Raw genomic sequence first — 57,671 nt, forward strand, 5'->3', positions numbered from 1 at the left:
TAAGTCGACGAGTGTCAAATCGGCAACGGCTCCTACGCGCACGTGCCCCCCTGGGAGGCCAAACCGTTCAGCCGGAATCGTACTCATGCGCTGCACGAGTTGTTCTAGCGCCAGTACACCCGTCTTGACGAGGCGGGTATACAGGAGCGGAAACGCCGTTTCCAGCCCGACGATCCCGAACGGCGCCTGCCGGAAGCCACGCGCTTTTTCCGCTGTTTCGTGCGGCGCGTGATCGGTCGCGATCATGTCGATCGTCCCGTCCAACAGTGCAGCGATCAAGGCGGCGCGATCTTCCGCGGCACGCAGTGGCGGATTCATTTTGTAACGCGCGTCGTCGCCAGGAATGTCCGCTTCCGTCAACACGAGATGGTGCGGTGTCACTTCGGCAGTAATGTGCACACCGTACTGCTTGGCGGCGCGAATTGCCGCTACTGAGGCCGCGCTACTGACGTGGCACACGTGATAATGTACCCCCGTCCGCGCAGCGAGGACAGCGTCGCGCGCGACGTGAGCGGCTTCCGCTTCCCCGGGGATAGCCGGCAGATTCAGTCGCTTCGCTACCTCGCCGTCGTGTACGACGCCGTCTCCGGCGAGAGAATTGTCCTCGCAGTGTGCGACGAGCGGCAATCCTGTAGCCCGTGCCTGTTCCATTGCTTGCATCATTTTTTGCGCCGATTGCACCCCGACGCCGTCGTCCGTGAGCGCGAAGGCGCCCGCCCGTTTGAGCCCACCGCAGTCAGTTAGCGCCTCCCCCGCGAGACCGTGCGTAATCGCTGCGTAAAAGAGCACCTTCACGACGGCATCACGATCCGCTTGCTCCACCTGTTCACGAATTTTTTGTGGCGTATCCGTCACTGGCGACGTGTTCGGCATCGCGGCAATCGTCGTAAAACCGCCGCGCGCCGCCGCCCGACTACCGCTGGCGATCGTTTCTTTCGCTGTAAATCCTGGCTCGCGCAAATGGACGTGTACGTCGATCAATCCCGGGAGTAACGTCAGTCCTTCCGCAGCGACGAATTCTGTCCCGCGTACGTCTAATCGGTTGCCGATCGCCGCAATGACGCCGTTTTGTACGTGCACATCGACACGCCGCCACTTGCCCTCTAAATAACAGTTAGCTTGCTTGATGAGAACGTCCACGAACAACTTCCCCTTTCTCCACGCCTGATTTATTCGTCTCACTCATCCCACTCGTCCCGCTCATCCTACTCATATCACTTATCCCACCCATGACACTCATCCCACTCGTGTCACTTATCGATTCACTTGCGCCATTCCTTGTACCGTCATCTACTACAGTCCCATACAGGACGTACTCGAGCACCGCCATCCGTACAAACACCCCATTTTGCACTTGTGACGCAATGCGCGAACGCGGGTGTTCGACTACCGCCCCATCGATCTCAATGCCGCGATTAACTGGACCGGGGTGCATCACGATCGCCTGTGGCTGTAGTAACTCCATGCGCCGCTCCGTCAAACCGTACTGCCACATATAGTCGTCTAACTCCCACTTTAGTTCACTCTCTAGCCGCTCGCGTTGAATGCGCAGCATCATGACGACATCCGCTTCGCGCAGTGCGCGCTCAAACGGCACGTAAGGGGCAAGCCGTTCTAACCGTTTATCGCGAAACACATCCGGCCCGCTGACGACCGGTCGTGCGCCGAGGCGCTTGAGCCCGTACACGTTGGAGCGGGCGACGCGGCTATGGCGAATGTCGCCGACGATGGCCACAGTGAGCCCCTCTAGACTGCCAAACGTTTGCCGCATCGTCAGCCAGTCGAGTAACGCTTGTGTCGGATGGGCACACGTTCCATTCCCCGCATTCACTAACCGCATGTGCAACTTGCCGCGCAACGCGTCAAACACGTCATTGTGTTGGTGGCGGATGACCGCCGTATCGACTCCCATCGCCTCAAGTGTCCGCAAGGTGTCCCACAAACTTTCCCCTTTAGTTACACTGGAAACATCCGCGTCAAAGTAGAGCACATCCATGCCGAGACGCTTCGCCGCCAGTTCGAACGAACAGCGCGTACGCGTACTCGGTTCGTAAAAGAGCTGCACCATCACTTTTCCTTTTAGACGATCACTGTACGCCCCTAGCGGTGCCCGAGCCATTTGGTCGGCCCGCTCTAAAATGGCGTTAATCGCCTCAGTAGACAATTCGTCAACCGTCAGTAAAGATGTCGATTGCACAAGCGTTCCCTCCCGTAAAAAAAACTCCCTGCGCAAGGCCGCAAGGAGCTAGGCGGTCGGACAGACCGCATACAGACACGCCTTGCCGGCCTCACGGAACCAGTTTAAAGACGACTTCATTTCGTTATTATTTGGATTGACCTTTAGCATCGTTAAGTTGACAATTTGTGTCCGTTTAGCCTACGTTTAGCAACGGTAAATGGACGATTAGTTTCAGCTTTGCCCACGTTTAGCAACGGTAACTAGACGATGCGTTTCGGCTTTGCCCACGTCTCCTTCGCTATTGTGAGCGATAAGCTACGGTTACGATGCTTGGCTCGACGCCGAACGCGGTTGTGCGTCCAACCCATCGGCCGCCTCCGCTTCCGTTCTACCAGGCAACAGCAAGTTGAGGGCTACCCCGATAAACGTCGCCAGCGACATGCCTTCGATTTCGAGGTGAATGCCGACAAACTTTAGAGCGGCACCGCCAATGCCGATGACGAGAATAACTGAGGCGATGATCAGGTTGCGCTTCTCCGTAAAATCGACCCCGTTTTCCACTAACATGCGCAAGCCGGACGAAGCGATAATTCCGAACAGCAAGATCGACACCCCGCCCATGACCGCTGTCGGTACCGTCGCGATGAGTGCTTCTAATTTGCCGACGAAGGCAAACGTCATTGCGAACACGGCTGCTCCGCCGATGACGTATACACTAAACACGCGGGAAATCGCCATGACGCCGATGTTTTCCCCGTACGTCGTATTTGGCGGTCCACCGAGGCACGAAGCGATCATCGTTGCGACGCCGTCGCCCATAAGCGAGCGGTGTAACCCAGGGTCTTTGGCCAAGTCGCGTCGCATAATGCCGCTTGTCACCATTAAATGGCCGACGTGTTCGGCGAGCGTAACGAGCGCGACGGGAACGATGACGAGCGCGGCTGTCCATGATACTTGCGGCGTCGTGAGCTGCGGCAGGACAAACCAGTTCGCCTCTTTAACAGGGGTAAAGTCGACAATGCCAGCGAACAGGGCGACGATGTAGCCGCCGACAATCCCGATTAAAATCGGAATAATACCGAGAAACCCGCGGAAAAACATATTAGCGATAATGGCGATCGCTAACGTCGCTAACGCCACGACGAAATGTTTTAACGAGTAGTGTTTGAGCGTCACCGTACCGGCTTTGTCGTCGATACTTTGAACGGTCGCACCGTCTGCCGTCAACGCGTGGAATTGTTCAATCGTCTCTGGCTTATCGACAACTGTTTGTGTCGTGCTTGCCATATCTACGGCTGTGCCGGCGAGGGCCAATCCGATGACAGCGACGATGGAACCGATGACGACTGGCGGGAATATTTTTTGCAGCCAGTTGACGCCGAAGCGGTATACGAATACAGCGACGGTCCCGTAGACGATTCCGGCGAGCAACCCGCCAAACAGCGCCGCCCCCATCCCTTGACTTTGTGAAACGGTAATGAACGGAACGATAAAGGCAAATGACGAGCCGAGGTACGCAGGAATTTTACCGCGCGTAATGACGAGATAAGCGAGCGTTCCGATCCCGCTCGTCAGCAGTGCCACAGAGACACTCATACCGGTAAGTAGCGGCACGAGAATCGTCGCCCCGAACATCGCGAATAAGTGCTGAATACTTAAAGCTGCCCATTTGAACAGGGGCGGACGCTCATGGACGTCTAACACAACGTGTGTTTGTTTCATGTCGTTCTCCTCCTCAAAAATTAAGTGAAAACAGTGTACAAAAAAAACCTCTTCGGCCGAGGCCAAGAGGTTTTTTTGCTTGCTTTGCGCAAAGCGGTGCGTTTTTAGCGTACGCACGGTGTCCGTGCGGTGCGGCACTGCACTTACTAGTTATAAGTACAGCAGGGCGCACAGCCACAGCGCGTAACAGCTCTCGCAGAACCTCTTGCCAGCCTCACGGGACTGAGTTAAAGAGGGATAAAGTTTTTTACATCGCTAAATGTATAATTAACGCTTTTGTTTAATTACCGTTTTTGTTTACTTACCGTTTAATGACGACTTCGTCCGTCCCTTCGATTTCTTGCACGGCAACTTTAATGACCTCCGTCTTCGCTGTCGGGACATTTTTGCCGATGTAATCGGCGCGAATCGGTAGTTCGCGGTGTCCGCGGTCGACGAGGACCGCTAACTGAACCGTGCGCGGCCGCCCGAGGTCGATGAGCGCATCCATCGCCGCGCGCACCGTCCGTCCAGTAAACAACACATCGTCGACGAGTATGACGTGCTTTCCCGTGACGGGAACGGGAATATCATTCCCTTTTACGACCGGGTCTGCCGTTTTTTCACTCAAGTCGTCACGGTACAGCGTAATGTCCAGCTGACCCACTGGAACATCTTGCCCTTCGATGTCGCTAATGCGCGCCGCTAGTCGCTCAGAGAGCGGCACCCCACGCGTCTTAATCCCGACTAACACACAATCGGTGATTCCTTTGTTTTTTTCTACGATTTCGTGGGCAATCCGTGTCAACGCCCGCCGCATCGCCGCTTCATCGAGAATGACATTTTTCTTTTGCAACGTTAGCCCTCCTCGCCTTCCTACGTACAAAAAAAGAGCCCCGCCCACGTGTAGGCAAGGCACTCCCTTCTTGCAGAGCCCTATCCGTCTTACCCTTGCCAGTCTCACGGGACTGTCCTTAAAAGGTCTTATACAGTTGCTTTTCGTATTATGACCGATATGTCGTGCAATGTCAACCCCTTGGGCAAAAAAATGAGACCTGTTTTTTTGCCCCACAAATTTTTCATATCCGAAGCGCACGCTGGCAACCCGTTCACAACGCCTTTTTTTGGGCTTCATTTCATTCCGCGTTCCTTATAAAACCTTTCCGCGCCGGGATGGAGCGGGATCGGCAAAAAGTCCTTCGCCCCGGTCATTGTAAGGTTGCGCGTGACGACGTGCGCATTTTGGATGACGGCCATTTTACTAAAAAATGTCTTCGTCAACTGATAAACCGTCTCTTCGTCTAGCTCGCGACTAGCGACGAGCACGTTCATAATCGCCACGGTCGGAACGTCACTTTCATTTCTATACGTATGCGCCGGAATAAAACCTTGGATATAGTAAGGATGCTCTTTTTGCAACTCGATCATTGCCGAACCAGTCAGTGGCACGACATAAATATCTTCCGTAAGTAACGAATCAACTATTTCCGAATTCGGGAGCCCAGAAATGACGAATGCCGCATCGACCGTGCCGTTTTTTAAGCCGTCTACTGCTTCCGCGTAAGGAAGGAACTCCGCCTCAAAATCGTCGTACGCAAGCCCGAAGGCCGCCAACACTTCGCGCGCATTTTGTTCGACGACACTGTTTAGCGCCCCAACGGCCACTTTTTTTCCGGCGAGGTCGGAAACTTGCCCGATTCCCGTATCACTCGTCGTCACGAGCTGCACGTAATTTGGATAGAGCGCGGCAATCGCTTGAAAGCGATCCATTTTTTTAGTAAAAGGCGCGGCGCCCTCGTAGGCGCGCACCGCTGCGTCGCTGCCAATGAGCGCCAATTGCGCGTGGCCTTGTGCGAGTAGATGAATATTTTCCACCGACGACGCCGTCGCTTGAACCGACGCTGTCACGCCTAACGCTTGTTCATACAACTTCCCTAACGCATCGCCGACTGCATAGTAGACGCCCGATTGACCGCCTGATGCAATCGTAATCGACAGCGCGTCTTTTGCTTGCTTTTCAAGGATTGAGACGACACCTGTCCCCCTATTATTAAAAATCGGTTTAGAACTTGCATCCTGTTTCTCGCGTTTTTTTTCGCCGTCGCCGCCTATACCCGTTCCCGTCCCCATCGTACACGCCGACACGAGTAGCAAACTAAGAAGACCACAAAGCAGAGCCGCCCCGTACCTTCGCACCCCTCTTCCCCCTCAACCGTCCAGTTTCTGTTTACTATCGTATGCATACGGCCTAAGGGATAGAAGCAAGCAACCGTTACCTCAACCGCGCGACGCTGCGCGAAGTTTAGCCAAAGTATCTTCCATATCTTGCGGCACCGGAGCGTGAAACTGTAGCTGTTCGCCGCTCCGGGGGTGAACGAAACCTAACGTCGCCGCGTGCAGTGCTTGTCCACTTATACGGTCGCCTACAATCGTGCGCTTGCGCGACCCGTATTTCGGATCGCCGAGGAGCGGGTGACCGATGTACGCCATATGAACGCGAATTTGGTGCGTCCGCCCTGTCTCTAAGCGGCAAACGACAAATGTAAAGTCAGGAAAGTATTCGATAACGTTAAAATGGGTCACCGCCCTTTTACCATTATTATGCACAACAGCCATTTCTTTCCTATTCTTCGGATGGCGTCCGATCGGCGCATCAATCGTCCCTTTCGCGTGACCGATTTTGCCGTGTACGATCGCCATATATTCGCGTTTCACCGTATGCGCCGCTAACTGCTGCGCCAGCGATTCGTGAGCCGCGTCCGTCTTTGCGACCATTAGTAATCCGGACGTATCTTTATCGATGCGGTGGACGATCCCCGGGCGCAGGTCGCCGTTTATCCCCGATAAGTGGTCACAGTGTGCGAGTAACGCGTTCACTAACGTACCGGCGACATTCCCGGGTGCCGGGTGCACGACCATCCCGCGCGGCTTGTTCACGATGAGCACATCGTCGTCTTCGTACACAATGTCGAGCGGAACCGCCTCCGGCTCAATCGTGTGTGTCACAGGTGCAGGCACGTGCAAACAGATCTTTTCCCCCGCTTGCAACCGATAGTTTGCTTTAACCGCGCGCCCACCGCTCGTCACCCGCTCCTCTTCGATCCACCTTTGCACGACGGCACGCGACCACTCCCCTTGCCGCGCCACATATTTATCGACTCGTTCGCCAGCGGCAGCCTCATCGACGCACCAGCAAACCGTTCCTTCTTCGTTCACGATTAGTTACTCATCCTCAAAACGGTATTTTTCCGTAACTTGCGTTTGCCTCGAAAAAAGCGTAAACCACAATAAAATTATTACCCCGACCACGATTGCAGAATCAGCAACGTTAAAAATCGGGAAATTAATCATGCGAAAATCTAAAAAGTCGACGACTTCCCCCTGCAAGAGACGGTCGATGAAGTTTCCAATCGCCCCGCCCAACACGAGCGCTAAGGAAACAAGCATCCCTTTTTGTTCTCTTATTTGCGTCATATACCACAAAATCCCGATGATGACGACGACCGTTACGACGATAAAAAACCAACGGGCATCTTGGAGAATGCCGAACGCTGCCCCCGCGTTACGGTGCGACGTAATGTGGAATACTCCGTCGATCACCGGAATCGTGTCGTACAAATTCATCGCTTTCACAATAACGAGCTTCGTCAACTGGTCACACCCGACAACAATGAGTGCCAACAATAAATAAACAAACAAACCCGTCCCTCCCAGAATGCACCAACCTTAAATATTTTTTTTCCGTTAAGCTGTTTAAAATTGTAGCACAGCACCGTAGCGGGAACAACTTCCCATCTTCATCTTCACGTCTTTACCTTCCAAAGCACTCTTTTCTACATCTTCGCTCGTCAGTAACGACATAGAGCAGCGCTAGGTGAGTAGCGCTGGTAAGTAGCGCGAGGTGAGTAGCGCGAAGCGCTAATAGGACGTGACACCTCACGCTTTTATGCCTTAATAACGTTCGCCTTCACCCTCGTCCCGCTCCGCCTCCTCCTCTGCCTGTAACCTTCTATACGCGTCGTTGCGCGTCAATTCAATCGAGCCGTCCTCGTTGTGTTCACCGATAAAATCGGCTACAGCAATGTTTTCAATATCTTCGACTGCGCCGCGCCGCTCGTCTGGCTCGTTCCCTAACTCGTTGTAACTCCTGCCTTCGCGGTAAAAGTCAGGCGGGTTCGACGTCCCGTACTGCTCGACCGCTTGCCACGCATCTTCTGCGTCAAACTCGGTTTCACGGTCATCGCCGTCATAATTGTACTTGCCAAAGGTTGGTGTTAACACTTCTTCCTCGATCGGCCGCCGGAACGACTGTTCATCGTCGAGTTGATGATCCACGCAAAATTTGGCCGTCGGGTTGGCCTGTAGCCGCGCAGGCGAAATCTCCCGCCCACACGTTACACAGACGCCGTACGTTCCGTCCTCCATGCGCTTAAGCGCCGCCGTTACATCTTCGAGGCGGTGTTCGTCTAATTCGTTCAAGGCGATGTCTTTACCTCGTTCAAACATTTCCGAACCTAAGTCTGCGGGGTGGTTGTCGTATCCAGCTAATTCCCCGACCGAATCGTTCATCCCCGTCTTTAACCCGTAATGGACGGTCTGGTCGAGTCGCGTTTCAATGGCCGCACGCTCTTCCGTTAATTGTTGTCGCAACTGGGCAAGTTGTTCGCTATTCACACGCTAACGTCCTTTCACAAGTAGTTGCACAATGTCTTCTCGTACAGTTGAACAATGTGCTTAGCTGTTCGTAACTTGCCCTTTTCTACGCCCTTTCACTCAAAAAAATATCGCCTCTTCCCTCATGCACGAGCGGGAGGGAGGAGGCGACAGTATACTGCTATGCGAACAACTATACGAATAGCTATGCGTCTTCTCCGGCAACGACGTCGGCATAATGGTTGCGCACTGTCGTCGCACAGCGGTGGCACAAGTCGAGGTACGCGTCGTCTTTGCCTACCTCAGGTGAGATGACCCAGCAACGTTCACACTTCTCGCCTTCAGCTTGCGCCACTTTGACGTGCAAACCGTCGTAAGCGAGTGCTTCTGCGGAAGGATTGGCGCCCGGTTCGTGCAGTGTCACTGCGGAAACGATCAGAAATTGGTCGAGGCGGTCGACCCCTTTAAGCAGTTCGTACGTCTCTACCTCGGGGAACAGCTCCACCGCAGCGCCGAGGGAGTTGCCGATCAGCTTTGCCTTGCGCGCTTCTTCTAACGCTTTTAACACGTCGTCGCGCACGGCTGTCAACCGATCCCACTTTTGTTCCAGTGCGGCATCGGTCAGTTGCTCGTCCGGCTGCGGCATGTCTGTTAACTGTACGCTTACGACGTCTGCACCCGGGACGTAGCGCCACACTTCGTCAGCCGTATGCGCGAGGATTGGCGCAATGAGGCGCACGAGGGCATTTAGCAGCTCGTACAACACCGTCTGCGTCGCGCGACGACTTTTCGCCTCGCTGTACTCCGTATACAGGCGGTCCTTGCGAATGTCGAAGTAAAACTGAGACAAGAACACGGCACAAAAGTTGTGCACGTGATGGTAAACGGCGTGAAACTCGTAACCGTCGTACGCTGCGTTCACTCGTTTCACGAGCTGCTGCAACTTGGAGAGGACGTATCGTTCCAACTCTTCCATCTCACCGTGCGCCACGCCATCCCGTTTCGGATCAAAGTCGGCCAAGTTACCGAGCAAGAAACGCATTGTATTGCGGATTTTGCGGTACACTTCGGCAATTTGTTTCAAGATGCTGTCAGAAATGCGCACGTCGGCCGTATAGTCGACGGACGACACCCACAGGCGCAAAATGTCGGCGCCGAGCTGCTTCGTAATGTCTTGTGGTGCAACCGTATTGCCGAGCGACTTCGACATCTTGCGTCCTTCCCCGTCGAGCGTAAACCCATGACTGAGCACTTGTTCATACGGCGCTTGCCCGAACGCAGCGACCGCCGTCGACAGCGACGAATTAAACCAGCCCCGATACTGGTCCGAACCTTCCAAGTACATGTCTGCCGGCCACTTCAGCTCCTCGCGCTGCCGCAGCACAGCCACGTGACTCGATCCCGAATCGAACCAGACGTCCATCGTATCCGTCTCTTTGCGGAATTCATCGTGCCCGCAGGCGGTACACGTCGCCCCGTGTGGCAACAGTTCAGCTTCCGTTTTGTCATACCACGCGTCAGATCCTTCTGCCGCAAACAGGTTCGCAATTTGATCGATCGTCTCATCTGTAATTAACTCGTGCCCACACTTTTTACAGTAAAAAATTGGTAGCGGCACACCCCACACCCGTTGCCGCGAAATACACCAGTCGCCGCGGTCGGCAACCATGTTGTGCAGGCGCACTTCTCCCCATTTTGGGTGCCACTTGACCGCCTTAATTTGTTCCAACATCTCCTCGCGAAAACCGTCGATCGACGCAAACCACTGTTCCGTCGCCCGGTAAATGACGGGCTGCTTACTCCGCCAGTCATGCGGATATTGATGTGTAATGAATGACAGTTTGAATAGGTGACCGCCTTCGTCCAGCTTTTCCGTCACGACTTTGTTCGCTTTATCGTAAAACAAGCCTGTAAACCCGGGGGCTTCCTCTGTAAAGACGCCGCGTTCATCCACTGGGCACAACACGCCGAGGTCGTATTTAATGCCAAGTTCAAAGTCTTCTTCCCCGTGGCCTGGCGCTGTGTGCACGCAGCCAGTACCGGCATCTAACGTCACGTGGTCACCGAAGACGAGCGGGCTCATCCGGTCGTAAAACGGGTGGCGGCAGACGACTCCGTCGAGCTCGCTCCCTTTCCACGTCTTCACGATGTCATACGAAGCGATGTCCGCTTCCTTCATCACGTCGTCGACGAGCGCTTCCGCGAGTAGGAGATACTCCTCCCCGACCTTCACGAGGGCGTAAGTGAAGTCTTCTTTGAGCGCAACCGCTAAGTTAGCCGGAATCGTCCAGGGCGTCGTCGTCCAAATGAGGACGAACGCATTCGCTTCCGGAACAACCCCGTTGCCGTCCGCGACGGGAAACTTGACGTAAAGCGACGGCGACCGTTTATCGTAATATTCAATCTCCGCCTCTGCTAACGCCGTTTCCGACGACGGCGACCAGTAGACCGATTTTTTGCCGCGGTAAATGAATCCTTTTTTGGCCATATCGCCAAAAACGCGAATTTGCGCCGCCTCAAACGCTGGCTTTAGCGTAATGTACGGATTTTTCCAGTCGCCGCGGACGCCGAGCCGTTTAAACTGTTCCCGCTGTTTATCGATATACTTTTGAGCATACTCGGCACACTTGGCACGAAACTCATTGACCGGTACGCGCTTGCGGTCGATCTTTCCTTTTTTGACGACGGCGTGTTCAATCGGTAACCCGTGCGTGTCCCAGCCTGGCACGTACGGTGCGTCATACCCTTGCATCGTCTTAAAGCGGACGATCATATCTTTTATAATTTTGTTGAGCGCGTGCCCGATGTGAATGTCGCCGTTAGCATAAGGCGGGCCGTCGTGCAACACGAATTTCGGCTTCCCTTGTTGCCTCGCTTGCACTTGGGCATAAATGTCGATGTCGTCCCACCATTTTTGCATCTCCGGTTCTTTGTTCGGCAAATTGCCGCGCATCGGAAATTTTGTCTTCGGTAAGTTGACCGTCTTTCCGTAATCCATGAAACGTACCACTCCTGTCTTCACTGTCTTTTTAACGCAAATAACCCCTTCTGCCCTAGGGGCGAGAAGGGGTCCCGCGGTACCACCCTAATTGTTCGTCACCTGTCGCGATCCATTACACACGTTGCATACGTTGTACGTCGGAGCCGCTCTGTGTGCATTATCCGCAGCGCAACTCGTACGTACACTGTGCGTCGTGCGTCCAATCCGCCGTGCAGCAGGCGAACGAACACTCAAACCTTTGTTAACGCGAAGTCGATCGCGGTTTACCCTACTAATGACAACGTCCGTTCAGGCAACAACTTGCAGGTGATGTTCACACAGCCGTTAACCGCCGGGCTCCCACCGTCCCCGACTCGCTTTAAGTTAACCTCTCTGGTTACTGTCCCGCGCATCGTTTTTTTCATATGAACACGTATGATTATCTCTTAACTATACTGAAAACGCGTTTCCGCGTCAACAGTTTATACGCCTAGGCACAGTTTTTCCTCTACACATGCATCGTAAACTTCCGCTAATAAACTTCTTCTTTTACCTGTTCGATTTCTTCTTCGATTTCCTTTAAGGCGTCCCAATCGCTTTTTTCCAACATATCCAACTGTGCCTCGACTAAACTTCTCAATCGAGAACGATAAATTGCAGCACGGCGCTTTAAGTCGTCCATCTCCATATACACTTTACGCACTTTTGTCAGCGCTTCGTTAATGATGCGATCCGCATTTTTTTCCGCTTCCTTGACGAGGAGCTGCGATTCTTTCCGCGCGTTACTTTTTACTTCTTCCGCCGTTTCTTGCGCAACCAAAATCGACTTACTCAAGCTCTCTTCGATATTCGAGAAACGGCTCAACTTTTCCTTTGCATCTTTATTTTCCCGCTCAAGTTTCTTATTTTCCTTGAGCAGAAGCTCGTATTCTTTTGAAATCTGACCTAAAAACTCGTTAACCTCTTCTTCGCTGTACCCGCGGAGCTTGCGGTTAAATTCCTTATTATTTATATCCATCGGTGTAAGTGACACGGGATGACACCTCCATTAATATGGCAAATGCTGTTAATAACTCTGCGATAGTCAAACATTCGACAGTAGAAAGCGGAAATCCTGCTCCAAAAGAAAAATAATGTCGAACGAACAGGAAAAGTTTTTTTGCCTACACATTTTTCACGTCGTAAAAGGATTTAATGCGGCTTGTGCAACGTTAAACGCAAGCGACCCCGTTTCGTCGTCCCATCTACGCTCGCGACGAGCACGCGACCGTAGCCGCGCAGCGAAAGCATGTCCCCCGGCTCTACAGGTGCCGCTGCGTTTTCTTCGACTTTCCAATTGAGCTTACACTTACCCGTACGGATCAGCGACACCGTTTTGCTGCGGGAAAGTGGAAATGCGGCACTGAGCACGCTGTCCAACCGCGCCGACGCCACGGTTACCGACTGCTCCAGCCACTTGTGTTCGGGCACTCGGAGGGCCGAACGTCCGATAGCGGTAACGGCGACGTGCACGCGGTGCACGTGCTTTAAGTGGAGCTCGATAAATGACCCCATCTCGCGCGTCGTCACGAGATCACATCCGCCTTCCGTCACGAGCAAGTCGCCGATTGTGTCCCGCTTAATCCCCAAGTGGAGCAGTGCCCCTAGGTAATCTTTATGCGCAAGGCGCTGAAACTTCGACGCCCCCGTAACGCGCAAAAAACTGAGCGCCATCTCACTCTCATCCGGTTGCCAGTAGCTCGGCACTAAGAGGCATCGCGTGTATTCGGCCCCGTCGTACCCGCCGTCGAAGCCTAGCACGACCTCGCTCCCGGCTGGTACGAACGCCTGTAAAATGTAGCGTTCGCGCGGGTTTAAAAACTGTGTCAACACGGGTTGATGGTAGGTTGTCGCGCGTTCAATCCAGTCGAGTGCCCGTTCAATGAACGGCTGCTCATCGGCTCTAAAATGCTGCATGGCATTGTCTGTATGTGTGTGCGTCATTAGAAAGCGCCCACGATCCAACCTAGAACAGTGAAAAAGCCACTCTCTACAAATCGAAGGGCAAACAGGGCGACGATCGGCGAAATGTCGATCATGCCTCCGATCGGGGGTATGAAGCGAAAGAGCGCGAGATACGGTTCGACGAGTCGCCCAATCGCCAAGCCGACCGGTGTTTCGCGCACATTACCGAGCCACGACATGAGCACCCACGCGATTATTAAAAAGTAATAGACGCGAAACGCCATCGCGAAAAAACTAAACAGCCAAGTTAATTCCACTCCATCACCTCAAGTTTTTGTCTGCATCGTCTTGCACTTCCGAAATGGAGCCTTGTACTTCCACATTATCTGGCGTACACAAAAAGATATGCGAGCCTATCTTTTGAATGTTACCGTTGACTGCGTAAATCGTGCCGCTCAAAAAGTCAAGCACCCGCGTCGCTTGCTCGGTGGGCATACGCTGCAAGTTAACGACAATCGCCCGACGATTGCGCAAGTGATCGGCAAACTCTTGTACTTCGTCGTATGAACGCGGTTCGACGAGCACGAGGCGGACGTTTTTTTTCGTGTGTAACGAAACGACGTTACTTCCGGATTGTCGCCCTTTTTCCGGCGTTTTTTCTTCCCCGTCCTGCTCGCGCACCTCGTACACTTCCTCCTCTTCTTGCAAACCAAATATACCCATCAGACGATTAAAAACTCCCATCGCAGCCCCACCTCACACAAATGTTATCGTTCCCGGCCGACTAACGAAGAACCTACGCGCACCATCGTCGCGCCTTCTTCGACCGCGACCTCGTAATCGTTAGACATGCCCATCGACAACTCCAACTGTTTTTCCGATGCACCTCTATATGTGTCCAATTTATCGCGCAACGCGCGTAACTCGCGAAAAATCGGGCGAACCTCCTCACTATTGGGTACATGTGGCGCCATCGTCATTAACCCAGCGACGGTAAGGTGCGGCAACGCCGCCACTTCACGGGAAAATTCGACCACTTCATCCGGCGACAGACCGAATTTGCTCTCTTCGCCCGCGACATTAACTTGAAGGAGTGCGCGCACAGTCACTTCCTTTTGCGCGGCTCGCTTACTTATTTCCTGCGCCAACGAAAAGCGATCCAACGAATGGATATATGTAAAGCGTCCGACGACGTCTTTTACTTTATTGCGCTGTAAGTGCCCGATAAAATGCCACGTGCCCCTATTCCCGAGCGCTTCCCACTTCGGAACTGCTTCTTGTGCGCGACTTTCGCCGATGTGGCCCACCCCGAGGTCGAGAACAGCTTCTGTCGTTTCGATGCCGACATATTTGGTGACGGCGATCACGCCTACTTCATCGGGACTCCGCCCGCTCCGCTTACACGCCTGCTGAATGTTAGCTGTCACGGCGCGGTAGTTTTGTTCCAGTGTTTCTTTGTTCACGTCTTAATGCTCATCCTTTCGTCTCCCGATCCAAGCGGCCATGCGGCCAGCCCGTTCACCGTCGCGGCGATGGGAAAAAAACAACTGCTCGTCGCAACACGTACAGTAACGCGAGACGTGAATGTGTGCCGCGGCAACCCCGGCCCGTCTTAAAATCGCCGCGTTGGCCTGCTTTAAATCTACCATATAACGTCTTTCATCATGCGCCTCCGCCTGCTGGATCACTGCCTGGCACACATCTGGCTCTGGCACGTTCGCCAACTGTTTGCGAAGCGCTGTGGCGACGCGGTCGTCAACCTCGTAGCAACACGCACCGATCGACGGTCCGATCGCAACGTGTACATTGGCCGGATCCGAGTGAAAGGCGACCTGCATGTGGGCAACCATTTCCCCGGCAATACCGGCGACCGTTCCCCGCCACCCAGCGTGGGCGATGCCGATCGCGCCGCTTGCGGCGTCCCAATAAAACAGGGGCACACAGTCGGCAAAAAAAGCGGTCAGCAACACATCTGTTTCCTCCGTGATGAGCCCGTCTGTTGCGGCAATCGCTGTATCGTGTGCGCGAAATCCCGCGCCGCGTTCCGCAAGACTCACACGCGCGATGCGTTTTCCGTGCACTTGGTCGGCACACGTCCACGCCTCCGGCGTAAACTTAAGGGCGTGCACAAGTTGCTCCCGATTGGGGACGACGTCCTCTGGGTCGTCGGTTTTTAAGTGTAAACTGTAATGATAGCAAGATGCGTCCGCAAGTACCTGCTCACAAGATGTACCCGCTGTCTGTCGCTCGCCGCTACCGCGCACGCTGATCCCAGCAATCGTGCCGGGAGCCTGCCTGTCCAACAAAGGAATCGTCAGCATCGGTACACAAGCGCGTTTTTCATAAACGAACGGTTCCACGCGATTTCCTCCTCCACCTCATATTACCATAAACATCCCCGTGAACAAACGCCTTTTTAGACTTTTAAGAAACACATAAAGCGACCCCTCATTTTTTTTGAGGGGTAAGCGGTGGTCGATAAATGCTTTTCTCCACGTCGCGGTCGTAATAATCGTCGGCTGTCTCGGAGACAGTATCTAAGCGAACGAGGATCACATCGGAACCGATTTTGACGATATTTCGCCACGGGATCACGTATTCCTCGTCGGAGCCAAAAAAGCTGAGCACTTTCGCTGTCACGGGAACGACGATCGCTTCTACGCGCCCGAGGGCAAGATTTAGCTCCAAGTCGTTCACTTGCCCCAACCGTTTACCGTCCGTAATGTTAACGACGTCCTTCGTCTGTAAATCGGAGATTTTAACCACTTTAATCCCCCATTCCGCCTGTCTCTTACAGTACATTATATGAGACATCCACCCATAATGTGTACGAAAGCGAAAAATGCTCAGGAGCACTTCCACGAACACTTCCAGTAAAAAAACCGCCCTACGGACGGTTTAAACAGTTTAATTGGTATGTATACGTGTTTCCAGCCAAGTCGGGCCGGACTACTAGAGCAACATCGGAGCCACCTACACAATACTAATGTTTTTCTGCATCTGCTGAATGGCTGCCTTTTCTAAGCGAGACACTTGCGCCTGCGAAATGCCGATCTCGTCTGCCACCTCCATTTGCGTTTTGCCATCAAAAAAGCGCATAGATAAGATCAGTTTTTCTCGGTCGTTTAACTTTTGCATCGCCTCCCTGAGGGCAATCTCTTCGACCCACTGAATGTCTTTAATCCGTTCGTCACTAATTTGGTCCATGACGTAGATCGGATCTCCGCCATCGTGGTAAATCGGCTCGAACAAGGACACCGGATCTTGAATCGCATCCAGCGCGAAGACGATATCTTCCTTCGGCACGTTCAATTGTTCGGCGATTTCACTGACAGACGGTTCCCTGGAATTAGCATTCGTTAATGCATCGCGCATTTGTAGCGCCTTGTAGGCAATGTCGCGGAGCGAACGCGAGACGCGGATCGGATTGTTATCTCGCAAGTAACGGCGAATCTCCCCGATGATCATCGGTACCGCATATGTCGAAAACTTGACATTTTGTCCGAGGTCGAAGTTGTCGATTGCCTTCATCAACCCGATACAACCGACTTGAAACAAGTCGTCGACAAACTCGCCGCGGTTGTTAAACCGCTGAATGACACTTAATACGAGGCGTAAGTTGCCGTTGACTAATTTTTCTCGCGCCCACAACTCCCCTGCTTGTAATTTACGGAACAACTCCCTCATCTCTTCGTTTTTTAGCACTGGGAGCTTCGACGTATCGACTCCGCATATTTGAACTTTGTTTCGTGCCACGAATTCTCCCTCCTAAAAGGAGCTTTACTTGCTGTAGTTAAGTATCTCCGAGGGAGAAAAAAATATAAGTCGCATCATTTGCGCGGCAGCTAAATATAAATGTATCAAACCATTTTGTTAAACTCTTTGCGCAACCGCTTTAGGATGCGCTTTTCTAAGCGCGAAATGTACGATTGTGAGATACCTAAGAGGTCGGCGACGTCTTTTTGCGTCATCTCTTCTCCCCCTCCGAGGCCGAATCGCAACTGCATAATCGTCCGTTCGCGCTCATTTAACGTCTCCAGCGCCTGCCGCAACACTTTTTTGTCCACTTCGTCCTCGATATTGCGATAAATCGTATCCCCGTCGGTGCCAAGGACGTCAGATAGCAGCAGTTCATTGCCGTCCCAATCGATGTTTAACGGCTCGTCAAACGACACTTCGGAACGAATTTTGTTATTGCGGCGCAAAAACATGAGGATTTCGTTTTCAATGCAGCGGGACGCGTACGTCGCCAGTTTAATCTTTTTCTCCGGATCGAACGTGTTCACTGCCTTAATGAGGCCAATCGTCCCGATCGACACTAAATCTTCAATATTGATCCCCGTATTTTCAAACTTGCGCGCAATGTAGACGACGAGGCGCAAGTTGCGCTCAATGAGCACCGCGCGCACTGCTCGGTCACCTTGCGGCAACTTTTGCAACAAATGTTCTTCTTCTTGACGCGTCAGCGGCGGCGGCAGTGCCTCACTGCCCCCGATATAATAAATTTCCTCCGCTTTAAGCTTCGTCGCCATTAAAAACCGGTACCACCACAAGTAAAAAAACCATTTCCACTTAACGAACACTTTTTTCCCTCCAAAAAACATGATTGCCGTTCATAAGATTACGCCCACATCACGAGCGGGGATCCTTCTCTGGAACATCTACTGCTAAGCTCGCTACAACTCCATTTCCTCCGCCCGCCGCAAAGCTAACCGACCGCTTCGAGGAACGTCGGATGCAAAATCATCTGGTACGAACCGTCTGACGACAACACACCGTCGTCGATGCCGACCAAAATACGCGTGACAGTCACCGTTCGTTCACCCGCCGCAATCGTGACTTGATCCGGTTTAATCGCCAGCAAAAAGTCGGTGCCGCGCGTCACGCCGCGGTACGGAATGAGCTTCACCCGCGTCAGCCATTCTGGCGGCAAATTCGTCAACCCTGTCATAACATCTTGTTGCTGGACAGCGCGCCTAACGCTATCCGGCAATAGCGGCTGCAGCAGGTTCTGTTCCGCGATGACGACCGGCGCCTTCGTAAGCGGGTCGTACAATTGGTTACCCGTGTCGATCAACCCAGTCGCCTGTACCGATTGATCCCTAATCGACACTTCAACTTGTACCAAATAGTGGTGCATCGTCTGCCTTCTCGCCAGTGAGCGAAACGTCGCCCGCGAATACAACCAGACGAGGGGAAAAGCGATGGCGACGAACAGCCACGAAATCGGCGTCCCCATCCCGGTGCCCTGCGTCACCAAGACTCCGTTCACGACTTCTTGGTGATCGAGCAGGGCGAAGTGCGCTGCAAACATCCCTCCCCCCACGACGAAGGACACGAAATAAAACACCCCCCAATTGCGTAAAAATGCGTGTCGACTGCGAAAGCCGAACGCCGTCAACACCATGAGGGTGGACAGGATGAGCTTTGCCAACCACGTAAACACCCACGACTGCACAGGCGCTAGCATCGCCGCCGCATACAACGCTCCGAGAAGCGCTGCCACCGCGAGTCGCCAACCGGCCACCTGCTGTTTACGGATCGCACCGGTCAGCTTTAACAATAAAAAATCCACGAGAAAATTGAGGAGAAAGACCATGTCCGCATATACCGTCATGTCCCACTCCTCCCCACGCGAAAGTTAGGAATAGTATACATTACATCGTATTCCGAAAGGTGTAGAAACTTGCCACCTTCCTCCCGATATTTTTGTCGAAAAAAGATCGCGTCGCTGTCGCATTTTTGCATCGTTGTTGTAGGAATTTGTCTCTAGTCAGCACTTGCGGTACAGCAGGAAGTATAGCGAGACATATAGTGAGAAGTGCAAAATAATGCTGGAAAACGTACGGAGGGGCTTTTTTGCACCACATCATCTAGTGTATAATGAAGTATTGTTAGTTCATCTTAAGAACGAAGTACCTAAGAACGAAATACCTAGTATTAAAGAAGTACCTAGTATTAAAAGAGATGACCCGACGTTCGTGTTATCTATCATGACGTATGATTTAAATATGGGGAGTTTTTTCAATGTCGAACAAAGATTTTTTACGCAACATCGCCATTATCGCTCACGTCGATCACGGTAAAACGACACTCGTCGATCAACTGCTCATTCAATCGGGTCTGTTTCGCGAAAATGAACACGTCGCCGAACGGGCGATGGACTCGCACGACTTAGAGCGGGAACGCGGCATTACGATCTTAGCCAAAAATACAGCCGTACCGTACAAGAACTATACGATTAACATTTTGGATACACCCGGGCACGCCGACTTCGGTGGCGAAGTCGAACGCATCTTAAAAATGGTCGATGGCGTACTGCTCGTCGTCGACGCGTTCGAAGGCTGTATGCCCCAAACGCGCTTCGTGCTGCGCAAAGCGTTGGAACGGCAATTGACACCTGTCGTCGTCGTGAACAAAATGGATCGTCCGAACGCCCGCCCCGCGGAAGTACTCGATGAAATTTACGACTTGTTCATCGACCTCGAGGCGAGTGAAGAACAACTCGATTTCCCGGTACTGTACGCTTCCGGGGTGAACGGCTGGGCGACGACCGATCCTGAACTACCGGCGAACGACTTGCACGCCTTATTCGAAACGATTTTAACACACATCCCCGCGCCAGACGTCGATCCCGACGGCCCGCTGCAAATGCAGTTGACGATGCTCGATTACAACGATTACCTCGGGCGCATCGGTATCGGCCGCATCGAACGCGGGACACTGCAGCGCAACGACGACGTCGTGCACATCCACCGCGATGGCACGTCGGTGCGCACGCGCATCAGTAAATTATTCGGCTTCGTCGGGTTAAAACGCGTTGACGTCTCGAAAGCTACAGCAGGCGATATCGTCGCCGTCGCCGGTTTAGAAGAGCTAAACGTCGGCGAGACGATCGCCGATCCGGACCAGTCGGACGCACTACCGTTACTCGCGATCGACGAACCGACGTTAAAAATGACGTTCCTCGTCAACAACGGGCCGTTCGCCGGCCGCGAAGGCACACACGTCACGTCGCGCAAACTACGTGAGCGCCTCTTCGCCGAACAACAAAAAGACGTCAGTTTGCGCGTCGAGGAAACAGACAGTTCGGAGGCATTCGTCGTCTCCGGCCGCGGCGAACTGCACTTGTCCATCTTGATCGAAACGATGCGGCGCGAAGGGTATGAATTCCAAGTGTCCAAACCGCAAGTCATTATGCGCGAGATTGACGGTGTGCGTATGGAGCCGTTCGAACACGTGACGATCGACGTCCCCGAAGACTACATGGGGACCGTCATGGAGTCGCTTGGCGCGCGCAAAGCAGAAATGACGCAAATGGAACACTTGTCGAGCGGCAGCGTCCGCCTTGAGTTTACCGTTCCGGCGCGCGGTCTCATCGGGTACCAAGGACAGTTTTTGACGGAAACGCGCGGTTACGGGATGATGAACCACTCCTTCGACAGTTACCGCCCGCAGCTCAAAGGGACGTTCACGACGCGTAAATCGGGCGCACTCATCGCCTACGAAAACGGTAAAGCGACGACGTACGGCCTGATGGCTGCCGAAGAACGCGGCATACTGTTCGTCGACCCCGGCACCGACGTGTACGAAGGGATGATCGTCGGCGAACACGCCCGCGACAACGACTTGGCCGTCAACGTGTGTAAAGAAAAACACGTCACAAACATGCGCTCGGCAACGAAAGACGAGACGGTGAAACTTAAAGGAGTCAAGCATTTGAGCCTCGAGGAAGCGATCCAGTTTTTAGCGGACGACGAGTACTGTGAAGTGACTCCACAGTCGTTTCGCCTGCGCAAAAAGTACTTGACGAAATCGGAACGCACCCGTTACGCGAAGCAGCTGAAATACACGGCTAAAGAAGGATAATTGGAGTAGTGTGTGGCTAAAATATGCGGCTCAAGAAAGAATAATTGGAGTAGTGTGTGCAGGAATTTGTTGATATATTGTGTGTGTGCTAGAGAGGTTAACCGATGGATGGCTTTCAAAATGGCAAACGAGCGGTTGAAAATGTATCAAGCCAATCTTTGTAAAGCGAGGTTAAATAACATGGAAGTTTTTGCGGAATTCTTAGCACGTATTGATCACCCGCAACATCGGACCCGAACGGAAGAAGTTTTGGGTTGGGTATGTAATAAATTCCCAAATCTGATACCAGCAATTAAGTGGAATCAGCCCATGTTTACCGATCACGGCACATTTATAATCGGCTTTAGCACAGCCAAACACCATTTGGCTGTTGCCCCTGAAAGGGCAGGAATTATTCATTTTTCTGATGAAATTGTGCAGGCCGGCTATAGTCATAGCAAAATGCTGTTACGTCTCCCGTGGGATCGCCCGGTTGATTTCTCATTACTCGAGAAAATGATTGAGTTTAATATCTTGGATAAGGCGGACTGCGCAACTTTTTGGCGAAAATAAAACACATGCAAAGTAGAACCATAAAGCGGGACGACCGGGAAATTCGATATTTGTACGAAACGCGAAAAAAGGCACTTTTAGATGAGCGATCAGTGATCGTCGCAGCCGAGCAGCAAGGCATGCAATAAGAAAGAACCTTTAATGAAGATAATGAGACACGCTTAGCGTTGTCCGTTGTATAGAATAAGACAACGTGCGCCGTTCGTAAGAACAACGTGCGCACGTTGTGTTAACAAACTAACTACACGAGCAGCGCTTCCGACGGCCACTTTTCTTTTGTATAGGCCATCTCCCAAAACGCTAACTCCCACTCAGTGGCAATGACAAACTGCTCTTGCATTCGCGCTTTTTCCGCAACGCTGGCCCCTTCTGCCAACCGATCGAACAAGTCGACAAACTCCTGCACCCCCTGTTGAAACCAGTCGCTCGCATATGTACGAATCCAGTTTGCGTACAACGGCTCTTGCGGCTGCGCCTCCTTATTGATCTCGCCAATCTCCCCGTACAACCAATAACACGGGAGCAAGGCCGCAATCGTTTCACTGAGCCTACCCGAAAGTGCCGCCCGGTACATGTGGGACGTGTACGCGTAAGCCGTAGGGGCTGGTTTAAACTGCGCCATTTCTTCATCTGTAATGCCTAACGCTTCCGCATGCTGCTTATGCACCGTCAGTTCTGCTTCGGCCGTCGTTTTTGCCTTCTCGGCTAGAAAAGCAGTGATGCGAAAATCGTCCGCTTGCACCGCTGCCATCGCATGGACTTTTCCGAAATGCTTTAAGTAGTAAATGTCCTGCAAAATGTAAAACTTAAACGTGTCAAGGGGCAAATTCCCATTGACAATCCCCATCACAAACGGATGACGCAAACCTTTCTCCCAACTCGGCTTCGCTGCTTCACGCACAACCTCTGAAAAACGCATAAAAAAATCCTCCTCTTTAATGAATGGGTTTCCCAAGAGAAGGAAAGGGCACGTCCGCTCTTAAAATAAAAACACTTTCTATCAAATAGAAAGTGGGTGTGTTTCGTCGAACCGCATATTTATTCGTCGAAACAGTCGAACGAACGATGGCTCCACTTCCCTCCGCTGGTATTGTCCAGATCAGGTTCCAAGGGTCTTAAAGTCGCACTTTAATCTCAGCCTTTTCAAGGCCCCCCTAGCGGAAAAATATGCAATTGTCGCATACACATCCATATTAACACAACGAAAAATTAATAGCAAATAGTTCTTTATCCATGTATGTGTCAAGCTTTACTCGACGACCTTACAGGATCAAGGATTTAAAGACCTAAATATGTCATTCCCTAACGTTCACTTGTTGTCCGCCCTTGAGGAGTTAACTCTTCAAGGACGGCGATTAACCACCTTATCCAAATACCCAATAGCACTTGAAGCTGATGCGGCACCTACTTGGATCCTGCCAACTTGAACCCCAATGTGATCCGACTTACCTATTCGCCTCGCATGGCGTTTTAGTTTTTGTGTCACTTGGCGGTTGGGCCAGACAGTTAATAATGCCTGTCTCAACGTCCCATTGGTAACGCCTTGTTGTACTTTGGCGATGGCTTGAGCCCCTTCTTCACTCCAGTACATGCCACGACGTTTCATGCGGTATGCCAGACGTCTCTGGTTCGATTCCATGCATCCCATCCTACGAGCATTTTTTGGCACGTCTGGACTAACCTCACGCCAGTCGCAGAGGATCTCCCAGTGCCCTTCAAGATACTTCTGCATGTTCTCGATACGCTTTTCCTCTCGCTCCGTCTCTGCATTTCCCTGTGCCGTATCAATCACCGCTTTAAACCTATCCTTATTTTTTTCGGATATTGCCTTTTCAATTTGAGGAATGAGCCTTGGCTGGCGGCTCAACCCGCGACGAATACTCCTCTTTACGTGAAAAGGATCCAATTGGCGGACAACCGATGTCGCTTCAGAAAAGGTATTTTGAACGCGTTCCTCAGAGATCCATGAAGCCGCATCCGCATTAGTCGCCACATGTGTATGTGAGAGATCCCAACGATGTCGAATCGCTGCATAACCTATTTCCCAAAAGTCATCCACCGATTCAACGGTAGAAAAGACGTGACGATCTGTTAACGAGACACGCTGTCCGTTTTGCTCCCACCCGGTATAGGCAAGCATATTTTTGATCTCTATTCCTTTGCCTCTCCCTTTGACGTATAAGCCATCTGCTTCGCAATATAAGTGCTTAACGGACGGAGAGTTAGGAATTACCGTATCCTCAAAAATTCGATCCCTTTTTTCAGCATCCATGACAGCTTGAGCTTCACCTGCTTCTTTTACTAAGCGCTGAAACGTCGTATGGCTGATCGTTATACCGGCAAGTTTTTGCGTGACCTCTGAGGCGAGGCGGTAGGTCATTCCCGGCGCTGCAGCTAACTCTGCTCCGAGCATCATAAGGTCTGGGCTGTATCTTTTACGGCGTTTTAAACCGATTGCCTCATCGACAGGGTAATGTGCGTTTCCGTTTCGGTCGTACATCAAGTGGCGTTTATAGGACACTGTCCCAAAAAAACTGGTGAACTCCCGGCTGTCCAATCGCTCACTTTTCCAACCGTATTTTTCCTTGTAATGCGTCGTCATCATCTGATCGAGCTGCTCCAAAAATTCTCCGAACAGATCAGCCATCACTTCCATCAGGCGAATACGTAAGCTTTCCCAAAACGACAACATATCTGTAGACTGTTCCAAGATAGTAGCGATTTCTGGTATAATGGTTTTCAAGGAAGACCTCTCCTTTCGTGGTGGTTAGGAGTACTATTTAGGTCTTCCTTTTCTATATTCTCCCTCCAAATTCCTGCTAAAACCCTTCGAGAGAAATGTTACACATACTTTATCCATCCTTCTTGCATCAACCAACGCCGTTCCATTTGCTACGAATCACAAGTAGAAAACGTTCCAACTAATCCTTCCCTTTTGCGTTGTTCGTACTCACTGCGCAAAATACCCATTAAAATCGTATCGCGATAGCGCCCCTTATGGTAATACCGCTGCCGCTTTCTCCCCTCTTCCTTAAAACCGCACTTCACGTAACACTTGTACGCGCTCGTATTATAGTCGTACACGTCGAGCTCGAGTTTATTTAAATTCATCCGTTCAAACACAAACTGTTGCAATAGTAGAATCGCTTCACTCCCGTAGCCCTTGCCGTGCTCTTCAGGATTTCCGATGACGATGCCAAGCATAGCCACGCGGTTTTTCCAATCGATGGAATATAAATCAATTTGCCCGATATACGTGCCGCTTTCTTTGTGTGCAATCACAAAACCTTTTTGTTGCGTCTTCCCTTCCAAGATCGCATTTAAATAAGCTTCGGTATCGTTCACCGTGTGCGGATACAAGAAATTGTCCGACAGGTTGTCTGTAATCACCGGATCGTTTACCCACTTGCGCATCTTGGTGAGGTCTTCTTTCTGGTACTCTCGCAGCATAATTCGTTCGCCGTACACTCTTGGCATTGTCTCTCTCTCCTTCTTCGTCAGATAACATTTTTACTACTATAGCTGCTATCTGTACTTTCTGCAAGAGTTTTCCACCGCAGTCCCTCTAACATGAAGACGACGATTAGGTGGGCGCGCAACGCGCATGTGAACGGATCTATGACTTCAAAGTGCTCATTTTAGCACACAACATGGAGGGACTGATCACTGCGGAACAGCATTTATACGAGCAAGCGATCGACGTGTTTGAAAAGCAATCGGTCTATCGCGTAAGTACTATCCCGATCCTTGGGTCGGAAGTGTGCTTTATCTTAATATAGGAGAGTCGTGTTACCGCGATAAGCAATACGACCGGGCGCTACGTTGTTACAATATAAAGGGTCTGATGAAACGCAGTTGATTTGCAAAAAGGGAAAGAGGTTAGCCGAAAAGAGTAGGTTGTTCGATAAAAAGAAGGACTTCTTGCAAACTATTACGCGCAGATTGGGGATCGCGAGGCATTTCAGCTATGATCCCTACAGTGTTCGTAGGAGGTACAAGCTTCGTCGTAAAGCCCCACTCTTACGAAACGGAGCAAAACCGTTAACCACTTTGCATCTTTCAGGCGCATCCAACGAGTCGCATCATGTCACTGTTCCCACCGTAAGGGGACGGCTCTCTCGCTGTCCCCTTCCTGTTCCATTCGCGTTCCATTGTACCTATTGCGCCGTGTAGCCGCCGTCTACGAGCAAACTCGCACCGACGACGAACGAGGCGTCGTCGCTCGCTAAGAAAACGACCGGCTTCGCAATTTCCTCCTCGCGTCCAAAACGGCCAATCGGATGGAGCGCCACGAGTTGTTGCTTCTTCTCGTCATCGAGAATGTCGAGGAGCGGTGTATCGACATAGCCGGGGCACACCGCGTTGACGCGAATGCCTTGTTTCGCATAAGTAATCCCGAGTGTGCGCGTCAAGTTGACGACACCAGCTTTTGACGCAGAATACGACGTGACACCGTCTTGTCCTACGTGACCGAGAATGGAGGCGCAGTTAATGATCGAACCGCCTTTTCCCGCCGCGAGCATTTGTTCAATCGCATACTTGTCCGTCAAAAAGACACCGGAAAGGTTGACGTCGATCGCACGTTGCCACTGTGAAAGCGTCAGCTCGTGCGCGGGTATGCCGTCGGTAATACCGGCATTGGCAAACACGACATCGACCGGGCCGAACCACTCCTTCGTTCGTGTAAAGAGCGCTTTTATATTCTCTTCTTTAGAAACATCGCAATGGAAAAAGCGCACGCGATCTTCGCCGCCTAACTTGCGCGCTACTTCCTCTCCAGCCTCGCTGTAATCGCCGATCACGACGTTTGCGCCTTCTTCGAGAAACGCCTTCACCGTCGCTAAACCTAAGCCACTTGCCCCACCTGTCACGACCGCAACTTTACCAGAAAGTTTCAACATTGCTCACTCCTGTTGATTTTGTCGTTGTACATGGATGTCTTTACGGGAGAGTGTCCTAATGTTCCATCACCTGATGTCTTAGCCCGCTTTTCAACTATTGGCTCGTTTTCGTCGAACCACACCTTCATTATACTGCACATACAAGCGCACTCACGAGCCAATTGTTACAAGCACCCAACTTTGTCAGACACATCCATAAACTTACGTGCGGCTAAACTTAAGCAACTCCCCTCTGAGTAGGCAAACACTAATGTACGAGTCGGGTGCGTGTCCAACGATACGTACAGCGGACTATGCGTCGAATCGTGCCGCACAACCATCCGGGGAACTAACGTTACCCCTAGTCCCGCAGCAACAAGTGACTGCGCCGTCTGAATATTGCTCGTCACAAAAGCGACATGTGGCTGATAACCGCTTTCCGCACATAAGTCGAGCACCACGCGCCGAAAGCCAAACCCTTGCTTGAGCAAAATGAACGGCGCGCCGGCAACCGACGCCATCGGCAGCACCCGCCCGTGACCTGTTGTTACTGCACTTACCCCAGTACCCACCCGATTCCCGCGGTTGTTGCTCGCATCCTCCACGCCGCTCACGCCAATGTCGTTAATCGCCTGACCGACGTCAGCACCCTTAACGATGCGCCGCACGTCTTCCGACATCCAATGTCTCTCCATCCGCGGAAGCGCCAGTAACAACGGTTCCGTCAACATCGGACGCGTATCTAATCGGCTACTTTCTAGCGGCAAGGGTAAAATAGAAAAATCGACGAGCCCCCTTTCCGTAATTTTTTCTATCGCTGCTGGTGACTCCTCGATAAGCTGCACACTTACTTGCGGGTATTTTTCGGAAAAAGCTTGGATAGTCGGAGGGAGGACGTGGCCACCTGTCACAGGTGGGACACCGATCGCCAATTCCGCGCCCATCTCTTCGCTCCCGTCACGCATTTCGCGTAACAAGTCGTCGTGAGCCTTGACGATCGGCACTGCCTTTTCAATAAACATTTTCCCTTCATGCGTCGATACAACCGGACCACGCCGACGATAAAATAAGCGAACCCCGAGTTGTATGTGTCAAGCTTTACTCGACGACCTTACAGGATCAAGGATTTAAAGACCTAAATATGTCATTCCCTAACGTTCACTTGTTGTCCGCCCTTGAGGAGTTAACTCTTCAAGGACGGCGATTAACCACCTTATCCAAATACCCAATAGCACTTGAAGCTGATGCGGCACCTACTTGGATCCTGCCAACTTGAACCCCAATGTGATCCGACTTACCTATTCGCCTCGCATGGCGTTTTAGTTTTTGTGTCACTTGGCGGTTGGGCCAGACAGTTAATAATGCCTGTCTCAACGTCCCATTGGTAACGCCTTGTTGTACTTTGGCGATGGCTTGAGCCCCTTCTTCACTCCAGTACATGCCACGACGTTTCATGCGGTATGCCAGACGTCTCTGGTTCGATTCCATGCATCCCATCCTACGAGCATTTTTTGGCACGTCTGGACTAACCTCACGCCAGTCGCAGAGGATCTCCCAGTGCCCTTCAAGATACTTCTGCATGTTCTCGATACGCTTTTCCTCTCGCTCCGTCTCTGCATTTCCCTGTGCCGTATCAATCACCGCTTTAAACCTATCCTTATTTTTTTCGGATATTGCCTTTTCAATTTGAGGAATGAGCCTTGGCTGGCGGCTCAACCCGCGACGAATACTCCTCTTTACGTGAAAAGGATCCAATTGGCGGACAACCGATGTCGCTTCAGAAAAGGTATTTTGAACGCGTTCCTCAGAGATCCATGAAGCCGCATCCGCATTAGTCGCCACATGTGTATGTGAGAGATCCCAACGATGTCGAATCGCTGCATAACCTATTTCCCAAAAGTCATCCACCGATTCAACGGTAGAAAAGACGTGACGATCTGTTAACGAGACACGCTGTCCGTTTTGCTCCCACCCGGTATAGGCAAGCATATTTTTGATCTCTATTCCTTTGCCTCTCCCTTTGACGTATAAGCCATCTGCTTCGCAATATAAGTGCTTAACGGACGGAGAGTTAGGAATTACCGTATCCTCAAAAATTCGATCCCTTTTTTCAGCATCCATGACAGCTTGAGCTTCACCTGCTTCTTTTACTAAGCGCTGAAACGTCGTATGGCTGATCGTTATACCGGCAAGTTTTTGCGTGACCTCTGAGGCGAGGCGGTAGGTCATTCCCGGCGCTGCAGCTAACTCTGCTCCGAGCATCATAAGGTCTGGGCTGTATCTTTTACGGCGTTTTAAACCGATTGCCTCATCGACAGGGTAATGTGCGTTTCCGTTTCGGTCGTACATCAAGTGGCGTTTATAGGACACTGTCCCAAAAAAACTGGTGAACTCCCGGCTGTCCAATCGCTCACTTTTCCAACCGTATTTTTCCTTGTAATGCGTCGTCATCATCTGATCGAGCTGCTCCAAAAATTCTCCGAACAGATCAGCCATCACTTCCATCAGGCGAATACGTAAGCTTTCCCAAAACGACAACATATCTGTAGACTGTTCCAAGATAGTAGCGATTTCTGGTATAATGGTTTTCAAGGAAGACCTCTCCTTTCGTGGTGGTTAGGAGTACTATTTAGGTCTTCCTTTTCTATATTCTCCCTCCAAATTCCTGCTAAAACCCTTCGAGAGAAATGTTACACATACTGTGAAGTCTGGCAAATCACCGTCTCACACATTCTTCTCCAGTTAAGCTTGTCCAACCGCCGTCAAACGCGGCATGACGTATCATTTGAGCGCTTGCCTTTTTTACGGCATTGAGTAAACGACAGCCTTTTTTACGGCATTGAGTGAACGACATTAAGGATTTCGTTTGTCCGATGCCTTTCGTTTTTCCCGATGCCTGACGGCATGGCGTTCGCGCGACTTTACGATGCGCAACCACCATTATAGCAGTCCGGAAGTCGATCGTTCAATCGTCATCGTTTTCCATACGCTGTATGTCCCCTATTGTCTGTGATATAATTAATATAAAGAAAGTTTCGCCTGCGAAAGATGGTGGTTGCTGTGAGCGATTTGCTCGATCCCAAAATCGATTTTGTCTTTAGTCAAATGGCTCCTTTTTTAAAAAGGAATCGACCCATCAAACTGGGGGGAATTGGAAATGGGCGAATTCAAAAAGATAAATTGACTTCAAAAAAAGGTGATCTACCAATATACTTGTATAGAGAAGATGGCACAAGAGGAGAAGATCACATGCTCGTATTAGAAAACGATCAGTTCAAACAGCGGGAAGACGTCCAGATCGATCCCGAAGACCGCGGCTACCAATTTGGCGATGGCATTTACGAAGTGATACGCGTGTACGACGGTCAGCCGTTTTTGCTCGGCGAACATATCGAACGCCTCGTCCGGAGCGCCCGCGAAATTAAACTACCGTTACCGCTATCAGCTGAGAAGCTGGAAGGAAAAGTAACAGAGTTAATTGCACAGGCGGGATCGTCATCAACAGGAGTAACTAACGCCACCGGAAACGTGTACGTACAAATTACGCGCGGAGTCGCGCCGCGTACCCACCAATTCCCGAAAAATCCGCAACCGAAGCTCATCGGCTACTTCATCCCCGCCGAGCGGCCACACACCGCGATGGCAAACGGGATTAAGGCGATCACCGCGCCTGACATCCGCTGGTTGCGCTGTGACATTAAGAGTTTAAATTTATTGGGGAGTGCGTTAGCGAAACAAGAAGCGGTTGAGCGCGGTTGCCAAGAAGCGATCTTACATCGGGATGAAGTCGTCACTGAGGGCAGTTCGACGAACGTCTTTATCGTAACGGACGGCATGCTCCGTACGCACCCGGCAAACCACCTCATTTTACACGGCATTACACGCGCGACTGTGCGTCAATGTGCGGAACAGCTCAATTTGCACGTGAGCGAAGCGCCGTTTACACTACGTGAACTACTGGCGGCAGACGAAGTGTTCATTACGGGGACGACAGTAGAAATATCTCCCGTCATCGAGATCGATGCACGACCGATCGGTAACGGTAGCCCGGGGCCAGTGACGCGGCGGTTGCAACAAGCGTTTGCAGAACTGATTGACCAAGGCGTAAAATAAGCCTCGCAACGCGTCAACACGTCATTAATACGGTCGACAGCCACGATTTTCGCCAGTCAGCGACGTCCGTGCGATAGTCAGCAACGTAGTGCGACAGTTTCTAATGTTAATGGATCAAGCGCAGGATCAAACACAGATAGCTCAAATTGAACCGCAAGCGATTCTTATTTATCTGTTCGGAGGGGTGATCGATGAGGCGAAGGCTTTGTAAATCTTCTTACGACCGCTGGATGTTTGGGGTGTGTGGCGGTATCGCCGAATACTTCGGACTCGACGCGGCACTCGTACGCATTGTTTGGTTAATTGCGGCGTTATTTTTCGGAACGGGTGTGCTAATGTATTTTGTTTTATTCATTTTAATGCCTTCGGACGACCGGTATGACGATGATCGATACTAAGCTGAAAGAAGGTCAATCTACCTTAATGAGGTACGGTGCCATACGTCGAAGGCTACGTGACGCACCGTAAAGTAGGCGGGGCAATAGCCCCGCCTTCGCCGTGTGACGCTACCGTATGTTAACTAATGGAACAAAGACCATACGACATTTGTTTCTTATTCACTGACGAACCATTCGTGCAGTTTCGTGTCGGTACCGAGTCCGATGTGCGGCCCGTGAACCCGTTTGTTCATAGCCAGAAGGTCAACTGGCTCCCACAGTGGCAATACGGGGAGTTCTTCGTTCATCAGTTTTTGCCACTTCACGTACGTATCTTTACGGTAGTTCTCGTCTTCCATCGCTTTCTTACCTAAAGCTTCTTTCAGCAATGTGTCCGACTCTTCGTTCACCCAGCGCGGATGGTTCCAAAACGCATTGCTCGCCCACAAACCGGTCGGATCGGGATCTGCGCCGGTTTGCCAGCCGGCAAGGTAAAGTTCGATCGACGGGTCGTCCTTATCTTTCATTTCGCCCATAAGGTCGAAATCGAGCAGTTTTCCACTGTTCAACTCGACATTCAAGCCGACGTCTTTCCAGTTCTGTAGCAGTTGTTGGGCACGTCCTTCATACGTCGAATCTTTGGCGTGCGCACTGAACGAAATTTTGAACTCTTTGCCGTCCGGATCTTCGACGAACCCGTCGCCGTTCACGTCTTTATAGCCCGCTTTCGCCAGCAGTTCTTTCGCCTTTTCCGGATCGTATTTGTAATCTTCCAGTTCAGACGGATCTGCAGCGATCCAGTGGTTTGACGGAATGACCGTGTTCAACACTTTCGCTTTATCAAACAAGTACGCTTTGATCAACGCTTCGCGATCGATCGCGTACAACATCGCTTTGCGCAAGTCTTTGTTTTGGAACTTTTTGTTGTCCATCACAGCCTTGCCTTCTTTTTTGTCCCAATGACCGAATTTGAAGCCGACAAACCAGTAGCTCACATCAGGCACGTCATGTACTTCGATATTGTCCAGTTTTGACAACTCTTCCAGCTGGAAGGGAGCAACATCCATATAGTCGATTTCGCCATTTTTTAATGCACCAGCCACCAATGAAGGATCGACGACTTTAACGATCAGCTTATCCAACTTCGGTTTCCCTTGCCAGTAGTCGTCGAACCGTTCCATTTCGACGTATTCGTTCCCTTGTACTTTTTTCACTTTGAACGGGCCAAGTCCGATTGGCTCTTTACGGACTTTCGGAGATTTGCTCAAATCTTTCACCGCGATGCCTTCGTAATGTTTGCGCGGCATCGGGTAAGACCAAATATTTTCGATATGGTTGACGCGCGGTTCGATAAACGTAATTTCGATCTCGTAGTCGTTGATCACTTTAATCCCGGAAATCTCTTTCGCTTTCCCTTTTTTGTACTCTTCAGCGCCTTTAATCGTCTCTACGTTCGTATAGCGCGGGCCTTCGTAATCTTTATGGGCGATCACTTCGAGGGCATACTTCCAGTCTTCAACCGTCAGCTCCTCGCCGTTGTGCCACTTCACGCCTTCTTTAAACTTGAAGGTGTACGTTTGATTGTCTTTCGTGTCCCACTCTGCGATATGCGGTTGGACCTTCAATTCATCGTCGTACTTAAACAAATTGTCCATCATAAAATTTAAGATGTAATCGTCGGGACTCCCACTGTAAAAACCGCGTTCCAGCAGCCCTTCAAATCCAGAATCGCTCTGCAGTCCCGCAACGAGCGTACCGCCTTCTTTCGGCTCTGCTGCTTTCTTATCGCCGTCTTTGCTGTCGGTATTCCCGCTCTTGTTGTCCGCCTTCCCAGCGTCATTCTGACCACAAGCAGCGAGAACCATGGAGAACGCTAAAATGATCGTCAGTAAAATCATGAATGATTTTTTCAGCTTCATTACAATCGGTACCTCCCTTATTGTCTGTAACAAAAGTTGATAAAGCCGTAGAAGTGCATACTTCCGGCCATAAAACGTTGCGTTACTTGCCGTCGGTAAGGTGCCATTTGTGCTTCTCGACGTCAGAGCCGAGCCCGATGTGCAACCCGCCGACGCGCTTATTCTTGGCCATTATACCGATGTTTTCCCATACGGGCAATGCTGGCAGCTCCTCGTTAAACAGCTTTTGCCATTCGACATACGTTTTGATGCGGTAGTCTTGGTCAAACGCTTTTTCACTTAACGCATCTTCCAACAATTGTTCCGATTTTTCGTTCACCCAGCGTCCGCGATTCCAGAAAGCAGTGCTCTTCCGGATCGTACGTGTACTGCGTCAGTTCCTTTTCATCCGCGGAGACCCAGTGGTTCGACGGAATCGGCGTGTTGATCACTTTCGCTTTCCCTTTGTGATAAGAGGGCACGCCTTCGATCTTTTCCACGTTTTTGAACCGCGAGCCATCGTAATCTTTGTGCGCGATCACTTCAAGGGCGTACTTCCAGTCTTCGACGGTTAACTCCTCTCCGTTGTGCCATTTGACGCCTTTTTTGAACTTGAACGTGTACACTTTGTTGTCTTTCGTCTCCCACTCGGCAATGTGCGGCTGATATTTTAGTTCGTCGTCAACTCTCAACAAATTTTCGTTAATAATGTCGATGACCTCAGCGTCGGTCGCCGAGCCGGAAAAAGCTTACTCGAACAATCTTTCGAACTTGTTGTCGACAGCGGTGACTAACGTCCCACCTTCGGCCGCGTCGTCTGTCGTCCCCTTGTCGTCTTTGCCGCTGTCTTTCGTGCCACCTTTTGCTTCGCTGCCCTTCGTCTCACCTTGTTTTCCTTGATCGCCGCGAGCGTCTTTCTCACCGCAAGCTGCAAGGAACAAGGAGAACGTCAAGACAAAGGCGAGCAACAGTATGAATGACCTTTTCGCTTTCACCTAAAATCCCCGCCTGATTACACTCCGCAAAAGCACATGCCGCCAAACTGTAGCAAACGTTCGCCTTCCGGTAAACCTCACCTCCTCAATAGGCAATTAACATTCCATTGCAAAAATTCCCGAGAAACGATACTGCGGTAACGACTGCGTTTATCCCTCGCAACATTTTTACAATGATAGCTGTAATCATTTTGCGATTTGGGTATGTACCGCTGCTTCGCATTGTCGCGTGCATTCTTCCTCGGTTATGCCGCTTATGCCTATTTATAGTTTTCTGTATTTTTAAGTGCTACGTCCTTCTCTTTCGCGACGGTAGCACGGTAGGCGTTACAAATCGTTGCATGCCGCGAACGATTTGTAACTGTTATATAGCATCATAACCTATTTTAGAAGCTTTGACTATCCCATATTAAATTTTCCTAATCAAAGGCGTCTGTCTTACTAAATTAACTTATTGGCTACGTGGTAGAATATGACACCAATCGCAGACAATAAAACGCCAAACACCAATAATGTTAGCGCATTCATTGGAGACACAGTAGAAAATGCCGTTTAAATAGGCATTTTCTACCCCTTAACGCGTCGATTTCGGATTGAGGGCGTCTTTTAACCCTTCACCGACGAAGCGGATCGACAAAATCGTTAACGTAATCGCCACTGCCGGTGGCACCCACATCCAAAGCTTGTTTTGTAGCACGTCTGATTCACGCGCTTCGTGGAGCATGTTCCCCCAGCTCGGTATTTCCGGCGGCACGCCGAACCCGAGGAAACTTAAGCCCGTTTCGGCGACTATCATCGTGGCAAACTGCAATGTCGCGTGCACGATGATGACCGATAACACGTTGGGCAGCAAGTGCTTCACGATCACTTGTCCCGGCGTACAGCCGATCGACGTGGCACTCATAATATACTCATTCTCTTTTTCCGACAGTATTTTACTGCGCACGATCCGCGCCAGACCCCCCCACGACATAAAGCCAAACACGAGTATGAGTACCCACACGCCAGACACTTTCCCCATTAAAATCGTATTTAACACGATCACAAAGATCAAAAACGGCAACACGAGTACAAAATCGGTGACACGCATTAAGAAGCGGTCGACGATGCCGCCAAAATAACCGGCGAGTGAACCGATTAGCGTGCCGATTAACGTGGCGAGCAGTGTACCGCCGAGACCGACAATCAGTGAAACTCTTCCCCCGTAAAATAAACGCGTAAACACGTCGCGCCCGTTCTTATCTGTGCCTAGCCAATGTTCCTCCGACGGGCTCAGACTTATCTTGCTCACGTCGACGCGACTCAAATCGGTCGGCAAGACGAACGGTGCGATAAACGCACACAGCATGACGAACAACAAGAAACACGCGGCCACGACAGCCAGACGGTCTTGCAAAAACTTGCGCCGCGCGATCGCCCAAGGGGAAAGACTTTTTTGCTTTGCGTTCACTAATTCACTCGATGGTTCAACCGCTGTTTTCATTTCCTTTCCCCTCCTTTAGTCATAGCGAATCCGCGGATCGACCAAGCCGTACAAAATGTCCGCAATTAAGTTCCCGAGTAACGTAAAGAACGACAAAAATAAGGTCACAGCCATAACGACAGCGTAGTCGCGCCGCGTAATGGAATCTAAGAAGAGTTGGCCAATTCCCGGGTAGGTAAAGATCGTTTCCGTAATGACTGCGCCACCTACTAATGCTGCAATGTCAAAACCGATAAACGTAATGAGCGGGATGACCGAGTTGCGCAAAATGTGCTTATTGTAGATCGTCGACTCTTTCGTCCCTTTCGCCCGAGCCGTACGGACGTAGTCTTTCCCGCTGTTCTCGACAATGTCGTTACGCAAGTATTGCGTGTACGAAGCCGTCGACAACATCCCTAACACGAAAGAGGGCAATAAGACGTGATAGAAGCGGCTCAACCAGTAGTCGAGTGTCCCCTCGTCCAGACCGATCGCCACCGAACCACTCGACGGGAACCAGCCGAGCTTAAAGGAGAAAAAGTAAATCGCGACGATCGCAGCGACGAAGGATGGGATCGCCAAGCCGACGTAGTTGTACACCGAAACGAGATTGTCTCCTAACGTGTACGGCTTGCGACCGGAGTACATCCCCATCGCAAAAGCTAAAATATAACTAATGATTAGCGATATAACCGCCAAAAACAGCGTATTCGGCAACCGTTCAGCGATTAATTCAGTCACCGGTACTTTATACACAAAAGAATTTCCGAAGTCCCCGTTCAACACACCTTTCGCCCAACGTAAATACTGGATGTGAATCGGATCGTTGTAGCCGAGTTTTTCCCGCATTTCTGCGATGTATTCCGGATTCGTATTTGTCGGGTCAATCTCGCCACCGAGGGCGTCCCCTGGCATTAATTTTGCCAGGGAAAACACCACGATGGAGAGAATGATAAGGATGGGGATCATTCCGAGTAATCTGCGGAGCGAATAGGTCAGCACGCGCAGTCCCCCTTAGCATTCGTTATTTTCCGTCTGTCACAGCCCATTTGTACACGTCGACACGCACACCGCCCGGATCCATCTTAACGTTTTGCAGCCGTTTGTTCGCGGCAGCGAGCTCGATGTTTTCCCATAGAGGCAGGGCCGGCAGTTCTTCGTTCATTAATTGTTGCCACTTGACGTACACGTCTTTGCGGTACTCTTTATCGAAGGACTTCTCGCTCAAGCCTTCTTGCAGCAAGTTGTCCGATTCTTCGTTTACCCAACGAGGTTTGTTCCAGAAAGCGTCGCTTGCCCACAAGCCACTCGGGTCGGGATCGCTACCGGTCGCCCAAGAGCCGAAGAACACTTCGATTGACGGATCGTCCTTGTCGTTCAGCTCGTTGTACAAGTTAAATTCTTTCAAGCCGCCGTTTAGTTTCACGTCAAGGCCGACGTCGCGCCAGTTTTGGATCATCGCGTTCGCGCGACCTTCGAACGTATTCGGACCGGCGTAGTGATCGAAGTTAATTTTGAACTTCTTCCCTTCCGGATCTTCGACGAAACCGTCGCCGTCGATATCTTTATAACCGGCTTCTGCGAGAAGTTTCTTCGCCTTTTCTGGATCGTAATTGTACTGTGTCAGTTCCTTTTCATCAGCTGCAATCCAGTGCACGGCTGGAATCGGCTTGTTGATGACTTTCGCCTTGCCAGCTAAGTAGGCGTCGATGATCGACTGGCGATCCAAGGCGTAAAACATCGCTTGGCGCAGGTTTTTGTTTTGGAATTTCGGATTGTCCATGACCGCGTGGCCGGCGTCTTTGTCCCAGTGACCAAGTTTAAAGGCGACGTACGAGTAACTGAGTGACGGTCCTTCTTTAATCTCGATTTGGTCGACGCCTTTCAACTCTTCAATGTTGTCGGGACGGATTTTCATAATATCCACTTCGCCGTTTTTCAAGGAACCGACAGCGAGCGACGGGTCGATGACTTTCACGATCACTTTGTCCAGCTTCGGCTTCCCTTGCCAGTAATCGTCAAACCGCTCCAGCTCGACGTACTCACCTTGGACGATTTTTTTCACTTTAAACGGCCCGAGGCCAATCGGTTCTTTGCGCACTTGCTTCGATTTGGACAAATCTTTCACGGCGATGCCTTCGTAATGTTTGCGCGGCATCGGGTAAGTCCACAAGTTTTCCAAGTTGTTGACGCGCGCTTTGTCGAACGTAATTTCGATCTCGTAATCGTTAATCACTTTAATCCCGGAGATCTTCTTCGCTTTTCCTTTGTGGTAATCTTTCGCGCCGGCAATAGTTTCCACGTTGACGTAACGCGGACCATCGTAATCTTTGTGGGCGATCACTTCTAGCGCGTACTTCCAGTCTTCGACGGTCAACTCCTCGCCGTTATGCCATTTAACACCTTTCTTAAACTTGAAGGTGTACACTTTGTTGTCTTTCGTGTCCCACTCGGCGATGTGCGGGATATAGTTCAAGTTTTCGTCAGTATTGACGAGACCGTCCATCGTAAAGTCGAGAATTTCTGAGTCCGTACCACTCCCGTACAGACCGCGCTCGAACAGCCCTTCGAACTTGTTGTCGACAGCGTACGTGACGGTGCCGCCATCCTTAGCTGCTTTTTTGTCACCGGCCTTACCACCCTTGTCACCGGCGTCGTTACCGCCGCAAGCGGCGAGCACCATCGAAAGGGACAAGACGAGTGTCAGCAAGAGCATGAATGATTTGTGCGTTCTCTTAGGTGTTTTTCGTGATGTCACTGGTGGTTTCTCTTCCTTTCCAATCCTATCTCTCTTTTGTTTTTTTTATGGTTCCCTCTAATACAGATGACAGGCCACGTTATGACCCGCTCTCACCTCCTTCAAGGTCGGAATTTTCACCTTGCATTCCGGCATCGCGTGCGAACAACGCGTATGGAAGACGCAGCCGCTCGGCGGGTTGATCGGACTCGGCACGTCACCTTCGAGCACGATCCGTTCACGCTTGAAGCGCGGATCGGGAATCGGGATCGCCGACGTCAGCGCCTGCGTGTACGGATGGAGTGGCTTTTCGTACAACGATGCCTTATCGGCGATTTCGACGAGTTTCCCGAGGTACATGACGCCGATGCGGTCGCTCATGTGCTTCACGACGCTCAAGTCGTGCGCGATGAACAAATACGTCAACCCGAATTCTTTTTGTAGTCCTTTCAGCAAGTTTAACACTTGCGATTGAATCGACACGTCGAGCGCTGACACGGGCTCGTCCGCAATAATGAGTTTCGGCTTCAATGCGAGTGCGCGGGCGATGCCGATGCGCTGCCGCTGTCCCCCAGAAAATTCGTGCGGGTATTTGTAGTACGATTCCGCGGGCAATCCGACCTTCTCTAACAGGTCGAGCACGACTTCTTTGTGCGTTTTATGCGACTTGTCACCGTAATTGCGCAGCGGTTCGTCGATGAGATGGCCGACCATCATTTTGGGATTGAGTGACGCATAAGGGTCTTGGAAGACAAGTTGAAAATCGGCGCGCAGTTTTTGTAGCTGAGAGCCTTTCACATTCGTAATGTCAGTGCCGTCAAAAATTATTTTCCCGCTCGTCGCGTCGTTGAGGCGGACGACGGTGCGTCCGGTCGTCGATTTGCCGCACCCGGATTCCCCGACGAGTCCGAACGTTTCTCCCTTTTTCAGCGAGAAAGACACGTTGTCGACAGCTTTCACGTCACCTATTTTGCGGCGAAAAAAACCGCCGCGGATCGGATAGTACACCTTCAATTCCTTGACTTCGAGTAAATTTTCGTTAGCAGCCACGGTCACACCTCAACTTTACCGGCAGGATAATTTAATAGGCACCGCGAACGGTGACCCGGACTTATTTCGACGAGTTCCGGCTGTTCCGTCATACATTTGTCCATCCGTACCGGACAACGATCGGCAAAACGGCAACTCGTATGGGACAGTTTCGTCAGCGGCGGAACGATCCCTTTAATCGTGTTCAACTCTTCTTTCTCTTCGTCGAGCCGCGGAATGGACGAAAGTAACGCCTTCGTGTACGGGTGCTGGGCGTCGTAAAAAATTTTGTCGACGCTGCCCTCTTCCACGATTTGCCCCGCGTACATGACGACGACGCGGTCAGCAATTTCAGCGACGACGCCTAGGTCGTGCGTGATGAACAGGATCGCCATCTTCTCCTGTTCCTGAATTTCTTTTAGCAATTCTAAAATTTGCGCTTGCACCGTCACGTCTACCGCCGTCGTCGGCTCGTCGGCGATGAGTAGTTTCGGGTGCAGTGCAATCGCCATCGCGATCATGACCCGTTGCCGCATCCCGCCGGACAATTGGTGTGGATACTCGTCCATTATGCGTTCCGGACGAGAAATACCGACGTTTTTGAGCAGTTCGACGCACCGTTCGCGCGCGCTCTCTTTCGACATGTCCGTATGGTTAAAGAGCGCTTCTTGCAATTGTGAACCGATCGTAAACACTGGGTTTAACGCAGTCATCGGCTCTTGGAAGATCATCGCGAGATCTTTGCCGCGCAGTTTGTTCATTTCCGCCTCGGACAACTTGGACAGTTCGTGTCCGTCAAAGACGATATCGCCCCCGGAAATCTCGCCGTTATGTTTCGGCAACAAATGCATGATCGACAACGAGAGCACACTTTTACCACAACCGGATTCGCCGACGATACAAACAACTTCTTTTTCTTTCACGGAAAGATTAATACCTTCAATGGCGTTGTAAAATTTTCCGTCGATATGAAACCCGGTCGATAGATTTGTAATTTCGAGAAGGTTGTTTTCCGCCATATCATTGCCTCTTTTTGTTATGAATTTCTTGAAACTTTGTCTTAGTATAGCATGCTGCCAACAACTTAAACAAGCGGCGAATTTTTTAATAATAGCGTTTAACGATCCGATTAATAGCCTCTCAATAAAAGATTTTAGCTTCTTATCTCGTCAATTGTGCCCCCGATTTCTCACTCGCAAGCAGCCGTAAAACGCAAACTGTATATGTAATGATACCGCTTTCTCCACATTATAGACAAAAAAAGTGCCGCTGGCTACTTTTAAAAATTTTCTATCAGATGATTGCCCGCGTGCATATTTATTATTTTTAATGTCGTATTTATAACTTTTAAATCGTGCTTGGACACGGTTTGTAGCGGTCTGTCAGCGGTACCGGATGAGCAGGGAGTGTCCATAGGGAACGGACACAGAAGGCGCAAGTAGCAAAAATGCACCGTGCGCCCACGGATCGCACTTCCTGCTGTAGCTTCGGTTGCGCGTCCTAACTGAGCGGTGATGACGGGCTCGCGGTTGCGCAGGAAACGATAGCCATTTACGCAGTCATAAAGATATGATGTCCCTTGGAAAAATTACCAAGCTAACAAAAATATCACCTGTTCTCGTTTGCGAGTCGCGCAATCGTCTCATCCAACCAGTCGCGGTCCGCTTTAAAGAGCGTGATGCGATGACTTACCGTTAACGCGACCCCCATACCGAAGCTGTGCCGCGGTGCCCGCTCATATTTTTCGATTAGCTCTGTCAAGTAATCGCGCCGCTGCGTCAAATAGTGAATCACTTCTTCGCGCGGCAAGTGGTCGCAAAAAAGTAGCCCGATGTCGCCTGAAGGCGTCGTCGCTTCGACGTGAGCCAAACCGTCGCGCAACAGCTCAAAAAACGCCTTTTTCCCCTTTTCCGTAATTGAATAAACGTGTCGCTGTAGCCGGTTGTCGCCTTTTTCGACGGTCACGTCGACGTGCCCCGACTTGTGTAGTCGTTTCAACAACGCATATGCCGTCGCCTTCTTCATGCCGGACACGCGGCCGAGGTTTTTTTCAATAAAATCGTTGATTTGATAGCCGTGCTGGCTTTGATTCATTAATAAACCTAATATTAGCAATACGCGTTCGTCCATTTACTTACCCCTTCAGTCGTCAATAATGTTGGCAATCGCGATGAATCGCCTAGCTCTGTTGGAAATAATAAAAAGAGGTTTCCTAATAGTCGACAATAGTCATCCTTGACTATCGGAAAAAGCTGTTGCTAAAATAATGACAGTGCAGTAGTCACATATGACTATGCACGACACTATTTATTATATATGACATTTCGCACTGACAGACAAGCGTATAGGAAAATCCGCTGGGAAAGGTTCTGGGAAACGATGAATAAAGATGTCAAATGGCCGTTACTTATTTTCGCGATTGGCGTGTTTATGGCCGCGTTGGACAATGGAATTATGACGTCTGCATTGACGACGTTGACCCACGCTTTCGGCGTAACGCCGACGTGGGGGACGTGGACGATGACACTATATACGCTCGGAATGGCGATCAGCGTGCCCATTGTCGGCAAGTTCTCTGACCGCTACGGCCGCAAACGGTTGTTTCTCATTGAAATTGGTCTGTTCGGATTTGGCTCGCTCCTCGTGGCACTCAGTCCGAACTTCGTCTCCTTTCTCGCTGCTCGCTTTATTCAATCGCTCGGCGGGGGCGGTATTTTTATTATCGCTAGTTCTTACGTGTTAAGTACGTTTCCGAAGGAGCGGCAAGGGCGTGCACTCGGGATGATTGGCGGGATGCACGGGATCGCCTCGGTGCTCGGGCCGAATATCGGTGCGCTTATATTGAGTCTTACCGGCAGCTGGCATTGGCTATTCCTCATTAATTTGCCGATTGCCGCCATTTTGTTCGCTTTGGGGACGAAGCATTTGCAAGAAGGGCGGGAACAAGTGGCGACGCGAACCGACTGGATTGGCATCGTCATCTTGACGGGGGCGATTTTTTCCTTTATGTACGGTGTGACGACGTTAGACGGCGGCCACGTCAGCAACAGTTTACTCGCCCCTTCGTCCCTCGCGTGGCTCGGCTCCGGGGTACTGCTGTTCGTCGCCCTGTGGCGCTACGACAAGCGGGCAGCGCGGCGCGCGATCGACCCGATTTTACCGACGGATATGCTGCGCGGTACCGCTTTTCGCTTGACGCTTCTACTGGGACTGTTCTCCGGCGCCATTCTCGGGGCGGTCATCTTTATTCCGGGGTACGTCGAACAGTTTTTGCACGTCGATGCAGCGATGTCTGGATTTTGGTTTACGCCACTTGCCCTGGCCGCCGGTGTCGGTGCAGCCGGTGGCGGTCACATCATCGACTGGAAAGGCCCGATCGCCTCACTGACAGCAGCCGCTTCTTCTGCCGTGATCGGCTTTGCCCTGTTCCCGCTCTGGGTGGAAGCACCGTGGCAAATGGTCGTCGCCAGCTGTTTTGTCGGGCTCGGCTTCGGGGCGATGCTCGGGGCGCCGCTTAACGTGCTCGCCACGGAGCGAACGGAACGGGATAAAGGGATTGCGCTGGCGACGCTATCGTTGGCGCGACAAATCGGGATGGCCATCGCCCCGACGTTTTACGCCGGCTTCCTCGCCCGCTCCTTTGTCGGCATTGGTACGACTGTGCGCGAACAACTGTCAGCTAATGGTCGCCGGCCAGTTCCCCCGCAACTGCTGGAACAGTTAAGCGGCGCGAACGATTTTCAATCGCTGACGCAGTTGTTAGAAAAAATCCCCGACCCGCACGTTAAAGCAGTGCTCGAAGGCGCGATTGACACCGCGGTACGACAAGGGTTTAACGGCTTGTTTTACGCCGCGCTCACAATTAGCATCCTCGCCTTTGTAACGATCGGTATTCTCGCCCGCGTGCGAAAAAAGCAGGGTGGACAGTTGGCGGAACGGACAACGACGCCGCGTGTCACATGAACACCTCGTCACACGATCATGCGGATCACGTGTGACGAGGTGCCGTATGTCTCTATGTCGCGCGTCGTCATGAAGCTGGGAAATGAGCCTTTCATTAGCTGCTCGACGGCACACAATTATTCCTCTGCAAACAGCTTTTCCCCGCGGCTCAGTCGCCAGGCGATGCTCGCCGTATGGGGCAAATCGCGCGCTGTCGGCGCGTGGGCAGCAATGTAACGCGTCGCGGCGACGATGAGCGTGCACTGGGCATGTTCGGCGAGGGCGGACTGTTCGGACGCCCACCGATCGTGTTCGACGACAGCCGCTTCGAACATTTGAAAGGTGTGAAACGCAGCGTCTTCGCGCAGTAGCGCATGCCCGAGGACATTGAATAGCGCTGCTTTGTCTCCGCCCTCGACTAAGTAGTGCGCGACCCATTCAGCCGCCTCGCTCACCTGTTGCTGCTTGTCTAACAACTCGAGCAACCGTTCCGGCGCCGGAACGGTCGCGCGGGTGGATGTCGTCGACGCAGTTGAGGTGGACGCCGAAATAGGTGATGCTGGCGCTTTAGACGTAGCGAGCGAGGTAGACGAGGGAGCGGGAGAAGCAGGTGTAGCTGATGCGGCGGACTCAGTTGACGCAGCGGACGTTTCGACATACTTGCTCGTAAACGCTTGCGGCAGGCGCGCTGGAGGCACGTTCAAGAATCGGTCTAAGTAAACGGTCATCGCCGCGTGAAAGACGCCGCGCACTGTCTCTAGTGATACCGAGCGGAGCAAACTTTCGTGGACGGCGTGCGCGTGCGTAAACGTGTGCAACACCGTATCCCAATCGTTAAAATCGTTCTGTACATTGAAGCGGGCAATCCGCTCCGCTGCAGCTAGCGCCACCAATTGCGCGAGGCGAACCGGCGACATCCCTCCCTCAAGCGCCGTTAATAGCTCTTCGATCGTCTTTTCCGGATCGTCGCTAAGGATCTGGTCCACGAGCGCTTCCTCTGCCTCCATATCCATTGCGTGAGCAGATGTAAGCCTCATCGGAGTGTCGATAGCAGCCGCATCCGTAACAGTCGTACCTGTAGCGGTCGCCCCCGTACCTGTGGTAGTCGCACCCGTAACAGCCGTCAAGTCGGCGACGTCCGGCAAACGGGCAAAAGCTCGCTCCAGCGGTTGTACTAAGTCGACTGGCGCCTGCCAATTGTGCATCTCCTCGCTGCGCGACGCACTGCTGAGCTCGGGCACGAGCGACGTCAATACGCGCGCGCGGCGGTCGCTGTCGACGTGCGCAAGTATTTCAAACGCTTTATTGTGAAAATCTAACGCGTGCCCGCCATCCATGTAAAAATGGTCTGTCACGGCAGCCATCATCATATCCGCTAACTGTTCCGTCGTCGCACCGCAGCGAATCGCTGTTAGCAATACTCGTTCGGCACCATCCGTGTCACGCACTTCGATCAAACGGCGATACCACCTAGCGAGCCGTTCGAGTGAGATGTCGTCGTTCGGCAGCGGTTCTAGCAAAAAGCGCGTCCCCCCGACACTTTCGCGCGCCACGTGCACGAGCCCGTGAAACAACGCGAGAATGCGCCCCATTTTATCTAATTTCGGCAGAACATTCACCATTGCCGTTAAGATCGTCAACCCCGAGCGCCAGCCATGTTTGCGGTACGTCGTCCCGTAGTCGATGCCGATCTGTGCGATCGCCTCTGGCGGCTCGCCCGCTTCGATCAACCCGACGACCGCTTTCGCGATGACGAGACTAAGGTTTTGTTCCAGCCCTTCGCGCAAACGCTGCCGATAGCGGGAGACGGCGGCCCCTTGCCGCGGTGTCGGATCGACCCATACGTCGCCGCCCTGCACCGTCACGGCATACGTGGCGACATCGTCCGCCCACGGGTCGAGCGTCCCGCCGCTGGCGATGTCAAAGCGCGCGTGGTGCCAATGACACGTCAACAACCCGTCGCACAAGCTACCCATATGTAGTGGAAAGCCCATGTGCGGGCAGCGGTTGTTTACAGCGTAAACCGTACCGTCTGCGTAGAAGACGGCAATCGTCTGTTTCTCCCCTGTGACCACTTTCGGCCCATCTTGCTTAAGCTCCTCCACTGTCCCTGCATAAAGTCGTTTTGTCACACACAACGCCTCCTTTATCTGAAAAGAATCTCCCTTCACGCTACATTATACAGCAGGTTCCGCACACTTACAATACTTTTTATAGTATTAAATATAAAAAGTGATGACATAAACTTGTTCGACGGCACGGATGTACAGAAAACATTACAGCGACATGGACATTCAGAAAACGCCCCAACAGCATAGACGTAAATAACCGTACAGTACGAATACTGTACGGTTATTGCGTGATGACAACTCTTTCACCCGATTAATAAACGCCGTATTGCTCGCGAACGAGATCGAGTATTCCGCGCTCGGCGAGGCGGTCGACCGGAGCAAGAAATGTCACCGTGACGACACCCGGATAGCGGCCAATCTCAACCGCTCCCGTAACGGTCGCGCGATTCATCACTTCCGGAACCGTCGTTCCCAAAAAGTCAGCTGCCCGCTGTAAACCGTTATCGGTCGCCTCATTTAGGGTGGCGCCGGAACCGATAAAAGAAACGGGTAACGATTCCTCGATGTTATCCATTCCCCACTGCTTCGCAAGTGTCAGTGCTTGCGCTTTTTCCTTTTCTGTCAGCGGCTTCGCCAAGTAAGGCAAATCTTCCTCAGTCGGCAACAACAGCGGACCGCTCAAGTCCATATCTTTAATGACATGAACCTGCAAGGTGACAATGCCCGAAATATCAGTCGTGTGTCCGGCAATTTCTCCGTCGCCCTGCATAGCATGCATATCGCCCAAATAGACGCCACCGCCGGGCACTTTAACGGGACAGATTAATACGGCGCCTTCTCTTACGCGGTTAATGTCCATATGACCGTCTGTCCGATCTTCCAATTGTTCCTCCGTTACTGCATACTCGTGGGGCGCATCGAGTAAAAACGACCCGAAGTCGCCCGCGTTGTGCGAATCGGGAAATGGACGAGCCGGAGTCGTACCTAGTTGACCTAAAAAGGGGCGCACCCTAGCAACAGCGCCGACAATGTCGTGTGGAGCAAAAGTAACGACGGGGTTTTGTATGGAGTGTTCTGGTGTGGCCATATACGCCCGCCCGTCTTCCGCAACTTTTTCTGCCGCTTCTTTCGGAAGCGTAACCCCCACCTCACGTTTATCGTCAAAAGCCATCGTGTAACCGTTTGTAAAAGTGAACGGTGTCGCTTCCGCACCACACTCGGCACAACGGATCGCTGCCGGTCCGATCCCTTCGATACGCGTCTCGGGGTGTGGCGTACCACACGAAGGGCACTTGGCGGCGACAAACGCATCTCCGAGAAATCGTCCTTCTATCGTCTGATCGTTTCCTGAAGCTGTGACGCGCGACGTCGGGCGGATCGATTGAATGCGGATCGCGACAGCATCGCCCACTTCTGCCCCTTCGACGTATACCGGTTGCGTCACCTCGTGCCCACCACGTAAACTCGGTGTAATCATTGGCCCCCAGCAACCCGGTGTCGTATTAGCGACGATATGGCCGCCGTCGCGAACAGGACCGAGCATCGGCTGTGACGGATCGAGTATACCGTTTGTGAACGTACTAACGTATACTGTCTCACAAGCTCGCTTTTCGCTCATAAAACGACCTCCTACTGTAACTGTAAATGACCTTCTTTGGAGTACTCACTCATACTATTATTGTGTACTCACCTCTATTTTATAACTCCTATAATAGCAACTCAATCTCTTTGTCTTACAAAATTAGCAATTATACGCGCCGTTTCAAAGAGAAATCTAATAGTACATACAAAAAGGAGTACCAATAAAGGTACTCCTACGAAAATATACCGTCACAAACGAAAAAAAGACTGCACAACGTATGCTGCTCACTGTTACCAAGTCGTATCTAACTTATCCGCATAAAACGCAATCGCCCGTTTATAATGATTAACCGTATCGTCGTTCGACGTCTCGGCCAATTGCCGTAGCAGTATTTCCATCGCTTGCGAATGTTCTTTTAAGTTGTACAGTGTCATCGCATAAAAAACTTGCAGCGCCCGGTGGTTGGGGAATTTCTGCACCCCTTTTGCGAGAACGTCCCGCGCCCGTTTATACTGACCTAATGTGCGGTATGTACTCCCGAGGCCGAGCATCGCCCCTTGTCGCTCGTCTTCCGCTAAGCGAGGTGCGTCTGCTATTAGCGCGCGTTCATAGTACGAAACAGCTTCCGCCTCCCGCCCGAGTGCGTCGAAGCTCCACGCACAGTGATAGTTTACGCGCGCATCGTCCGGGTACTGTGTCGCTAAAGCTACTAGGCGCCTATTAGCGGCCTCCAATTGCCCATCTTCCCTTAATCGAATCGCTTCCTCCAGTTCGCGCGGCACCTCTAAAGTGGTCGCTTCTTTCATCGTTTCTTCCACGTCTTTGTCCTCCCCTTTTAAAAACCGGCACGAGTGCTGTCGACCTACAGATAGTGCGCCCGTAAATAAGCGACACCTTGTGCCATCGACTGTGCATTGACAGGGCGATCGCGCAGCTGCTCATCGAAGTAAAAATCCATGTTATACGGAATACCTTGCGCATTCATCGGCGACCGCTCCTCTCCTCGTGAGACATATATTTCCTTTGATCCTCTACTCCCGCTGCACCGCATTATAACAAAAAAAAAGAATAAACATCAAACTCATCGCTTTCCGCTATTGACACATTGCCCTCACATTGCACATAATATAGTTAAACAGGTGAATTATTGACTTGTTTAACTGTAAAACCATTTAACTATTTGTCTCCTTAACAGTACACCTTTTTTGTCAAACATCTCTTTAACAATCAAGTATTCGTAAATCTTCATGAGCCTAACTGTAGCCTACTGCCCCTAACGTGTACACACTTACGAAAGGACGAATGCCCCGATGGATCCACTCACACAACAACGTTTAAACGAGCTGCTCGATTGGTTTGACGACGTCGCGTTCACCGTCACGCAAAAAGTCGTCGCTCTGTTTAAGGCACAACTCGACCAAGACTTGACGTCTGACCAACACTTGACGTTGCGCTACATTAAGAAAAACAGTCCGTGTACGTCTTCCAAGTTAGCGGAAGCGTTTTACGTCAACCGCAGCGCCATCACCGCCATCGTCAACCGCCTCAGTAATAAAGGGTATATCGTGCGCATACCAGATGAAAGCGATCGGCGCGTCATCTTACTCGAACTAACGCCCGATGGCGAACGCGTACTGGCGAACGGTGAGGAAAAAATTCTGCAGGCGCTCGATCATTATTTATGTCAACTGGAAGAGGAGGAATTGGCGACAATGATGCGCACCTTCGCCAAATTAGCGACGATCATCCGCGATGAAGAAGTTGCGGACCGTGCGGTCGAACCGAAAGCGACCAAAAACAGTGTATCGGAAAATGATGGTTCCGAAAATGTTGTCCCCGCTCAATCAGCGGACAATGCACAAGAGGGGGATCCCGATGAGACGCTTACTTAACATTCGCTGGGCAGTCGCTGCCGTCTGGCTCGTCGCCGTCGTCCTGTTGGTGACGACCGCGCCCAATATGGAAACGCTCGTCCACGACAAAGGCCAAATTAGCGTTCCGCCCGGTTACTCGTCTACGTTGGCCGAGGAGTTGATCAACGAAGCGAATCACGGTGATCAAGCAGGGTCCAAGACTGAAACGTCGGACGTCGCGCTCGTCTTTCACGACAAAAAAACGCTCAATAAAGAGCAGTTGGCGCAAATAGAGGGCGCGCTCGCCAAACTGGAAGCGGAAAAAAAAGCGCTTGGTATTACCGATATAACTAACCCGTTCCGCGACGAAGAGCTACAAGACGAGCTTATCTCCAAAAATAAGCAGACTGTATTAATTCCGTTGAACGTCAAGATGGGCAGCCGCGAGCCGCAGGAAGTATCGGACGCACTGTACACCGCGCTTAAGGACACGCCCGTAGAACACTACTTCACGAGTAGCTGGATGGTCGAACAAGACGCGATCGAAAGTTCACAAGAGGGCTTAAAGAAAACAGAGTTCATTACCGTTGCCTTTATTTTAATCGTCTTGTTCATCGTTTTTCGCTCCTTCGTCGCACCGTTTATCCCGCTCCTCACGATTGGCCTCAGTTACATAACGGCGGAATCGGTCGTCGCTTTCCTCGTCGACCAGTTTAACTTCCCGCTCTCGACGTATACACAAGTGTTTCTCATTGCCGTTTTGTTTGGCACTGGGACTGACTACTGTATTTTGCTGTTCAGTCGCTTTAAAGAGGAGTTGGCGGTGCGCGAAGACACGAAAGAAGGTTTGTTCGACGCGATCGCCGCGACGTACGCGGGCTCCTGGCAAGCGGTGTTTTTCAGCGGTTTAACCGGTTTTATCGGCTTTGCCGCGATTGGGTTTTCCACCTTTAACTTGTATCAGTCGGCAGCCGCTGTAGCGGTCGGTTTCGTGTTTTTGCTGGCCGCGTTATTTACTGTTTTGCCCTTTTTTATGGCCATACTCGGAAAAAAACTGTTTTGGCCAGCGAAAGGTACCCAGCAACATAAAGACAACCGCTTGTGGGCGTGGGCGGGAAAATTTTCCCTGTCGCGTCCATTCGCAACGCTCTTAAGCATCGCCCTCCTCATCGCGCCGTTCCTGTTTTTTTACGACGGGAACCGTTCTTTTAACTCATTAGACGACGTTGGCCCCGGGTACAAATCGGTACAAGGCATCGACATTATTTCGGACAGCTTTGGGCCAGGTGAAGCGCTGCCGACAAAAGTCGTGCTCAAACATAGCGAGCCGCTAGACACGTCCGCATACGTCGCCCTAATCGAAAAAATAAGTCGGCAATTAGAGGCGACCGACGGCGTCGATTACGTCCGCAGTGCGACGCGACCCGGGGGCAAGGCGCTGCAAGATCTACTAGTCGCCGAGCAAGCGAAGTCACTTGACGAAGGATTAGGTGACGGAAAAAAAGGGATTAACGAGATTAGTAAGGGCTTGTCCGAAGCGAGCGCTGAACTTGCTGCCTCTGCACCAGGTGTGAAAGAGGCGACGACGAATATCGATGGGCTCATCGCGGGCACCAACGCCCTCGGAACGGGAATCGAGCAGCTCGGTCAGGCGCTGTCGCAACTGGAGCAAGGCTTGCAAAACGGTTCAGCGGGCGCGAGCGAATTGCAAAATGGGCTCAATGAAGCACAGGCGAACGCGAAAAAACTGGCCAAAAGTAGCAAAAAACTATCCGGTGGTTATGCAGAAATAAAACAAGGGGTATCGTCGCTCGCCGAACAGTACAACAACATCGCTGAACAGCTGGCGCCCATGTCAGAGGCATTGGACGGCGTGACGGCGAATTTGCAAAACATCCAAGGGTTAGCAGAAAAGTACCCTGAGCTGCAGCAAGATCAAGTATTTCAAGAAAATGTCGCCGCGGCACAGCAGACGGTCGCCGGTGTCAAGCAAGGAGTCGCGCAGCTCTCCGGTGGGCTAAAAAAACTGAACGGCGCCCTCGCAAAAATTGTTGCGAAGTTTGCCGAAGCGAATGATGGAATGGCGCAAACGGCTGCGGGGCAAGCTGCACTGGCGGACGGTTTCGACCAGCTCGCTGAGGGCATTTCCGCGTTGAAGCAAGGCGTCGATGCAGCGGCTGCCGGACAAAAAGAAATTAACGACAACTTGCCGGCGCTGAGCGATGGCGTCGGACAAATTAGCGGTGGGCAACAACAGTTGAAAGACGGTTTTACCGACTTACACAAACAACTCGCTACGTTGCAAAAAGGGCTATCCGACAGCTCCGACGGGTTAGGGGAAGTGTCGGAAGGGTTGGTCGCAGCACAAAAACATTTAAACGAACTGTCAGGCGTTGGCGATCAAGACATGTCTGGCTGGTTCATCCCGGAAGAGGCGCTCCAGTCCGAACAATTCCAGCAAGTTTTTGACACGTACGCATCGCCTGACCGCAAAACGACAACATTTGACGTCATTTTAAAGGCCAACCCGTATGCGCCAGAAGCGCTAGACAACATAAAGACACTTGAGGAAGCCGTTGCGACAGCGACGAAACAGACGCCTCTCGCCAAAGCAAAAGTAGCGATTGGCGGCGTTTCGAGCGCCCATCACGACCTGGACACGATCTCGATGCACGACTATAACCGCACCGTCGTCATCGTGCTCCTCTGTATCGGCATCGTCTTAGTGTTGCTGCTCCGTTCATTCGTGATGCCGCTCTACTTAATGGTCGCCCTCTTGCTCACGTACTTCACGTCGCTGGCAGTTGGCGAGGTTATCTTCGCCAATGTGTTGGGATACCCTGGCCTTAGTTGGCCCGTACCGTTCTTTACGTTCGTCATCCTCGTCGCCCTCGGGGTCGACTACAGTATCTTCCTCATGGACCGCTTCAACGAATACGGCAGTGTCCCCGTGCAGGAGGCGATCCAAACCGCTATGCGCAAAATGGGCACCGTCATCATCTCGGCGGTCATCATTTTAGGCGGTACGTTTGCGGCGATGATTCCGTCCGGCGTCATCTCTTTAGTCCAAATTGCGACGGTGACGATTACTGGGCTGCTGCTCTATACGCTGCTGTTCTTACCGTTTTTCGTTCCGGTCATGGTAAAAGCGTTCGGGAAAGCAAATTGGTGGCCGTTTAAGCGGGACAATTGACAGAGGTCGCCTAAGAAAAAGAACCCCTCCAAGGCCGTTTACGGTCTCGGAGGGGTAGCCGATACTACCTCGTTACGCAAGCATACCCTAGTTCTCGTACGTGAGCCTAGTCCTGCTTTGTTCACAAGCTACTCTTGTCCTCGTACGCAAGCTACTCTTGTCCCGACGGGTCATTGCCGAAGGCGCTGCCCATCCCTTTGAGCAGCCCGAACGTCATCGTAATCGCGCGGTTAATTTCCGGATCGTTTAGTGCCTTGAACAAGTCCATCAGTTTCGTTTTCTCATCGACTTTTGACGCAGCCACCTCTAGTCCGGTATTTAGTCCGTGCACCATCGGTTCGAGCCGCTTCACGTCGAGCGAGCCGACCATTAACGCTAATTGCAGTAAGTTCGCGAGTGCTTTCGCATGTTGCGGTTGACTCACGAGGCGGACGACGACCGCTAACACTTCGTCCGCTTGCCCGAGCAAACTGTTCGCCATCGGCAACACCCCGCGGTCGTGCAACCCCTGCAACAGCTCGATCCCTTCTAAAATGGCTTCTTTGTGCTCGCTTACCGCCTGCTCGATTTCGGCGAAGTCCTGCCGCCGCCGTTCTTCCTCACTGACGACGAGACGCTCGATTTTTTTGATCGGTTCAGCCATTGTGCTTCACGCCTTTTTTTGAAGATAACGGAAAATGGTAGTCGGTACGCGCCCATTTTTTCTCCACTTGTACGCCCATTTGTGGCTGCGGATTGCCGAAACGGTGATTAATGAGCGGTAGCGGAGACTTGCCGCCCTGCTCGAGCACCTCGAGTTTTACCGCAGCGTCTTTGTACGCTGGCGTATTCGTGACGTTATCGTGCATACTGCTCGTCAATTGGTTGACCGCAGCTTCGCCGGCGTCGTTCATCGGCATGTACAATTCCTTGCCTTTGACGCGTTCCGTCACTAACACGCGCACTTTCGCCGATCCGTACGGCGACGATAAGCGCACGAGCGTGCCGTCCTTGAGTCCGCGCTCCTCTGCCAGCTCCCGCGATACCTCGACGAACGCCTTCGGCGTCTTTTCTTTAATACCCGCCACGCGGTACGTCATGTTCCCTTCGTGGAAGTGCTCCAGCAACCGACCGTTGTTGAGATGCAAGTCATACGCCTCACTCGTGCCACGCGGTACGAGCCACTCCAGCGGGTAAAAACGCGCCTTGCCGTCTGGGAAGTTAAACCGCTCCGTATAGAGTAGCGGGGAATCGGTCCCGTCTGCCGCGACCGGCCACTGCAAGCTATTGTACCCTTCGAGCCTTTCGTACGTGACGCCGGCAAACAGCGGGGCGAGCGACGCCGCTTCCGCCATAATCTCGCTCGGATGGGTGTACTGCCAATTTGCCCCGAGTGCGTTCGCGACGCGGATGAGAATTTGCCAGTCGGGCAGTGAATCGCCGAGGGGATCTAACGCTTGGTACAGCCGCTGGATACGCCGTTCCGTATTCGTAAACGTCCCTTCTTTTTCGAGATGGGGACTAGCGGGCAGCACGACGTCGGCGAACTCCGCCGTACGCGTTAAAAACATATCTTGCACGACGAAGAAATCTAATTTTTTGAAGGCGTCTTGAACGTAGTTAATGTTGGCGTCGATGACGCTCATATCTTCACCCATAATGTACATCGCCTTCATCTTACCTTCGTGAATTGCATCGACCATCGTGTTGTTGTACATGCCCGGCGCCGTCGGTAACTTGACGCCCCAAGCGCGTTCATACTTCTTGCGGACATCCTCGTCGGCGACGGCTTCGTACCCGGGGAACTTGTCGGGCATACTGCCAAAATCGCTCGCCCCTTGTACGTTGTTGTGGCCGCGCAGCGGGTACGCCCCCGCACCGGGAATGCCGTAGTTCCCGCTCGCGAGCAGTAAGTTGGAAATTGCCGTACTCGTGTTGCTGCCACCCTGTTGCTGCGTGACACCCATCGCCCAACAGATGCACGTCGTCTTCGCCTCGCGAATCGCTGCGGCGATCCGCACGAGGTCGGCTTGCGGGATGCCGGTCACTTCTTCCGCATAGGCCAATGTATACGGCTTAAGCGATTCGACGTACGCGTCAAAGTTGTTGACGCGCTCCGCGATGAACGCCTCATCGTGCCAGCCTTGGTCGATCAAATACTTCGTTACCGCCGACAGCCAGACGAGATCTGTCCCCGGGCGCGGGTGAATGAACAGATCGGCGCGCTCGGCCATTTCGTGCTTACGCAAATCGGCGACGATTAACTTCTGCCCGTGCAGTTTTTGTGCCCGTTTGATGCGCGTGGCGAGAACCGGGTGCGATTCCGCCGTGTTTGCCCCGACAATGATGACGAGCTCTGCTTGACCAATATCGGTAATCGAGCCGGCGTCACCGCCGTAACCGACGGTGCGGAACAGCCCGACCGTCGCTGGCGACTGACAATAGCGCGAACAGTTATCGACGTTGTTCGTGCCGATGACGGCGCGCGCCATTTTTTGCATTAAATACGACTCTTCGTTCGTACACTTCGAGGAGGAAATAAAGCCGGTCGCATCGGGCCCGTATGTCGATACGATCTCTTTCATGCGCTTGGCGATGAGCACGATCGCTTCGTCCCATTCTGCTTCGCGAAAATGGTCGCCCTCGCGAATGAGCGGTTTCGTGAGCCTCTCGTCACTGTTGACGTACGACCAGCCGAACTTCCCTTTCACACATGTAGAAATGCCGTTCGCCGGCGACTCGGGCTGTGGATCGATTTTTAACACGTTGCGCCCTTTCGTCCACACGTCAAAACTACAGCCGACGCCGCAGTACGTACAGACTGTTTTCGTCTTTTTGATCGTATGCTCGCGCATCGCCGCCTCGACGTCGGACACGGCCATCAACTGTGAATATCCTGTTTCCACTTGTTTCGTCAAATCGATCATCGACCGCAGCGTGCCTTCCTCGATATCCGTCATGTACCCCGCCTCGCCTAACATCGATTTCTCCATAAGCGCGTTACACGGACAGACAGTCACACAGTGGCCGCACGAGACGCACGACGATTCGTTAATCGGCACGTTGTCGTCCCAAATGACGCGCGGCTGCTCCAGCGACCAATCGATCGACAGCGTTTCGTTCACTTGTAAGTCTTGGCATGCCTCGACGCAACGCCCACACAAAATACATTGGTCCGGATCGTAGCGGTAAAACGGGTTCGACATGTCGACGTCGTACGGCTTGCTTTGAAACGGCTCACTCTGATGATCGATGCCCATCATTTTTACCGTATTGTGAATCGTACAATTGCCGTTATTGTTGTCACAAACGGTACAGTACAACTCGTGGTTGACTAAAATGCGGTCCATCGCATCGATCCGCGCGGCTTTTACGTCCGGAAGCTCAGTGCGCACTCGCATCCCTTCGGCAACTGTCGTCCCGCACGCGCGTACGAGCTCCCCGTCCACTTCGACGATGCACGTATCGCACGTTTGGATGGGGCCTAAACTTTCATGGTAGCAGACGTGCGGCGTGTCGATCTGTTCCTCGAGCAAAACTTGCAACAAGTTGTCCCCGGCGTTTGCTTCGAGCGAACGGCCGTCAATGGCAATGTTAACCGTTGCCGCTGCACAATCTAATTTCGTATGTGTCATTGTACTCCTCCCCATTCAAAACGTCTATCGAACATCTGACATACTGAATATACTTATCCAACGTGTTTCATGTCATCCTCTTAGTGTGTAACTTGTATGTTCGCACACACACCTTACGATCTACTCTATCAGACATAGGCGCACCCATCACATCTACTCCGGAAAAACGGGACGAAGTAAACGCTCAGTAGTCGTTACCGCGACGCGAGGCACCGTCGGTCACGCGTTCTGGATGAGTGTATACATTAAAACTCCCGTTGCGAATGAAGCCGACGACGGTAATATTCAACTCGTCGGCCAGCTTGAGAGCCAGGTCAGTGGGCGCAGATTTCGAGAGGATGATGCCGACGCCTATTTTAGCAACTTTCAATACGACTTCGGAAGACAGTCGCCCGCTAAACGCGATCAGTTTATCGTTTAGACGGATGCTTTGCTGTAAAATGGCGCCGTACAATTTATCGAGGGCGTTATGCCGACCGATGTCGGTGCGTAAGGCGATAATGCCGTCCGCGCCGCACAGTGCGGCATTGTGCACGCCGCCTGTCTGTTTAAACGCGCGCGAGCGCGCCTCCAGCTCACGCATATAAGAAAAGCAATCGGCCGCCGCAATCCCATGTGCACTCGTGACCGTCTTCGCCGTCACCGCATCGTTTTGAAAGTAAAAGTGCCGACTTTTTCCACAACACGAACCGATTAACCGCTTCGTGTAAAAATCGTAGGCAATGTCCCTTTTTTCCTTCGTCTCGACATGCGCGTATCCTTGCGCGTCATCGAGTGTTAGCGCCCGGATTTGCGAAGCTGTCCGGATCACACCTTCCGCTGCGAGAAAGCCAGTCACTAAATCGTCCAAATCGGTCGGAGTGCACACAAGCGTGGCGAATTCCCGACCGTCAAGCACGACGGTCAAAGGATACTCCAACGCAATTTCGTCGTCCATCTCGACAAACTGGCCGTCCCTAAATTTAACAACCGGTCCCGTCGTCGTAAATTTTCTGGCCACTTCGGAACACTCCAAACGTTAGTCGCTAACGAAAAGTCGCTTAAAACAGCAGTACTTTATGCCGTGATAACGCTCAAACTTATGTCGTAATAGGTTGTTTCACACGCCCTTGTCCCTTCACTTCTCGCTGCATCTCTTGTTTTAACTTTTTAATGTTTAGTTGCATGAGCAGCGAGACGATTAGCGCCACCACTAATAGAGCGGTGAAAATATAAAACGTAACGGTATAGCTTTTCGTCTTATCGTAAATGGCTGAAACGATCATCGGACCGACGACTCCCGCCATCGACCACGACGTCAGCAAGTAACCGTGAATCGCCCCCAGTTGTTTCGTCCCAAACAGATCGCCGATGAAAGCGGGTAAGCAGGCGAATCCGCCACCGTAGCAAGTAATAATAATGTACAACAAAATCGGAAAGAACGTCTGGTTAGAAATGTTCGGTAGCATCAAAAAGGCGATGACTTGAATGACGAAAAAGACGACATACGTGTTGGCGCGTCCGATATAGTCGGAAAAAGAGGCCCAGCCGATGCGTCCGCCGCCGTTGAACAAGCCGAGTAAACCGACGACACTCGCTGCCGTCAAAGCCGACATACCGGTAATTTCCTGTGCCATGGGCGAAGCGACGGCGAGAAGCATAATCCCGGCCGAAATATTAATAAACATCATGAGCCACAACATCCAAAAGCGCGCCGTGCGCACCGCTTCGCTCGCGGTCAATTGCGCTAAGTCTTGGTTAACCTTTACCGAGCCTTGAGAAATCTTTTCTTTCATGCCAGCAGGCATCCAGCCTTCTTCCGGCTTCTGTAAGTACGAGGCACCGGCGATCATCAGCACGAAATACGCCGTGCCTAAAATAAAAAACGTATTGGAAATACTCGTTACTTCCATTAATTTACCCGCTACCGGACCGGTCACTAACGCCCCGGCACCGAAGCCGAGCACTGCCATACCTGTCGCTAAACCTCGCCGGTCGGGAAACCATTTCACGAGTGTGGAAACGGGAGAAATATAGCCGATCCCTAAACCGATGCCAGCTACAAAA

At 51.8% G+C, this 57,671-nt stretch carries 52 protein-coding genes and 1 riboswitch (2 of these 53 running past the window's edge); of the genes, 9 read left to right on the top strand and 43 right to left on the bottom strand.

Annotated features, from left to right (window positions below; translation table 11 throughout):
* The 19 genes from BN1247_RS08295 to spoIIGA all read right to left on the bottom strand — a co-directional run.
* Window positions 1-1,140, bottom strand: the 5' portion of a protein-coding gene (locus BN1247_RS08295) for a dihydroorotase (protein ID WP_054949964.1). Its footprint begins 177 nt before the window's first position; 1,140 of the gene's 1,317 nt are visible here — the first part of the coding sequence; it begins with the start codon at window positions 1,138-1,140; the stop codon falls past the left edge of the window.
* Window positions 1,115-2,197, bottom strand: a complete 1,083-nt coding sequence (locus BN1247_RS08300; RefSeq protein WP_074011096.1) for an aspartate carbamoyltransferase catalytic subunit — start codon at window positions 2,195-2,197, stop codon at window positions 1,115-1,117. The genes BN1247_RS08295 and BN1247_RS08300 overlap by 26 nt, the downstream gene beginning before the upstream one ends.
* 303 nt (window positions 2,198-2,500) lie before the next feature.
* Window positions 2,501-3,901: a uracil permease gene (gene uraA, locus BN1247_RS08305; protein WP_054951572.1), complete on the bottom strand. Its 1,401-nt coding sequence runs from the start codon at window positions 3,899-3,901 to the stop codon at window positions 2,501-2,503.
* A 301-nt stretch (window positions 3,902-4,202) separates the two neighbouring features.
* On the bottom strand, window positions 4,203-4,736 hold the full coding sequence (gene pyrR / locus BN1247_RS18155; RefSeq protein ID WP_074011097.1) for a bifunctional pyr operon transcriptional regulator/uracil phosphoribosyltransferase PyrR: 534 nt from the start codon (window positions 4,734-4,736) through the stop codon (window positions 4,203-4,205).
* Window positions 4,737-5,011: 275 nt separating this feature from the next.
* Complete coding sequence (locus BN1247_RS08315; RefSeq protein WP_054949965.1) at window positions 5,012-6,076, bottom strand: TAXI family TRAP transporter solute-binding subunit; 1,065 nt, start codon at window positions 6,074-6,076, stop codon at window positions 5,012-5,014.
* Between the two features lie 81 nt (window positions 6,077-6,157).
* A complete protein-coding gene (locus BN1247_RS08320; RefSeq protein WP_054949966.1) occupies window positions 6,158-7,096 on the bottom strand; it encodes an RluA family pseudouridine synthase in 939 nt (312 codons plus the stop codon).
* A 6-nt stretch (window positions 7,097-7,102) separates the two neighbouring features.
* Window positions 7,103-7,579 carry a signal peptidase II gene (gene lspA / locus BN1247_RS08325; RefSeq protein WP_054949967.1) on the bottom strand — a complete coding sequence of 159 codons (477 nt, stop codon included), beginning with the start codon at window positions 7,577-7,579 and terminating at the stop codon, window positions 7,103-7,105.
* A gap of 252 nt (window positions 7,580-7,831) precedes the next feature.
* Window positions 7,832-8,554, bottom strand: a complete 723-nt coding sequence (locus BN1247_RS08330) for a TraR/DksA C4-type zinc finger protein (protein WP_054949968.1) — start codon at window positions 8,552-8,554, stop codon at window positions 7,832-7,834.
* 184 nt (window positions 8,555-8,738) lie between these two features.
* Window positions 8,739-11,531, bottom strand: coding sequence for an isoleucine--tRNA ligase (gene ileS, locus BN1247_RS08335; RefSeq protein WP_054949969.1), 2,793 nt, complete (start codon window positions 11,529-11,531; stop codon window positions 8,739-8,741).
* 514 nt (window positions 11,532-12,045) lie between these two features.
* On the bottom strand, window positions 12,046-12,546 hold the full coding sequence (locus tag BN1247_RS08340; protein WP_054949970.1) for a DivIVA domain-containing protein: 501 nt from the start codon (window positions 12,544-12,546) through the stop codon (window positions 12,046-12,048).
* A 158-nt stretch (window positions 12,547-12,704) separates the two neighbouring features.
* Window positions 12,705-13,496 carry a YlmH family RNA-binding protein gene (locus tag BN1247_RS08345; protein ID WP_054949971.1) on the bottom strand — a complete coding sequence of 264 codons (792 nt, stop codon included), beginning with the start codon at window positions 13,494-13,496 and terminating at the stop codon, window positions 12,705-12,707.
* Window positions 13,496-13,774, bottom strand: coding sequence for a YggT family protein (locus BN1247_RS08350; protein WP_390622038.1), 279 nt, complete (start codon window positions 13,772-13,774; stop codon window positions 13,496-13,498). Before BN1247_RS08350 ends, BN1247_RS08345 begins: the two co-directional genes overlap by 1 nt.
* 4 nt (window positions 13,775-13,778) lie before the next feature.
* Window positions 13,779-14,201 carry a cell division protein SepF gene (locus BN1247_RS08355; protein ID WP_054949972.1) on the bottom strand — a complete coding sequence of 141 codons (423 nt, stop codon included), beginning with the start codon at window positions 14,199-14,201 and terminating at the stop codon, window positions 13,779-13,781.
* Between the two features lie 23 nt (window positions 14,202-14,224).
* Window positions 14,225-14,920, bottom strand: coding sequence for a YggS family pyridoxal phosphate-dependent enzyme (locus BN1247_RS08360; RefSeq protein WP_054949973.1), 696 nt, complete (start codon window positions 14,918-14,920; stop codon window positions 14,225-14,227).
* Window positions 14,921-14,923: 3 nt separating this feature from the next.
* Entirely contained in the window at window positions 14,924-15,817 is an 894-nt protein-coding gene (gene pgeF, locus BN1247_RS08365) for a peptidoglycan editing factor PgeF (RefSeq protein WP_054949974.1), read from the bottom strand.
* An 88-nt stretch (window positions 15,818-15,905) separates the two neighbouring features.
* On the bottom strand, window positions 15,906-16,259 hold the full coding sequence (locus tag BN1247_RS08370; protein WP_054949975.1) for a YlmC/YmxH family sporulation protein: 354 nt from the start codon (window positions 16,257-16,259) through the stop codon (window positions 15,906-15,908).
* Between the two features lie 171 nt (window positions 16,260-16,430).
* Window positions 16,431-17,213, bottom strand: coding sequence for an RNA polymerase sporulation sigma factor SigG (sigG, locus tag BN1247_RS08375; protein WP_054949976.1), 783 nt, complete (start codon window positions 17,211-17,213; stop codon window positions 16,431-16,433).
* A gap of 104 nt (window positions 17,214-17,317) precedes the next feature.
* Window positions 17,318-18,040: an RNA polymerase sporulation sigma factor SigE gene (sigE, locus tag BN1247_RS08380; protein WP_054949977.1), complete on the bottom strand. Its 723-nt coding sequence runs from the start codon at window positions 18,038-18,040 to the stop codon at window positions 17,318-17,320.
* A gap of 125 nt (window positions 18,041-18,165) precedes the next feature.
* Window positions 18,166-19,074, bottom strand: a complete 909-nt coding sequence (spoIIGA, locus tag BN1247_RS08385; protein WP_054949978.1) for a sigma-E processing peptidase SpoIIGA — start codon at window positions 19,072-19,074, stop codon at window positions 18,166-18,168.
* A 410-nt stretch (window positions 19,075-19,484) separates the two neighbouring features.
* Between spoIIGA and typA the strand changes: the two genes are divergently transcribed.
* The 3 genes from typA to BN1247_RS18395 all read left to right on the top strand — a co-directional run bounded on the left by typA (window position 19,485) and on the right by BN1247_RS18395 (window position 22,006).
* Window positions 19,485-21,326 carry a translational GTPase TypA gene (gene typA, locus BN1247_RS08390; protein WP_054949979.1) on the top strand — a complete coding sequence of 614 codons (1,842 nt, stop codon included), beginning with the start codon at window positions 19,485-19,487 and terminating at the stop codon, window positions 21,324-21,326.
* 180 nt (window positions 21,327-21,506) lie between these two features.
* Window positions 21,507-21,878 carry an iron chaperone gene (locus BN1247_RS08395; RefSeq protein WP_054951575.1) on the top strand — a complete coding sequence of 124 codons (372 nt, stop codon included), beginning with the start codon at window positions 21,507-21,509 and terminating at the stop codon, window positions 21,876-21,878.
* A 5-nt stretch (window positions 21,879-21,883) separates the two neighbouring features.
* On the top strand, window positions 21,884-22,006 hold the full coding sequence (locus BN1247_RS18395) for a hypothetical protein (protein ID WP_261796033.1): 123 nt from the start codon (window positions 21,884-21,886) through the stop codon (window positions 22,004-22,006).
* Window positions 22,007-22,119: 113 nt separating this feature from the next.
* Here BN1247_RS18395 and tenA read toward each other — a convergent pair whose 3' ends face one another.
* From tenA to BN1247_RS08410, 3 genes are all read right to left on the bottom strand, one after another.
* Window positions 22,120-22,797 carry a thiaminase II gene (tenA, locus tag BN1247_RS08400; RefSeq protein ID WP_054949980.1) on the bottom strand — a complete coding sequence of 226 codons (678 nt, stop codon included), beginning with the start codon at window positions 22,795-22,797 and terminating at the stop codon, window positions 22,120-22,122.
* Between the two features lie 140 nt (window positions 22,798-22,937).
* Window positions 22,938-23,044: riboswitch (TPP riboswitch) on the bottom strand.
* A 176-nt stretch (window positions 23,045-23,220) separates the two neighbouring features.
* Window positions 23,221-24,570: an ISLre2 family transposase gene (locus BN1247_RS08405; protein ID WP_187119684.1), complete on the bottom strand. Its 1,350-nt coding sequence runs from the start codon at window positions 24,568-24,570 to the stop codon at window positions 23,221-23,223.
* Window positions 24,571-24,770: 200 nt separating this feature from the next.
* On the bottom strand, window positions 24,771-25,355 hold the full coding sequence (locus BN1247_RS08410; RefSeq protein ID WP_054949981.1) for a GNAT family N-acetyltransferase: 585 nt from the start codon (window positions 25,353-25,355) through the stop codon (window positions 24,771-24,773).
* A 110-nt stretch (window positions 25,356-25,465) separates the two neighbouring features.
* Here BN1247_RS08410 and BN1247_RS08415 point away from each other — a divergent pair, with 110 nt between their 5' ends.
* Window positions 25,466-25,657, top strand: coding sequence for a hypothetical protein (locus BN1247_RS08415; RefSeq protein WP_054949982.1), 192 nt, complete (start codon window positions 25,466-25,468; stop codon window positions 25,655-25,657).
* 378 nt (window positions 25,658-26,035) lie between these two features.
* Here BN1247_RS08415 and BN1247_RS08420 read toward each other — a convergent pair whose 3' ends face one another.
* From BN1247_RS08420 to BN1247_RS08430, 3 genes are all read right to left on the bottom strand, one after another.
* Complete coding sequence (locus BN1247_RS08420; RefSeq protein ID WP_187119753.1) at window positions 26,036-26,776, bottom strand: SDR family NAD(P)-dependent oxidoreductase; 741 nt, start codon at window positions 26,774-26,776, stop codon at window positions 26,036-26,038.
* A gap of 167 nt (window positions 26,777-26,943) precedes the next feature.
* Window positions 26,944-27,780 (bottom strand): LysR family transcriptional regulator substrate-binding protein, encoded by an 837-nt coding sequence (locus BN1247_RS08425; RefSeq protein ID WP_054949984.1) that lies wholly within the window; start codon window positions 27,778-27,780, stop codon window positions 26,944-26,946.
* Window positions 27,781-27,949: 169 nt separating this feature from the next.
* Window positions 27,950-29,299, bottom strand: a complete 1,350-nt coding sequence (locus tag BN1247_RS08430) for an ISLre2 family transposase (protein ID WP_187119684.1) — start codon at window positions 29,297-29,299, stop codon at window positions 27,950-27,952.
* A 708-nt stretch (window positions 29,300-30,007) separates the two neighbouring features.
* Between BN1247_RS08430 and dat the strand changes: the two genes are divergently transcribed.
* Both dat and BN1247_RS08440 read left to right on the top strand, forming a co-directional pair.
* A complete protein-coding gene (gene dat / locus BN1247_RS08435; protein WP_054949985.1) occupies window positions 30,008-30,871 on the top strand; it encodes a D-amino-acid transaminase in 864 nt (287 codons plus the stop codon).
* Window positions 30,872-31,062: 191 nt separating this feature from the next.
* Window positions 31,063-31,269, top strand: coding sequence for a PspC domain-containing protein (locus BN1247_RS08440; protein WP_054949986.1), 207 nt, complete (start codon window positions 31,063-31,065; stop codon window positions 31,267-31,269).
* 155 nt (window positions 31,270-31,424) lie between these two features.
* On the opposite strand, the gene opp4A (BN1247_RS08445) is transcribed toward BN1247_RS08440, so the two are convergent.
* The 10 genes from opp4A (BN1247_RS08445) to BN1247_RS08490 form a co-directional block, all read right to left on the bottom strand.
* Window positions 31,425-33,167: an oligopeptide ABC transporter substrate-binding protein gene (opp4A, locus tag BN1247_RS08445; protein ID WP_054949987.1), complete on the bottom strand. Its 1,743-nt coding sequence runs from the start codon at window positions 33,165-33,167 to the stop codon at window positions 31,425-31,427.
* Window positions 33,168-33,249: 82 nt separating this feature from the next.
* The gene (locus BN1247_RS18160) at window positions 33,250-33,486 is read right to left on the bottom strand and encodes a hypothetical protein (RefSeq protein WP_231633207.1); all 237 of its coding nucleotides are present in this window, start codon (window positions 33,484-33,486) and stop codon (window positions 33,250-33,252) included.
* Complete coding sequence (locus BN1247_RS18165; protein ID WP_054949989.1) at window positions 33,443-33,838, bottom strand: ABC transporter substrate-binding protein; 396 nt, start codon at window positions 33,836-33,838, stop codon at window positions 33,443-33,445. The genes BN1247_RS18160 and BN1247_RS18165 overlap by 44 nt, the downstream gene beginning before the upstream one ends.
* Before the next feature lie 57 nt (window positions 33,839-33,895).
* Window positions 33,896-34,141: a hypothetical protein gene (locus tag BN1247_RS18170; RefSeq protein WP_054949990.1), complete on the bottom strand. Its 246-nt coding sequence runs from the start codon at window positions 34,139-34,141 to the stop codon at window positions 33,896-33,898.
* Window positions 34,142-34,715: 574 nt separating this feature from the next.
* Window positions 34,716-35,624, bottom strand: a complete 909-nt coding sequence (opp4C, locus tag BN1247_RS08465; protein ID WP_054949991.1) for an oligopeptide ABC transporter permease — start codon at window positions 35,622-35,624, stop codon at window positions 34,716-34,718.
* Between the two features lie 15 nt (window positions 35,625-35,639).
* Window positions 35,640-36,605, bottom strand: coding sequence for an oligopeptide ABC transporter permease (opp4B, locus tag BN1247_RS08470; protein ID WP_054949992.1), 966 nt, complete (start codon window positions 36,603-36,605; stop codon window positions 35,640-35,642).
* A gap of 22 nt (window positions 36,606-36,627) precedes the next feature.
* Window positions 36,628-38,319 (bottom strand): oligopeptide ABC transporter substrate-binding protein, encoded by a 1,692-nt coding sequence (gene opp4A, locus BN1247_RS08475; protein WP_054949993.1) that lies wholly within the window; start codon window positions 38,317-38,319, stop codon window positions 36,628-36,630.
* Between the two features lie 99 nt (window positions 38,320-38,418).
* Window positions 38,419-39,396, bottom strand: a complete 978-nt coding sequence (locus tag BN1247_RS08480) for an ABC transporter ATP-binding protein (protein WP_054949994.1) — start codon at window positions 39,394-39,396, stop codon at window positions 38,419-38,421.
* Window positions 39,393-40,388: an ABC transporter ATP-binding protein gene (locus tag BN1247_RS08485; RefSeq protein ID WP_054949995.1), complete on the bottom strand. Its 996-nt coding sequence runs from the start codon at window positions 40,386-40,388 to the stop codon at window positions 39,393-39,395. Before BN1247_RS08485 ends, BN1247_RS08480 begins: the two co-directional genes overlap by 4 nt.
* A 589-nt stretch (window positions 40,389-40,977) precedes the next feature.
* Window positions 40,978-41,499, bottom strand: coding sequence for a PadR family transcriptional regulator (locus BN1247_RS08490; RefSeq protein WP_054949996.1), 522 nt, complete (start codon window positions 41,497-41,499; stop codon window positions 40,978-40,980).
* 249 nt (window positions 41,500-41,748) lie between these two features.
* Here BN1247_RS08490 and BN1247_RS08495 point away from each other — a divergent pair, with 249 nt between their 5' ends.
* Window positions 41,749-43,332, top strand: a complete 1,584-nt coding sequence (locus BN1247_RS08495; RefSeq protein ID WP_054949997.1) for an MFS transporter — start codon at window positions 41,749-41,751, stop codon at window positions 43,330-43,332.
* 116 nt (window positions 43,333-43,448) lie between these two features.
* On the opposite strand, the gene BN1247_RS08500 is transcribed toward BN1247_RS08495, so the two are convergent.
* The 4 genes from BN1247_RS08500 to BN1247_RS18400 all read right to left on the bottom strand — a co-directional run bounded on the left by BN1247_RS08500 (window position 43,449) and on the right by BN1247_RS18400 (window position 47,950).
* Window positions 43,449-45,443: a Rieske (2Fe-2S) protein gene (locus BN1247_RS08500; RefSeq protein WP_054949998.1), complete on the bottom strand. Its 1,995-nt coding sequence runs from the start codon at window positions 45,441-45,443 to the stop codon at window positions 43,449-43,451.
* A gap of 250 nt (window positions 45,444-45,693) precedes the next feature.
* Window positions 45,694-47,001 carry an acetamidase/formamidase family protein gene (locus BN1247_RS08505; RefSeq protein WP_054949999.1) on the bottom strand — a complete coding sequence of 436 codons (1,308 nt, stop codon included), beginning with the start codon at window positions 46,999-47,001 and terminating at the stop codon, window positions 45,694-45,696.
* Between the two features lie 254 nt (window positions 47,002-47,255).
* Window positions 47,256-47,747, bottom strand: a complete 492-nt coding sequence (locus BN1247_RS08510; RefSeq protein WP_187119821.1) for a tetratricopeptide repeat protein — start codon at window positions 47,745-47,747, stop codon at window positions 47,256-47,258.
* 80 nt (window positions 47,748-47,827) lie between these two features.
* Complete coding sequence (locus tag BN1247_RS18400; RefSeq protein ID WP_261796034.1) at window positions 47,828-47,950, bottom strand: hypothetical protein; 123 nt, start codon at window positions 47,948-47,950, stop codon at window positions 47,828-47,830.
* 325 nt (window positions 47,951-48,275) lie between these two features.
* Between BN1247_RS18400 and BN1247_RS08515 the strand changes: the two genes are divergently transcribed.
* Window positions 48,276-48,857 carry a MarR family winged helix-turn-helix transcriptional regulator gene (locus tag BN1247_RS08515; RefSeq protein WP_054950000.1) on the top strand — a complete coding sequence of 194 codons (582 nt, stop codon included), beginning with the start codon at window positions 48,276-48,278 and terminating at the stop codon, window positions 48,855-48,857.
* A complete protein-coding gene (locus BN1247_RS08520; protein ID WP_054950001.1) occupies window positions 48,841-52,011 on the top strand; it encodes an MMPL/RND family transporter in 3,171 nt (1,056 codons plus the stop codon). Before BN1247_RS08515 ends, BN1247_RS08520 begins: the two co-directional genes overlap by 17 nt.
* Window positions 52,012-52,162: 151 nt before the next feature.
* On the opposite strand, the gene BN1247_RS08525 is transcribed toward BN1247_RS08520, so the two are convergent.
* The 4 genes from BN1247_RS08525 to BN1247_RS08540 form a co-directional block, all read right to left on the bottom strand.
* The gene (locus BN1247_RS08525) at window positions 52,163-52,654 is read right to left on the bottom strand and encodes a helical membrane plugin domain-containing protein (protein WP_054950002.1); all 492 of its coding nucleotides are present in this window, start codon (window positions 52,652-52,654) and stop codon (window positions 52,163-52,165) included.
* The gene (gene fdhF, locus BN1247_RS08530) at window positions 52,647-55,625 is read right to left on the bottom strand and encodes a formate dehydrogenase subunit alpha (RefSeq protein WP_054950003.1); all 2,979 of its coding nucleotides are present in this window, start codon (window positions 55,623-55,625) and stop codon (window positions 52,647-52,649) included. Before fdhF ends, BN1247_RS08525 begins: the two co-directional genes overlap by 8 nt.
* Window positions 55,626-55,809: 184 nt before the next feature.
* Window positions 55,810-56,562 carry a formate dehydrogenase accessory sulfurtransferase FdhD gene (gene fdhD / locus BN1247_RS08535; protein WP_222705246.1) on the bottom strand — a complete coding sequence of 251 codons (753 nt, stop codon included), beginning with the start codon at window positions 56,560-56,562 and terminating at the stop codon, window positions 55,810-55,812.
* A 142-nt stretch (window positions 56,563-56,704) separates the two neighbouring features.
* Window positions 56,705-57,671, bottom strand: partial view of an L-lactate MFS transporter gene (locus BN1247_RS08540; RefSeq protein WP_231633208.1) — the 3' portion only. Its footprint extends 326 nt past the window's final position; 967 of the gene's 1,293 nt are visible here — the last part of the coding sequence; its start codon lies beyond the right edge, outside the window — the gene reads right to left on this strand; it ends in the stop codon at window positions 56,705-56,707.

It is taken from the genome of Numidum massiliense, from assembly GCF_001375555.1.
GTDB classification, from domain to species: Bacteria; Bacillota; Bacilli; order Thermoactinomycetales; family Novibacillaceae; genus Numidum; species Numidum massiliense.

Bases quoted from the DNA above. Each gene is read 5' to 3' on its own strand.
- uraA (WP_054951572.1), bottom strand. From the start codon at position 3,901: ATGAAACAAACACACGTTGTGTTAGACGTCCATGAGCGTCCGCCCCTG.
- ileS (WP_054949969.1), bottom strand. From the start codon at position 11,531: ATGGATTACGGAAAGACGGTCAACTTACCGAAGACAAAATTTCCGATG.
- BN1247_RS08345 (WP_054949971.1), bottom strand. From the start codon at position 13,496: ATGACGCACACACATACAGACAATGCCATGCAGCATTTTAGAGCCGAT.
- BN1247_RS08355 (WP_054949972.1), bottom strand. From the start codon at position 14,201: ATGGGAGTTTTTAATCGTCTGATGGGTATATTTGGTTTGCAAGAAGAG.
- BN1247_RS08370 (WP_054949975.1), bottom strand. From the start codon at position 16,259: ATGTACTGTAAGAGACAGGCGGAATGGGGGATTAAAGTGGTTAAAATC.
- spoIIGA (WP_054949978.1), bottom strand. From the start codon at position 19,074: ATGACGGTATATGCGGACATGGTCTTTCTCCTCAATTTTCTCGTGGAT.
- typA (WP_054949979.1), top strand. From the start codon at position 19,485: ATGTCGAACAAAGATTTTTTACGCAACATCGCCATTATCGCTCACGTC.
- BN1247_RS08395 (WP_054951575.1), top strand. From the start codon at position 21,507: ATGGAAGTTTTTGCGGAATTCTTAGCACGTATTGATCACCCGCAACAT.
- BN1247_RS18395 (WP_261796033.1), top strand. From the start codon at position 21,884: ATGCAAAGTAGAACCATAAAGCGGGACGACCGGGAAATTCGATATTTG.
- tenA (WP_054949980.1), bottom strand. From the start codon at position 22,797: ATGCGTTTTTCAGAGGTTGTGCGTGAAGCAGCGAAGCCGAGTTGGGAG.
- BN1247_RS08405 (WP_187119684.1), bottom strand. From the start codon at position 24,570: ATGTTGTCGTTTTGGGAAAGCTTACGTATTCGCCTGATGGAAGTGATG.
- BN1247_RS08410 (WP_054949981.1), bottom strand. From the start codon at position 25,355: ATGCCAAGAGTGTACGGCGAACGAATTATGCTGCGAGAGTACCAGAAA.
- BN1247_RS08425 (WP_054949984.1), bottom strand. From the start codon at position 27,780: ATGTTTATTGAAAAGGCAGTGCCGATCGTCAAGGCTCACGACGACTTG.
- BN1247_RS08430 (WP_187119684.1), bottom strand. From the start codon at position 29,299: ATGTTGTCGTTTTGGGAAAGCTTACGTATTCGCCTGATGGAAGTGATG.
- dat (WP_054949985.1), top strand. From the start codon at position 30,008: ATGCTCGTATTAGAAAACGATCAGTTCAAACAGCGGGAAGACGTCCAG.
- BN1247_RS08440 (WP_054949986.1), top strand. From the start codon at position 31,063: ATGAGGCGAAGGCTTTGTAAATCTTCTTACGACCGCTGGATGTTTGGG.
- opp4A (WP_054949987.1), bottom strand. From the start codon at position 33,167: ATGAAGCTGAAAAAATCATTCATGATTTTACTGACGATCATTTTAGCG.
- opp4C (WP_054949991.1), bottom strand. From the start codon at position 35,624: ATGAAAACAGCGGTTGAACCATCGAGTGAATTAGTGAACGCAAAGCAA.
- opp4A (WP_054949993.1), bottom strand. From the start codon at position 38,319: ATGCTCTTGCTGACACTCGTCTTGTCCCTTTCGATGGTGCTCGCCGCT.
- BN1247_RS08485 (WP_054949995.1), bottom strand. From the start codon at position 40,388: ATGGCGGAAAACAACCTTCTCGAAATTACAAATCTATCGACCGGGTTT.
- BN1247_RS08490 (WP_054949996.1), bottom strand. From the start codon at position 41,499: ATGGACGAACGCGTATTGCTAATATTAGGTTTATTAATGAATCAAAGC.
- BN1247_RS08495 (WP_054949997.1), top strand. From the start codon at position 41,749: ATGAATAAAGATGTCAAATGGCCGTTACTTATTTTCGCGATTGGCGTG.
- BN1247_RS08505 (WP_054949999.1), bottom strand. From the start codon at position 47,001: ATGAGCGAAAAGCGAGCTTGTGAGACAGTATACGTTAGTACGTTCACA.
- BN1247_RS18400 (WP_261796034.1), bottom strand. From the start codon at position 47,950: ATGAATGCGCAAGGTATTCCGTATAACATGGATTTTTACTTCGATGAG.
- BN1247_RS08515 (WP_054950000.1), top strand. From the start codon at position 48,276: ATGGATCCACTCACACAACAACGTTTAAACGAGCTGCTCGATTGGTTT.
- BN1247_RS08520 (WP_054950001.1), top strand. From the start codon at position 48,841: ATGAGACGCTTACTTAACATTCGCTGGGCAGTCGCTGCCGTCTGGCTC.
- BN1247_RS08525 (WP_054950002.1), bottom strand. From the start codon at position 52,654: ATGGCTGAACCGATCAAAAAAATCGAGCGTCTCGTCGTCAGTGAGGAA.
- fdhF (WP_054950003.1), bottom strand. From the start codon at position 55,625: ATGACACATACGAAATTAGATTGTGCAGCGGCAACGGTTAACATTGCC.
- fdhD (WP_222705246.1), bottom strand. From the start codon at position 56,562: ATGGACGACGAAATTGCGTTGGAGTATCCTTTGACCGTCGTGCTTGAC.